The following is a 57671-nucleotide window of genomic DNA, read 5'->3' as shown; positions in this document are numbered from 1 at the left end:
CGCGCCTGGAGCGGCTGCCGGACGGCGTGCGGAAGATCCGCCACGGCTTGAACACGCTGACCGCGATGGGGCTGACCGGTGGCGTGCTGGCGATCTTCCGCGAAGACCTCGGCGAGCAGATGAACCAGTACTCGGCGCTGGTGCGCGGCATCACCCAGCGCGAACTGCGCGCATTCCTGCAGCCGCAGGTCGCGCTCAACGGCCAGGTCGTGGGGGCCGAGCTGCTGCTGCGCTGGGACCGGCCCGGGCATGGGCTGCAGTCACCGGCCAACTTCATCCCGCTGGCCGAACAGACCGGGCTGATCCATGAAATCGGCCTGATGGTGCTGCGCCGTGCGTGCGTGCAGTTGGCCGACTGGTCCGCGCTGCCCGGCGTCAACACGTGGGTGCTCTCGGTGAACGTGAGCCCGCTGCAGCTGGCCTCGGCGACATTCGTGCAGGACGTGCGGGAGATCGTGCGCAGCACCGGCGCCCCGGCCACCCGGCTGCGCCTGGAGATCACCGAATCGGCGCTGGCCCACGACCACGCGCAGATCGCCTCGACCATGAATGCCCTGCGCGAGGACGGCGTGTCCTGGTCGCTGGATGACTTCGGCACCGGCTTCTCGTCGCTTTCGCTGCTGCAGGTGCTGCCACTGGATGAGCTGAAGATCGACCAGACCTTCGTGCGCGGCATGGGCGAGGACGCAAGCCATCGCGAACTGGTGCGCAAGATCATCGAGATCGCTGCCATCCTCGGGGTGTCCACCGTGGCCGAAGGCGTGGAAACCGAACAGCAGCGCGCGTGGCTGGCCAGCATGGGCTGCCGGGTGTTCCAGGGGTATCTGTTCGGCCGGCCGGTGACCGCTGATGACTTCCATGCCGCGCACGTGGCACCGCGGGTCTGATGGCGTGCGCGTGCGCGGCCCTCACAGCGCCGAGTCACGCTCGGCGGGGGCACCGTGACGCGGCAACCAACGGCCGCCGCGCACGGCTCGGCGCTACCGGTAACCCGGGTGGCGGGCGCTGGCCGACCACGCGCGCACGCCGAGCATCGCCAAGCCGATGAACACCACGTACAGCGCGGCGGTCACGTGCAGTGACTTGAACAGGTAGACGCCGATATAGATCACATCGACGAAGATCCACAGCCACCACGCCGCCACATGGCGACGCGCCTGCCACCACTGCGCGACCAGGCTCAGCGCCGCCAGCAACGCATCCAGCCACGGAATCGCCGCGTCAGTGAGGGTATGCATGCCGGCACCCAGCGCCAGCCCGAAGGCCACGCCGATGCCGAGATCGCGCACCACGTGCCGCGCCGGCAGCGGCACGATGCTGACCCGGCCATCGGCCTGCGCGCTGTGCCGCCAGCTCATCCAGCCGTAGACCAGGAAACCACCGAACACCACCTGCAGCAGCGTGTCCGAATACAGGCGGGCCTCGGCGAACACCAGCGCATACAGCGCCACCGAGGCCAGCCCGATCGGCCAGCCGATCAGCCGCCGCCGCGTCATCAGCCACACGCCGGCGATGCTCAGTGCCGCGGCCGACCACTCCAGCAGTTCGGCGTTCATAGCGCGATGGTGACCGACAGGCGCGCCTGCCGCGGCGCACCGGCGAACAGGTAGTAGTCACCGGCGCTGCTGCCGGTATCACGCCAGTAGAACGTGTCGAACACGTTGTCCACCGACAGCCGCCACGTCACCGGCTGCTGGCGCAGCGTGTGCTGGTAACGCAGGCCGAGGTCGACCACGCTGTAGCTGGGGGCGCGCACGCTGCCATCCACCGTGGCGGTGTTGGACGCGGCATAGCGCCAGCCGCCGGTGACGCCCACGCCGGTGGCGAACGGCAGCGCGTAGTCCAGGTGCACGGTGGCCCGCGTTTTCGGTACGTTGACCAGCTGGTGGCCTTCGTAGGCGGCGGTGGCGGTATCGCGTGCACGCGCCTGCAGCACGCTGGCGCTGGCAGTGACCTGCAGCTGCTCGGTGATGCGCCCGTTGGCGGTCAGTTCCAGCCCGGTGTGGGTCTGCTGGCCTTCCTGCACGAAGGTGAAGCCGGCATCGCTGTCGTCGGCCTTGGCGTACTGGAAGGGCTGGCTGGTGCGGAAGATCGCCGCACCCAGGGTCAACGCATCGGTGGCGCCATACTTGATGCCCACTTCCAGCTGCCGCGACAGCACCGGTGGCAGGAACTCGCCGTCGTTGGACGTCCAGAACGGGGCCTCCTGGCCCAGCGAAATGCCGCGCACGTAGCTGACGTAGGCGTTCACCTGGTCGGTCGCGTTCCAGATCAGCGCGGTCTGCGGCAGGAAGCGAGAGATCCGGCTGTGCCGTTCCGGGTTGCCGCGCTTGTCATAGGCGCGTTCGTCCAGGCGCACCATGCGCCCGCCGGCCAGCCACTGCCAGTCATCGCCGAAGCGCATGCGGTCCAGAACGAACAGGCCATCCTGGCGGCTGTCCAGGCGACGCACGGAGGCGCCGGGCTGCAGCGGCGAGGGCGCGAACACCGGCACCTGCGGATCATGGATGTTGGCCGTGCCGACGTACTCGTTGACGTTCTGGCGCTTGTCCACCGTACGCCGGAAGGTATCTGCGCCGAAGCTCATCTGGTGGGTGACGCGGCCGGTGTCGACGCTGCCACGCAGTTCGGCGCGCAGTTCCTGGTTGACCCGGGTGTCGTCCGGGCTGCGGTAATCGTAGATGTCATAGTCGCCATTGGGCGCGAAATAGTTGCCCGGCACGCTGCCATCGGCGCACTGCGCGGCGTAGTAGCAGCCGTAGGCGAAGGCCACGTTGTCATCGATCACCGAACGGCTGTGGCTGGCCGACACCCGCGACTGCCAGCGTGGACCCAGTTCAAAGGTGTGCAGGGCGGTCAGGTTGGTGCTGGCGATGCCGACCGGCTGCTGCCACGGCTGGTAGCCCAGCATCTTCGAGCGGTCCACCGCGCGCGGCAGCTCGGTCGCGCCCAGCAGCTGGAAGCCCGATGCCGAACGCTGCGCGCTGGTCTGGTAGTTGGCATCCACCTCCAGCTTGCCGCGTTCGCCGATCAGCCAGTCCGCGGCCAGCGAATAGAAGTTGCGACGCCCGTCGGCGTGGTCGATGTAGGACGCGCTGTCTTCCCATGCAGCATTGACGCGCACGCCGAAGCGCGGCGTCAGCCAGTGGCCCACGTCCACAGCGGTATAGCGGGTGCCTTCCGAATCAGTCCCCAGGGTGACGGTGCGCACTTCGGCAGCGCGCTTGCCGACGTAGTTGATGATGCCGCCCGGCGCCATCACCCCGGCCGCCAGCCCGGCCTCGCCCTTCAGGATTTCCACCTGCTGGATGTTCTCCAGCGCGATGCGCTGCTCGCCGGTGGTGGCCAGGCCATTGAAGCGGTAACCGGTGGCGGTATCCAGCCCGAAGCCACGGATGGCGATGTTCTGGTAATAGCCGACCGGCGCGTAGCTGTCGCCCAGCGAGGCATCGTTGGCGGCGACTTCGCTCAGCGTGCGCACCTGGCGGCTGTCCAGCAGGCTACGGTCCAGCACGTTCACCGAGGCCGGGGTGTCCTTCCAGCTGGCCGCACCGAAGCTGCTCGACGGCGTGGTGGCGGCCGGGGCCTGCTGGGCCTGCACGCGCACGGCAGCCAGTTCAGTCGGGGAACGCGGGGAGGATTCGGCGCTGGCCTCGGCAGCGTGCAGCGGCAGCGCGGCACAGAGGGCAACGGTCAACAGCGTAGGGCGCAGGCAGCGGTTCATTCGATTCGTCATCAACAGGAAGAAAGACGAAGCGACGGCGCGCGCGCAGTGGCCCTGCGGGCCCATGCGCTTGCTGCTCAAAGCTCCCTACGCCGGTGCAAACCGGATCAGGTTCCAAGGGACTCTCTCAGCCTGGTCAAACCAGGCACCCCCGCTTCAGGCCCTCATTTCACACCAAAACGGCCGAAGAAGCGAATCAGCCGCTCAGGCGGCGCCGCGCAGCGTGGCCAGCAGGCCTTGCCCGGCGGGGGTGCGGAACCAGTCGGCGTGGCCGAGCAGGAAGGTCCGGTAGGCCACGTCGGCGTTGGCGCGGGAGCCGGTGATGGCGTGGAAATACTCCACTTCGGACAGCGCGAAATCCAGGTGGACCACGGGCAGCAGGTCGGCCAGCAGCCGGACCTGGTCGGCCGACAGCGTCCGCGCATCGCGGTAGCCGACCAGCAGTGCCAACGCGATGTCACCGCGTACCGCCTGTGCGCCGCGGTCCAGTTGCAGCCACGCGACGGCATTGCGTTCGATCGCCGTAGCCAGGTCGTACAGTGCGCTGGTGGGCGAGGCCAGCCCGAAATCGAGTACGGTGCTGACCGTGCTGGCGCCGCTGCCGGTCTGCCACAGCAGGTTGGACACATGCCAGTCGTTGTGGCCCCACAGGCGGGGCTCGGCGGCCAGCCGTGCGGCCAGCCCGCCGTGCCAGGGCAGGATCGCGCGATGCAGGTCGGCCTGCCACGGTTTGTCGGCCAGGTAAGCGGCCAGCCCGGGACGTCCGGGCAACTGCGCGCTGAGCAGCGCGATCGGGTCCTCGGCGCGGATCAGGTCATCGCGCGCGACCAGCAGGTGGGTCGCCCGCTGCGGTGCGTGGAAGCTGTCCGAGGCGGTGTGCAGCAGGGCCAACATGCGCCCGGCCTGCCAGGCCTGTTCCACGCTGGCCGGCGGCGTCCACGAAGGCACGTCGCGGTACAGGTCCTGCCCCGCGCCTTCGGCATGTACCTCGAAGGTCCAGTCACCGTGCGGCACCGCCGTCGCGCCATCCTGGTCGGCGATGACGCGTGCCACGGGCACCCCATGGGCGGCCAGGTGCGCGATGAAGCGATGCTCTTCGGACAGCACCGCAGCGCTGCGCACGCTGTGGTGATGGCGCTTGATGAAGTAGCGCCCCTGCTGGCCTTCCACCAACGCCGCTGCGGAAAACGGCCGCGGGCTGTGCCACAGCAACCGGCAGTCGCCGTGCAGCTGCACGAAACGCTGCTGCAGCCACGCGATCTCGCCGGCGCTGATCGCAGGCCAGTCGGCTGGGACCTCGTCGTTGTCGAGGCCTTGGACGTGGTGGGCAGGAGTGGTCATGGGCAGGCTTCAGCAGGGACGCCATGGTACTCCGCCGATCAAGGCACAGCGCAGCCGCTGCGCATCCTGTAACCAGCTGCCGTCATCAATCCGCACACCCCCGTATCGACCGCTTGGCACTTCAGCGGGGCTGGGGCCGTTCGGTCAACAGCCGCCTACTTTGAGTCGACCATTGCAATTGACCAGATTGCGAACCTGGTTGTAATCCAGATCGTACTTGTTCTCCACTCGACCACCGGTCGGTCTGGCGCACGAGGCCTCGACGCGGCAGGTCAGGCCGGGCCGTCCGAAAACAGCTGCGTCGCAGCTGCGCGACGCAGAAGAACGGCTCCACTCCGCGTTGCAGTCCTCAGTCGATGCCAAGGGAGCCAGCAGGGGGAGCTTGGCGGTTGCGGCAAAGGGGCAAAGCACGACGGCGAAGAGCAAAGAAGAAATTACGTTCACGCGGACCATGATGGACCTCTGAAGAAGGTAGTGAGTAAGGCAAGCAGGTTGGGAACGTCTGCGTGCGGGACTGACTATAGGATTCGCGTGGGAATGTCTTTCGCTATTCCGATCACGAATTGCGTCCAATCAACGACATCGCGTCGGCGCATATTTCTTCCCTATGGCAAGCCGTCGGCGTGCTCATCTACAGCCGAGCACCTGCGGGAATGAAACATCCTCGGAATGTCATGCCCGCGTCATTCCCTCTGCCAATACTCCGGCGGACCCCACCCCATGAACTGACCCGATGCCTGTTCCCGGACTTCGCCGTTTGCCCCGCGCCTCCCTGCTCAGCGTGATGCTGTTGCCCGCCCTGCAGGCATACGCCAACGACGTGGCCCCCGCCGACGATGCGCGCACGCTCGACCAGGTGCAGGTGATCGGCCAGGCCACCAGCTATTCCAAGACCTCGGTCAGCAAGGAAACCCTCAACCGGCAGACCATCCTGAGCAGTGTCAACAACGCGCTCAACGAGTTGCCCGGCGTGGTGGTCAGCGAGGCTGATGCCACCGGTTCATCGGTGTGGGGCACGCAGATCAGCATGCGCGGCTTCGTCACCAACCGCGATACGCAGCAGATCGGCACCACCATCGACGGCCTGCCCAATGGTGGGTCCGGCTACGGCGGCGGCTCGCTGGCCAACCGCTACATCGACACCCTGGACCTGGAAACGGTGGAAGTCAGCCAGGGTACGGCGGACATCTCATCGCGCTCCAACGAAGCGCTGGGCGGCACGCTGAACTTCCTCACCAGCGATCCGCTGCAGGAACAGCGCGTGCGCTTCGTCGTTGGCGGCGGTGACAACGACGCGCGCAAGTATTACGCCCGCTTCGATACCGGCCTGCTGGCCGGACACACCCGCGCCTGGATCAGCGCTTCCTCGGCCGAGGTACGCGACTGGATCGACGGCAGCGGTCGCACCAGCAACGACCACCTAGCCGCCAGGTTCGTCACCGAACTGGATCGCTGGACGCTGAGCGGTTACGCCTCCTACAACGATGCCAACGAACCGGAATACACCAGCGTTTCGCCGGCCAGTTTCGCTACCAACCCGGACCGCGATGGCCTGGTCGGCAACCTGACCGGCATCCCGAACCTGGACCAGAACTTCCGCTCCGGCTCGCGTGCGCTGCGCGAGAACACCTTCGGCTACCTGCGTGCTGCGTTCGACGGCGGCACGGGTTTCAAGGCCAGCGTGGCCGGCTACGCGCACAGGATGGAAGGCCGTGGCGACTGGCTGCCGCCCTACCTGGTGCAGGCACGCGAAGACGGTGCGGGCAATCCGGAATCCGAGTATCGCGGCGGCGACACCGTGTACGGGGGCTCCGCTTTGGGCCAGTTCTATTTCGTCAACCCCGATGGCAGCGCCGCGCAGGTGATCCCCGGCTGCACGCCGCGTGCCGGCTTCACTGCCGAGTACGACCCCAACTGCTATGCCGCAGGGGTGCAGGGCGTCCAGTCCTATCGCCACTCGCACTACGACAACGACCGCGCCGGCTTCACCGCGGACGTGGAATGGAAGCAGGATTTCGGCCGTATCGACAACACCGTGCGCGGTGGCGTCTGGGTGGAAAACGTGGACCGCCGCGTGCGCCGCGATTGGCACCGCCTGCTCAACGTCGGCACGGATATCTCCTTCGACAACGTGCCGTACTGGGTGCAGTTCGAAGACCGCTACAAGGTGGACGAGCAGATGTACTACGTCGAAGACGTGGCCCGCTTCGGCCCGTTCAGTGCACGCGTAGGCGTCAAGCAGTTCTTCGTCGACCAGAAACGCCAGCGCACGATCGGGGCGGCGGAGAACGTGCGTTCGGATTCGAAGTCCGACCCGCTGCTGTCCGCCGGTGCCACCTGGACGCTGCCGGTGCAGGGCCTGGAAGCCTTCGCCGGTTACTCGCAGAACTTCGCCGCCATTCCATCCGGCGTGCTCGGCGAAACCGATGCGCAGCGCTTCGCGCGGGTGGAACCGGAAACCGCGGACAACATCGAACTGGGCGTGCGCGTCAGCCGCTGGCCGCTGACCGGCTCGATCACCCTGTACAACATCAAGTTCGACAACCGCATCGTCTACCTGCCCGCGCGCCTGGCCGATGGCATCGACTACCTGGACGAGACCGATGGCGTCTACGAAAACTTCGGTGGCGTGGAAAGCACCGGCGTGGAAGCCGCGCTGGGCTACGGCTGGGACAACGGGTGGCGCATCAACGGGGCCTACACCTACAACCGCTCCGAATACCTGGGCAGTGGCAACGCCGCGCGCGATGCCGAACTGGGCATCGTCGACGGAGCTGATGTGATCGGGCAGCCGCGCCACATCCTGGTGATGTCGGCCGACTGGCAGGGCGAACGCTGGAACTTCGGCGTGTCCGGCCGCTACCTGGGTGAGCGCTACCTGGACGCGTCCAACGCCAACAGGCTGCCGTCGGCCACGGTATTCAACGCCAATATCGGCTTCGACCTGCAGGACCTGTCGCCGAAGCTGAAGGGCGTGGGCGCCAGCTTCGTGGTCAGCAACCTCACCGACCGCCGCTACCTGTCCGGGGTGGATGGCAGCGATACTGCGTTCATCGGTGCACCGCGCACCGTGGGCTTCTCGGTACGGGTAGATCTGTGAGCGAACAGCAGCACACACCGCACGATAGCGGCCGCCGCCGCCTGCTGCAGGGCGGCGTGGCGGCCGGCATCGCCGCGCTGATGCCGAGCATCGCGCGCGCGGCGGCGATCGCCCCGGACGCGCGCACGCGCAGCCTGCAGGACCTGCAGCACATCGTCGTGTTGATGCAGGAAAACCGCTCGTTCGACCATTACTTCGGCACCCTGCCCGGCGTTCGCGGTTTCGGTGACCGTTTCGTGCCGCCGGCCCCGCCGCTGCAGCCTGGCCACCCGACCCGCACGCTGTGGCTGCAGCCCAACGCCGCCGGCACCCACGGCATCGCCCCGTTCGCGCTGGATACCGCTGCGCACTTCGGCCACATGCGCGTGGAAGGTACCCCGCACACCTGGCCTGATGCGCAGAAGGCGTGGGACCACGGGCGCATGGCGCACTGGCCGGCGGCCAAGCAGGACCATGCGATGGGCTATTACCAGCGCGCCGACCTGCCGTTCCAGTTCGCGCTGGCCGAAGCGTTCACCGTCTGCGATGCCTACCACTGCGCGATGCAGGCCGGCACCAACCCGAACCGGCTGTTCCTGTGGACCGGCCACAATGATCCGCAGGCGCAGGCCGGCGGCCCCGCGGTCGCCAACTCGCACGACAACTTCCCGGAGCTGGGCGGCCACGCCGCGTCCTACACCTGGACCACGTATGTCGAACGGCTGCAGCAGGCGGGCGTGGACTGGCGCATCTACCAGGACATGTCCGACAACTTCACCGACAACCCGCTGGCGGGGTTCGAGGCGTTCCGACAGGCCTGGCGGAACGCGCCCGGGCATGACGCCGAACTGCGCGAACGCGCGGTCAGCACGCGCGGACTGGAGCAGCTGCGCCAGGACGTACTGGACGGGCGCCTGCCACAGGTCAGCTTCCTGATTGCCGATGCCGCCGGCAGCGAGCACCCGGGCCCGTCCAGTCCGGCACAGGGCGCGGCCTACACCGCGCAGGTACTGGACGCACTGACCGCCGCTCCAACGGTGTGGAGCCGCACCGCGCTGCTGCTGATGTTCGATGAGAACGATGGATTCTTCGACCACATGCCGCCGCCGGCGCCGCCTTCGGCCGACCCCGCGCTGGCCGCTGGATGGGCCGGTGCTTCGGTGGTGGATACCGCAGGCGAGTACCACCGGCATCCATCGCCGGGCAATGAAAAGCAGGACGAAGCCGCGCTGCGTGGCCGACCCTATGGGTTGGGGCCGCGCGTGCCGATGTACGTCATTTCTCCGTGGAGCCGCGGTGGCTGGGTGGATTCGCAGGTCTACGACCACACTTCGGTGATCCGCCTGATCGAGCGGCGCTTCGGCGTGGCTGCGCCGGATATCTCAGCGTGGCGGCGCGCGGTGTGTGGCGACCTGACCGACGCCTTCGACTTCTCCCAGACCGACAACCGCCCGTTCGCGCACGCATTGCCGGCCACGGCCGCAACCGCCGCGCGCGCCGCTGCCCTGCCGGCGCGGACCGTGCCGGTGCCCCCGCAGGCCCTGCAGCCGGCGCGACAGGAGCCCGGGATACGTCCCGCGCGTGCGCTGCCCTACCGCCCCGGCGTGGCTATCCAGACCGATGCGGAGGCTGCAGAGGTCCGGCTGACGCTGGCCTGCGAGGGCGCCGCCGCCGTGCTGCACGTTTACGACCTGCTGCGGTTGGAGGCGCTGCCGCGTCGCTACACCCTTGGACCGGGCAAGGACCTGCAGGGCATCTGGCCACTGGATGCGGAACAGCTTTATGACCTGTGGGTACTCGGCCCGAACGGCTTCCATCGGCGCTTCCGCGGCAGCGCCCGGGCGGCGATGCCGGTCGAAACAGAGATCGAGCGTGTCGCAGACAGCATGGTCCTGCAGCTGCGCAACCCCGGTCCGGCGCCGGTCACGGTAGCGGTGCGCGGAAACGCGTACCCGGGCCTGATGCCGGAGCGGACGCTGTCGTTGGCCGCTGGCGAAGCCGCACGCATCCGCTGGCCGGCGGCCGCGACCGGCGCCTGGTACGACCTGGACGTGCAGCAGCCAGGCACTAGCCAGCGACTGGCCGGGCGCGTGGAAGACGGCCGGCCCGGCAGCAGTGATCCGGCAATGGCGCATGCGCCGCTGCGGTTCGACCTGGGATGAACCGCAGCGGGACTACAGCTGGCCGTTGCGCAGGTAGTCGAACAACTGCGCATCGCTGTTCAACCCCAGCTTGAGCATCGCATCGCCCTTCTGGCGGCTGATGGTGCTGGCACTGCGATGCAGCAGCGTGGCGATCTCCTTGACCGTCATGCCCTTGCCGAGCAGGCGCAGCACCTCCACTTCGCGCGGTGACAGCGGGCGGCCTTCGCCTTCCACCATCGCGCTGCTGCCGGCTGCTTCCACGCGTTCCTTCAACGACAGGCTGACGTAGGGCAGGCCACGGTGGACCGTGCGGATGGCGACGGGCAGTTCGTCCATCGACGATCCCTTGTCCACCAGTCCGAGCACGCCGGCGTCGCGCACCATGCGCAGGATCGCCAGGTTGCTGGACACGCTGAGCATCAGCACCGGCAACAGCGGATAGCGTCGACGGATCATGCTGATCATCGCAAAGCCATCCGGCACGGTGCTGTCCGGCATCGAATAGTCGGTGACCAGCACATCGCACGGATGGGTGGACAGGTAGGCCAGCAGGTCCTGCGCGGTGGCGGCCTCGGCCACGACTTCGCCGACGCCGCTGCCGTGGATGACCGACCGGGCGCCGATGCGAACCACCGGGTGGTCGTCAGCGATGATGATGCGAAGCGTCATGCTCTAGTATGGCCCCGGGTGACATGGGTTGGGTGGGAAGCAGGCATCGACGATATCCCTATTCTAAGGAGAGCGAACCTGGTGCGCACGATCCTGGCTCACTGCCGAGGATGCGGCATGGGCGTGCTGCTGTCGCTGTTGCCTGCGACGGCATGGGCCACGCCCCCTGCGCCGCGTGCCGACGCAGCGTCGGATTCCCGGCCCCACGCGGTGCTGTCGGTGGGGGTCTACGACAGTGGCTGGCCGCCGTTCGAGTTCGTCGAAGGGGATCGGGTGCGCGGGCTGGGCCCGGACACGCTGGCCGATCTTGCGACACGGATGGGCGTGACGCTGGACTATCGTCGTTATCCCGACTGGCCGCAGGTGCTGGAAGCCGCCTGCCGCGGTGACATCGACGTGGTGATGAACGTGTCGCCCAGTGCCGCGCCGAGCCGCTGCCTGGCCTACAGCACGTCGTATGCGACCGCGCCGCTGGCCGTGGTGGGGCGCAGCGATGACCTGCGCGCGTCCAATGATCCGGACCTGGCGGGCCTGCGCGTGGTGAGCGAGCAGGACTTCCTGACCCAGGCGCAGATCCGCACCCGTTTTCCCGCCGCGCGGCAGCTGGCTGCGCCGCACACGCTGGATGCGCTGCGGATGGTGGCGCAGCAGCAGGCCGATGTGTTCATCGGCAACGCCTACGTGGCGAACCAGCTGATCCACGACAACGCCCTGGAAGGCATCGCGCTGCTGCGGCCGATCGACATGGACCTGGACGCGCTGCACTTCGGCGTGTCCCCGTCCAGGCCGGCGCTGCTGGAGGCGCTGGACCAGGCGATGGCGCGGCAGCCGGCATCGGTGCGTGCGGGTATTGCCGCGCGCTGGCTGCGCGTGCCGGTATGGTCTGCGCCGGCGCGGCAGGCATTGGACCAGGTGGAGCGCCGCGCGCTGTCCACGCCGCTGCGTACCGGCTTCGCCCCCAATGCCGCACCGCTGTCCTTCGCCGATGGCGAGGGACGGCCTGCGGGGCTGGCCAGCGAGTACCTGCAGCGGCTGCGCCAGGCCGGCGCCACGCTCACCCCCGAACCCAGCCACGACTGGTTCGACCTGCGCGAGAAAATGCGTCGCGGCAGTATCGATGCGGTGATGGGGGTGCCGAATGATTCCCGTTACCTGGGCGAAGGCTGGGTGTTCAGCCAGCCCTTCATCAGCGTGCCCAATGTCATCGTGACCGGACCCGGCAGCGGCACCGTCCTGGACATGGACGACCTGTCCGGCAAGCGCGTGCTGCTGTCTGATCCGGAGCGGCTGCGGCTGCCGGTGCTGCAGCGTGCGCCGGAGGCACGCATCCTTGCGGCACGCAGCGCCGAGCAGGCCCTGCAGCGATTGCTCGACGGCGAAGCACAGGCCTACATCGGCAACCTGGCGATCGTCGACCGTCTGCTGCGCGAGCGCTTCCCCGGTCAGTTGCAGGTGGCCGCACCGGCCGGCTTCGACGATGACCTGTCGTTGGCGGTGAAGCGCGAACACGCCGGCCTGGCGACGCGGTTCGATCGCCTGCTGCAGGAAATGGGCCCGCGCGAACGCGAGGCGCTGCGCAATGACTGGCTGGCGGTGGCCTACCAGGGCGGCAGCGACTGGCGTGCGCTGGCGCGCTGGGGCATTCCGCTCGCCCTGGTGCTGCTGACCGCGTTGCTGGTGCACCTGCTGGGTTACTGGCGGCTGCAGCGCGAAGTGACCAGCCGTCGACGACTGGAACAGCGCCTGGCCGACGTTACCCGCAACCTGCCGGCGGTCGTCTACCAGATGCGTCGGACTGCCGACGGCGGTCTCGATTTTCCCTACGTGGCCGGTGACATGCAGCCCCTGTTCGGCATCGACCCGCAGCAGGCGATGGTCTCGGCACAGGCGCTGCTGGAGACCATCGACGTGCGCGACGTGGCGGACGTGCAGGCGTCCATCGAGCGCGCCGCGCGCGACTTCCTGCCATTCGAACTTGAGTTCCGCACCACCGGCATGCCGGGATCGCCGCGCTGGGTGCGCAGCCAGGCCCAGCCGTATGCAGCCGATGCCGGTACGGTCACCTGGAGCGGCTACTGGGTGGACATCAGCGAGGCGCGCGCGCAGGCCGATGCACTGGAAGCGGCGATGGCCGCGGCCGAGCAGGCGGCCGAGGCGAAGGCCCGCTTCCTGGCGACCATGAGCCATGAAATCCGCACCCCCATGAGCGGCGTGTTGGGCATGCTGGAGATGCTCGCGCATACGGCCCTGCAGCCCGCCCAGCGCACCCAGGTGGAGGAAGCGGAGTCCGCCGCCCAGGCGCTGCGGCAGATGCTGGACGACATTCTGGACTACGCCAAGATGGATGCCGGTGCGCTGCGCCTGGATCCGTTGCCGATGCCGCTGCGGCCGCTGCTGGAATCGCTGCAGCAGCGTCATGCACCGCAGGCGGCGGCCAAGGGCCTGGGCCTGCGGCTGGAGGTGGACGTGCGGCTGGCGGCCACCCACGAAGTGGATGGGCTGCGCTTGCGCCAGGTGCTGGAAAACCTGCTGGACAACGCCGTCGCTTTCACCCGGGAAGGCGAGGTGGTGCTGCGCGCGGAGGTGCTGGAAGGCAGTTCGCCGAGCCTGCAGGAACTGCGCCTGCAGGTCATCGACACCGGCATCGGCATGCAGCCGCAGCAACTGCAGGCCCTGTTCCAGCCCTTCGCCGACGTTGATGCCGCCGCCCCGCACCACCCCGGTGGCATCGGCCTGGGACTGACGCTGTGCCAGCGCCTGGTGCAGCTGATGGGCGGGCGGCTGCTGGTGCACAGCGTGGCCGGCAAGGGAACCGAGGTCGATGTGCTGCTGCCGTTGCCGGTGGCCAGCGACGACGACGTGGTGGCCGCGGTGCCGGGTCCGGGCAGCGTGCCGCCGCTGCCGGCGCACCTGCGCACGGCACGGGTGCTGGTGGTGGAAGACCACCCGACCGCGCAGGCGATGATGGCCTGGCGGCTGCAGCAGCTGGGCGTATCGCACGCCGTGGCGGCCGATGGCCGGGAAGGACTGGAGCTGCTGGCGGCCTCCGCGTTCGACATGGTGATCAGCGATTGCCGCATGCCGGTGATGGATGGCTATGCGTTCACCCGCCTGCTGCGTGAGCGTGAACAGCGGCAGGGCGCTGCGCGCCTGCCGGTGGTGGCACTGACTGCCAGCCTGCTGGAGCAGGACCTGCGGCGTTGCCGTGAAGCGGGCATGGATGAGGTGCTGACCAAGCCGTTGTCGCTGGCACAGCTGCGGCAGTGCCTGCTGCGCTGGCTGCCTGCTTCGCCGGTGGGCGCTTCCGGCGCCTAGCGCGCGTTCTGCTGCAGGTATTCGATGACCAGCCGGCGCCGTTCCGGATCCGGAAACGCGTTGTACATGCGCGTGCCCGGAACACTGGCAGCGGGTGAGCGCAGGAAGGCGTCCAGGGTCTGTTCGCTCCACACGATGTCCGCTGCGCGCATGCCATCGGAGTAGGCATAGCCGGCCAGGCTGCCTGCGCGCCGTCCGAACACGCCGTGCAGGTTCGGGCCGTAGCGGTTGATGCCGCCGGCGTGCACGGTGTGGCAGCCGGCGCAGATGGCGAAGGCGCGCTCGCGTTCGAACGCGGCGGCCTGCGCCGGATCCTGCGGCGCAGCGGCACGACAGGCGCCCAGCAGCGCGACGCTGGCCAACAGCAGCAGGCTCCGCATCGTCGGATCACATACCGGCGTAGTTCGGGCCGCCGCCACCCTGCGGGGTCACCCAGACGATGTTCTGGGTCGGATCCTTGATGTCGCAGGTCTTGCAGTGCACGCAGTTCTGCGCGTTGATCTGCAGGCGCTTGTCGCCCTCGCCGCCGACGAATTCGTATACCCCGGCCGGGCAGTAGCGCGCTTCCGGCCCGGCGTATTCGGCCAGGTTGACCTGCACCGGGATGCTGGCGTCCTTCAGCGTCAGGTGGCTGGGCTGGTCTTCGGCATGGTGGGTGCTGCTCAGGAACACCGAGCTGAGCTTGTCGAAGGTCAGCACGCCATCCGGCTTGGGATAGTCGATCTTCGTGTGCTGTGCCGCCGGCTCCAGGCAGGCGTGGTCCGGTGTGCTGTGGTGCAGCGTCCACGGCGCGTTGCGGATGCCCAGCTTGGGCAGCAGCCACTGTTCGATGCCGGTCATCAGCGTGGCCACCGCCTGGCCCTTCTTGAACCATTGCTTGAAGTTCTTCGACTGCTGCAGCTCGGCATGCAGCCAGCTGGATTCGAAGGCCTGCGGATAGGCACCGAGCTCATCGTGCTGGCGGCCGGCCGCGATTGCATCGAAGGCAGCGTCGGCGGCCAGCATGCCGGTCTTCAGCGCCGCGTGGCTGCCCTTGATGCGGCTGGCATTGAGGTAGCCGGCTTCGCAGCCGACCAGCGCACCGCCGGGGAACACGGTTTTCGGCAGCGACAGCAGGCCACCGGCGGTGATCGCACGTGCGCCGTAGCCGATGCGCTTGCCGCCTTCCAGGTGCGTGCGGATGGCGGGATGGGTCTTGAAGCGCTGGAACTCTTCGAACGGGCTCAGCCACGGGTTCCGGTAATCCAGCCCGACCACGTAGCCGATGGAGACCTTGCCTCCTTCGGCGTGGTACAGGAATGCACCACCGTAGGTGCTGCCGTCCAACGGCCAGCCTGCCGCATGCACCACCAGGCCCGGTTCGTGCTTTGCCGGATCGATCTGCCACAGCTCCTTGATGCCGATGCCGTAAGCCTGCGGATCGCGGCCTTCGTCCAGCTTGAAGCGGGCGATCAGCTGGCGGCCGAGGTGACCGCGCGCGCCTTCGGCGAAGACGGTGTACTTGGCCAGCAGTTCCATGCCGCGCTCGTAATTCGGGCCATGCCGACCGTCTTTTTCGATGCCCATGTCGCCGGTGGCTACGCCGATGACTTCACCGTTTCCGCCGTACAGCACTTCGGCGGCGGCGAAGCCGGGGAAGATCGCCACCTCCAGCGCTTCGGCCTGCTGGGCCAGCCAGCGGCCCACTTCGCCGAGGCTGACGATGTAGTTGCCTTCGTTGTGGAAGCATTCCGGCAACAGCGGCTTGGGCGTGGTGCGCGCGCCGGTTTCACTGAGGAACAGGAACTCGTCGCGGGTGACTTTCTGCTTCAACGGTGCGCCGCGCTCGGCCCAGTCGGGGAACAGTTCGGCCAGCGCACGGGGGTCCATCACCGCGCCGGACAGCAGGTGCGCGCCCGGTTCGGAGCCCTTTTCCAGCACGCACACCGACAGCTCGCTGCCGGCTTCGATGGCGCGCTGGCGCAGGCGGATGGCCGTGGCCAGGCCGGCGGGGCCGGCGCCGACGACAACGACATCGAATTCCATCACTTCGCGTGGGGGCAGTTCGGTGGCTTCTGCGCTCATGGATGACCTGACTCTTGGGTAGACCGCCGTGCTGCGGGGCGGTGGTTGCCTGGAATAACGCACGTGCTGCCACGGCGAAACGGGTGTTTTAATCCATCAGGTTAACGGCTGGCCGACGGATCGGCCAGTTGCCCGTCGCGATGTGGGCTGCACCGGCCGCAGGACGCTTCATGCGGGTGCTGGATGCTGCAGCGCAACAGGTGCGCTGCGTCGCACGCGAACCGTTGACGCGGTTTGATATAGCGCGCGTCGACATTGACGGTCGCCTTCATCGTTTGTCTTGAACGATGCGCGTTATGAGCAGGCCATCGCCCATCGAAACAACCACTTTTTCCTACGCTGTGGCGGACCGTGGGACGAGAGGAATGCGCGATGTCATGCTGGCAGGTCCGCGACGCATCAGGGTTCTACGCGGTGACTGGCCGCATGGATCCTCTGGCGGCGCGAGACGACCTGCTACGGCGTGGCCCTGCCACCCCGGCGCACTGTGCCCTGGCGTGGGTCCTTGCGCGCGTGGCCGATTGCCTCGCCGGTGCCGGCATGAGCTGCCTGCGGTTGGTTTTCTCGCCGCAGAAACTCGATCACGGCAAGTTCACCGAGCTGGATCGTCAGCTGGCCGGGCAGCAGGCAGGCCTCAACGCGCTGACGGTGGAGGAATACCTCGGCGCGCGCGCGCGCTTCGACCCCCGCGCCCGTGATCCAGGCATCGCACGTCGCGCGCGACGTTCATGGCGGGACAAGCTGGCCGCAGTGCATGGCGAGGCGCTTGCCGGGCAGGGCATCGCCCCCGCCGAGGCCGGCGAGCGTGCCGCGCGGCTGGCTGATCAGCAGATGCGCAGCTTGCATGCGCTGCACAATCCGGACCGGGTGGTGCGCGGGCACGATCTGATCGGCGACTTCGGCGACGGCCAGGTCAACTGCACCATCGGCCGGCAATGGACGCTGGCACGCCGGGGGGAGGTCTCGCGTGTACAGCAGCTGGATGCGGCCGCTTCGCGGGTGCCGAAGTGGCTGCGCGCGAGCACGCGGATGAACGGGCAGCTGGTACGCGAAGCGCCTGCCGTCCTCGACGCCGCGCCCCGCCCCCACCACAATGACCACGATTCCGCCCCACGTGATGCACCTGATGCGACTTGATCCCTGCGATCTGTTCGATGTCCGTTCCCTGCTCAGCGACGAAGAGCGCGCGGTGCAGGACAGCGTGGCGCGCTTGGTCGACCAGCGCGTGCTGCCGATCATCGGCGACTGCTTCGACCAGGCGCGTTTCCCCGCTGAACTGGTGCCGGAGATCGCGGCGCTGGGGCTGCTCGGGGCGACGCTGCCGCCGGCGTACGGCGGCGGTGGGATGGACGCGGTGGCCTACGGGCTGATCTGCCAGGAACTGGAGCGCGGCGATTCAGGCCTGCGCAGTTTCGTGTCCGTGCAGAGTTCGCTGTGCATGCATCCGATCTTCGCCTACGGCAGCGAAGCGCAGCGGCTGCGGTGGCTGCCGGCGATGGCCCGCGGTGAACGGATCGGCTGCTTCGGCCTGACCGAAGCGCACGGCGGATCGGATCCTTCCAGCATGAAGACGCGTGCGGTGCGCGAGGGTGACCAGTGGCGCCTGGACGGCAGCAAGATGTGGATCACCAATGCGCCCATCGCCGATCTGGCCATCGTCTGGGCGCAGACCGAAGACGGCGTGCAGGGCTTCATACTGGAACGCGGCATGGAAGGCTTCAGCGTGCAGGAGATCGGCCGCAAGATGAGCCTGCGTGCGTCGTCCACGGGTGCCTTGTTCTTCGACCAGGTGCAGGTGCCGGAGGCCAACCGGTTGGCGGGCGTGGTGGGCATGAAGGGCCCGCTGGGCTGCCTGAACCAGGCGCGGTACGGCATCAGCTGGGGTCCGATCGGCGCGGCCATCGCCTGCCTGCGCGAGGTGCTGGCGTATGCCGGCCAACGCGAACTGTTCGGCCGGCCGCTGGCGGCGACCCAGAGTGCGCAGATCAAGCTGGCCGACATGGCCCGTCGGATCACCGGTGCGCAGCTGTTGGCCCTGCAGCTGGGGCGGCTGAAGGAAGCAGGCAGGCTGCAGCCGCAGCAGGTAAGCCTGGCCAAGTGGAACAACTGCCGGATGGCGATCGACATCGCGCGCGAATGCCGTGACCTGCTGGGTGCGGCGGGGATCACCACCGAGCACGCCGCGATCCGGCATGCGCTCAACCTGGAATCGGTGATCACCTACGAAGGCACCGAGACGGTGCACCAGCTGGTGATAGGCCGCGAACTGACCGGCTTCAACGCGTTCTGAGATTTTTCCGCGCTTGCGCGCGGCTTCCAGGCAACGGCAACGTCTACTTCAAAAGCGGCAGGGTTCTTGCGTTGGTGGGGCGGGTCCATGGCGGCCATGGAGCCTTCGGTAGCGCCGACCCATGGTCGGCGAATGTTGGGGGAGGAGGGTCTGATGGTTTCCGCCGACCATGGGTCGGCGCTACCGCTTTTCCTTTTTTTTCATTACGCGGGCGGCGGCCACCGGAACCTGTCAGAGGGCCGGGCGGGGAGGGTATGCGGGGCCTTGAGCGGCAGGAGCCGCGAAGAGCTACAGGGACGTACTTGCGCGTGCCCCGCATAGTCTCCCCGCCCGGCCCACCCCCAGCCGCGGCTTCAAACAACAGCCACCCGCGAGGGGGTCCAACCCGTTCGACCCACCCTCACGCCCCGCCGGCAAACCCGTGCTGGCGCCACGCTTCGTACATCACCACCGCCACCGTGTTGGACAGGTTGAGGCTGCGGTTGCCCGGCCGCATCGGCAGGCGCAGGCGGCGGCCATCGGGCAGCGTATCCAGTACATCCTGCGGCAGGCCGCGGCTTTCCGGTCCGAACAGGAAGGCATCGCCGTCTTCGAACGGCACGCTGTCATGGCGGACGCTGGCGCGGGTACTCAGGGCAAACAGGCGGTTCGGTGCGATGCGGGCCAATGCCGTATCCAGGTCCGGGTGCACCTGCAGGCGGGAATACTCGTGGTAATCCAGGCCGGCGCGCTTGAGCTGCTTGTCGTCCAGTGCGAAACCCAAGGGTTCGACCAGGTGCAGGTGCGCGCCGGTGTTGGCGCAAAGACGGATGACATTGCCCGTGTTGGGCGGTATTTCGGGCTGGAACAGCACGACGTGGAACGTGGGGACCTGGCTCATCGACGCAGTGTAATGCGCGGCGCGGTGCTCGGCGGCCTGCCGGGTCCTTGCGGGTAAGGGGACCCGGCGTTCAGGGATGTTTCGAATGACCTGCCATGGCGGTCGGCATGCGCGGCGTACTCACTTGCCAACCAGGACCGAAGCGGTTTCCAGCGCCAGCGCCTGCAGGTCGGTCTGGGTCGGGCGCACGTGCACCACCGGCAGATTGACGATGACGTTGCTGGCAAACGTGGTGGCCGCAGTGGCCAGCGCAACGGTGTAGCGCTCGGCCTGCAGTTCAGCCGCCAGGGCGACCTTCTGTTCCAGGCTGGGGCGGACTTCCACTGCGGCCAGGGTGGTGATCGGCATCGCGGTGGAAGCGGCGATGGCCTGACCGTCGATGCCGGCCAGCTGGTCGGCGCTCGGACGCACCTGCACCGCGGCCAGGGTCGGGATGCCGCTGGCCTGCTCCCAGGCCTGCTGGGCCAGCTGTTCGGCGTCCGGGCGCACCTGCACGGTCTGCAGGGTGCCGATGGACGGGGCGGCCTGCACCGGCGAAACAACCGCGGTACCGGCGATCAGGGCAATGGTGATGGCGAGGATCTTGGTGTTCATGGCGGGACCTGTTTAGTGTGTGTGGGCTGTGGTGTGGTAGTAAGGTAGTACACCAAAACTGGCCTTGCAAGGAGATTGTTCAATTTCCCGGTGTCGTTCAGCTGCAAGTCATATTGGTTCGGTTCGCTTCGTGCCACGGGATAGAGGGAGCAATCGTCGTGCCAAGTTTTTACGTAGGTAATTCAATGAGTTGGAAACAAGGGGCGTGTCCGGTGTCCGGACACTCGTCCGCAGCCGTCCACGCGGACGCTGGCTGCCGCTGCGGAATTGGATGGAGACGGGTCGCTTCTGGCCTGTGACGCTTGGCCGATGCTGGTGGGCCGGTGCACACGGTAGGATCGGGCACCACCTGAATGACAAGGATCCGGAATGCCCTCCCCACTGCGCCCGCGCACTGCCCTGCTTGCCGTAGCCCTCGCCACCGCGCTGGGCGGCCTGGCGCCTGCGCCCCTGATGGCCAAGCCGGCAGCGGCAGCCAAGGTCGACATTCCGTTCGAGCAGTTCACCCTGCCCAACGGCCTGCGCGTGGTGGTGCACACCGACCGCAAGGCGCCGATCGTGGCCGTCAATGTCTGGTACCACGTGGGCAGCAAGGACGAGCCGGCCGGCCGCACCGGTTTTGCGCATCTGTTTGAACACCTGATGTTCCAGCGCAGCGAAAACCACGACGGCGAGTACTTCGAACCCTTCAAGCAGGTCGGTGCCACCGGCCAGAACGGCACCACCAACACCGACCGCACCAACTACTTTGAAAACGTGCCCACCACCGCGCTGGACATGGCGCTGTGGATGGAGTCCGACCGCATGGGCCACCTGCTCGGTGCGATCGACCAGGCCGCGCTGGACGAACAGCGCGGCGTGGTGCAGAACGAAAAGCGCCAGGGCGAAAACCAGCCGTATGGACAGGTGTGGACCCAGCTCAACCGCGCGCTGTATCCGAAGGGCCACCCGTACCACCACAGCGTCATCGGCTCGATGAACGACCTCAACGCGGCCTCGCTGGATGACGTCAAGACCTGGTTCCGGACCTGGTACGGCCCCAACAACGCGGTGCTGGTGCTGGCCGGCGACATCGACCTGGCCACGGCGAAGGAAAAGGCGGCGAAGTATTTCGGCAGCATCCCGGCCGGCCCGAGCATGGCGCAGCCGAAGGTGGACGTGGCGCAGCGTCCCGCCGACAGCCGCGAAGTAATGACCGACAAGGTGCCGCAGGTGCGCATCTACCGTGCCTGGAACGTGGCCCAGGTCGGCACCCGTGACATCGACGAGCTGCAGCTGCTGGGCCAGGTGCTCGGCGGGGCGAAGTCATCGCGCCTGGCCAAGCGCCTGGAGCACGAAGAGAAGCTGGTGGACAACATCAGTGCAGGCGCCTATGCCTCGCAGCTCGGCTCCAACTTCATGGTGATGGCCACGGTGAAGCAGGGCGTCGACCCGGCCCGGGTGGAAGCGATCATCGACGAAGAGATCGATCGCCTGGTTGCCGAAGGCCCGTCGGCCGACGAACTGAGCCGCGCCAAGACCGCCTTCCGTGCCAGCTTCATCCGCGGCATCGAACGCATCGGCGGCTTCGGTGGCAAGGCCGACGCGCTGGCCGAATGCACGGTCTACACCGGTGACCCGGGCTGCTTCCGCGATTCACTGAAGCACATCGATGGTGCCAGCGTGGCCGACCTGCGCGCGGTGGGCGGCAAGTGGCTGGGTACCGGCAGCCACACCCTGGTGGTGGAACCGGGCCAGCGCGTGGCGCTGGAAGAAGAAGCATCGCAGAGCCCGAAGCCGTTCGAACTGCCGGCGGTGGATCCGAAGTACACCACGCTGCCGGCGCAGGTGGACCGTGGCACCGGCGTGCCGCAGACCCGGCAGTTCCCCGAACTGAAGTTCCCCGAGCTGCAGCGCGCCACGCTGAAGAACGGCACGCGGGTGATCCTGGCCGAGCGCCATGAAATCCCGGTGGTGCAGTTCAGCTATCAGTTCCCGGGTGGCTTCAGTGCCGACCAGGACCGCAAGCCGGGCACTGCCAACTTCGCCATGGGGCTGATGACCGAAGGCGCCGGCAAGCTCGGCTCACTGGCCTTCGCCGACGCCGCCGACGCCCTGGGCGCGGACCTGAGTGCATCGGCCGGTCTGGATTTCAGCACCGTGGACCTGTCCGCGCTGAAGGAAAACCTGGCGCCGTCGCTGGGCCTGTACGCCACGCTGCTGCGCCAGCCGCGCTTCGACCAGTCCGAGATCGACCGGGTCAAGGGCAGCTGGATCGCCGGCATCGCGCAGGAAAAGGCCAACCCCACCGCATCGGCGATGCGCGTGCTGCCGCCGCTGCTGTACGGCAAGGGCCACCCGTATGCGATTCCGTTCACCGGCAGCGGTGACGAGGCGGCCATCGCCAGCCTGACCCGCGATGAGCTGGTCGATTTCCACCGCGACTGGCTGCGCCCGGAAGAGGGCACCCTGATCGTGGTGGGTGACACCACGCTGAAGGAAATCGTGCCGCTGTTGAACCGCCAGCTGGGCGACTGGAAGAGCGAAGGCCCGGCACCGAAGGTCAAGGCGGCCGTGGATGTTGCCGTGCCGACCGGCCCGCGCGTGTTCCTGATCGACCAGCCCGGCGCTGTGCAGGCGAACCTGTTCGCCGGCCAGGTGGTGCCGTCTTCGGTGGATCCGGGTTCGGTCCGCTTCGACATCGCCAACGGCGTGCTGGGCGGCGACTTCACCTCGCGCCTGAACATGAACCTGCGCGAGGAAAAGCACTGGTCCTACGGTGCCCGCAGCAGCGCCAGCAACACTGTCGGCCAGCGGCCGTGGATGGCGATGGCCCCGGTGCAGATCGACAAGACCGGTCCGGCGCTGGCGGAAATGCGCAAGGAAATCGCCGAGTTCGCTGCTGGCCAGAAGCCGGCGACCGCGGCCGAAGTGCAGCGCATCCGCAACATCCAGACCCTGAGCCTGCCGGGTGCATATGAGACGGCGAGTTCGGTGCTGGGCACGATCGGCAGCCTGGTGCAGTTCCAGCGCCCGGATGACTACGTGTTCCAGCGCAAGGCGGCCATTGAGGCGATGACCCCGGCGCAGGTGCAGGAAGCAGCGTCGGCGATCAAGCCGGAATCGCTGACCTGGGTGGTGGTCGGCGACCTGAAGCAGACCGAAGCGCCGGTGCGCGCGCTGAAGCTGGGCGAGGTCAGCATCATCGATGCCGACGGCAACCCGGTGAAGCCCGCCAAGTAAGGGCAGCGGGCCCAGGTAGTGACGGCCGCTGGCCGTCACGCCTCTCCACCCACCACACCGTTACTTCTTCGTCGGCTCGTTGACGATCGCTTCCAGGTCCTTCTGCAGGTCCGCGAACAGCGGCTGCATGCGCGCCTGGATGGCCACCATCACGTTCTGCATCAGGGCCGGGGTCTTGTCGAGCAGGCTCTGCCCGGCCGAACTCTCGTAGAACTCGGCCATCGCCAGCACGTCTTCCTTGCTGAAGGTCTGCTTGTACAGGTCCACGTACATCGGCCGCAGCTGCTGCCAGGACAGCGCCTGGCGCAGGGTCTGCGCGGTGCGCGCCTGGATCCGCTGCAGCTGCTCCTGCTGCTGCGGGGTCAGCTGGCGCTGCTGGGTGACCTGCTCGAACTGCTGGCGCTGCATGGTCTCGATCTGCGGCAGCATCGAATCCAGCATGGCCTGCGCGCGCGAGGCCGACAGCAGGCGGTTGATGTCCCCATCGGTGGGCGGCGCGGCCAGCGCAGGAACGGACGCAAGGGCAAGCGCCAGCAGCAGGGCGGTGCGGTGCAGGCGGCGGGAAATGCGGATCATGCGGACGTCCTTCGGGGAAGATGCCGCCAGCATACCGCCCGCGTTGGCGAAGGCGACGTGTTGGGGACCTGATCGCGGTGGAACGGCTCGCGATACCGACAGCCAACCGTCACCGGCTACCGTTACAATGCGCCCATGGGTATTGGTCCAGTCGTCATCTCCGCGCAGCTTGTGATCCCCGACGATGAACTCGTCGAGCGGTTCGTGCGTGCCAGTGGCGCCGGCGGCCAGAACGTCAACAAGGTATCGACGGCGGTGGAGCTGCGTTTCGACCTGGCAGGCTCGCCGTCGCTGCCCGAGCCATTGCGTGCGCGCCTGCTGGTGCGCCGCGACCGGCGCGTGACCGGCGAAGGCGTGCTGGTCATCGACGCGCAGCGTTTCCGTACCCAGGACCGCAATCGCGAGGATGCGCGCGAGCGGCTGGCCGAGTTCATCCGGGCAGGGCTGAGCGTGCCCAAGCCACGCAAGGCCACCAAACCAACCTACGGGTCGACCCTGCGTCGCCTGGACGCCAAGAAAGGCCGCGCGCAGGTCAAGCGCGGCCGCACAACCCGCAACTGGGAGTAAGCCTTGAACCATCCTTCGCCGCTGCTGCCACCCGTGCCGCCCAACATGCCGCAGGTCAAGCCGAATGCCTTCATCCGCTGGATCGCGCGCAGCGCGCTGCGCCTGCGCGGCTGGAAGGTGGTCGGCACCCTGCCCGACGTGCCCAAGGTGGTGATGATCATCGCCCCGCATTCGTCCAACTGGGATGGGTACTGGGGCATGGCAGTGAAGCTGGCGCTGGGCCTGGACGTGCGCGTGCTGGGCAAGGCCTCGCTGTTCTGGTGGCCGCTGGGCCCGCTGCTGCGCAAGCTGGGGGTGATCCCGCTGGACCGCAGCTCGCCGCAGGGCACGGTGGAACAGGCGGTGGCGGTGATCCGCCGTTCGGAAAAGATGTGGTACGCCATCACCCCGGAGGGCACCCGCAAGAAGGTGACCCACTGGAAGGCCGGCTTCCTGAAGATCGCGCGGATGGCCGACGTGCCGATCCTGGCCGCGTACTTCCACTACCCGGACAAGACCATCGGCTTCGGGCCGCTGTTCCACGCCACCGGCAATGACGCCGCCGACATGGCCAGCATCCGCGAGTACTACCGGCCGTGGATCGGCAAGACTCGCGGCACGGTCTGAGCGGCCACAGCGCGGCAGCGCAGGCGCCACGTCCGGCACATGCCGCCCCAGCGCCGTGGGAGTAGGCTGGAAGGCTGGCGGTCGGTCCCGATCGCCCCTCTAGGAGCCTTTTGCATGTCGCGTACCGTCATCCTGGCCGCCGCCATCAGCCTGGCGCTGGCTGCCTGTTCCGGCAAGGAGTCCACCCCCGTGTCCGAAGCCCAGAACGCCCCGGCCCAGCAGCCGGCCGATGCCTCCACCAATCCGCTGCTGAGCGCGAGCACGCTGCCGTTCCAGGCACCGCCGTTCGACAAGATCCAGGACAGCGATTACCTGCCGGCCTTCGAAGAAGGCATGCGCCAGCACCTGGCCGAAGTCCGCGCCATCGCCGATTCGAGCGAGCCGGCCACCTTCGACAACACCATCGTGCCGATGGAGCGGGGCGGTGAAACGCTGACCCGCGTCTCGCGCATCTTCTTCGGCCTGGTGCAGGCCGATACCAACGATGCGCGGCAGAAGATCCAGGAAGAAGTGGCGCCGAAGCTGGCCGCCCACCAGGACGAGATCAACCTGGACCCGAAGCTGTTCGCCCGGGTGAAATCGCTGTACGACCAGCGCGCCTCGCTGGGCCTGGATCCGGTGCAGACGCGCCTGGTGGAGCATTACTACGATGGCCTGGTGCGCGCCGGCGCCCAGCTCAACGACGCCGACAAGGCCAGCCTGCGCAAGCTCAACGTGGAAGAAACCACGCTGTCCACGCAGTTCCACACCCGCCTGGTCGCGGCCACTGCCGCCGCCGCCGTGGTGGTGGATGACAAGGCCAAGCTGGCCGGCCTGAGCGAAGATGCGATCAACACCGCCTCCGCCGATGCCACCGCGCGCAAGCTTGAAGGCAAGTTCCTGCTGCCGCTGCAGAACACCACCCAACAGCCGGTGCTCGGTTCGCTGAGCGACCGTGAACAGCGCGCCGCCGTGCTGGAAGCATCGGAAACCCGCGCCCAGCGCGGCGATGCCAACGACACCCAGCAGACCGTGCAGCGCCTGGCCCAGCTGCGTGCGCAGAAGGCCAAGCTGCTCGGCTTCGCCACCTACGCCGATTACAACCTCGGCGACCAGATGGCCAAGACCCCGGCCGCTGCGCTGAAGCTGCTGACCGATACCGTGCCGGCCGCCACCGCCAAGGCACGCGCCGAAGCCGCGGACATCCAGAAGGTCATCGACGCGCAGCATCCGGATGCAAAGACGGGCGCCTTCAAGCTGGCCGCTTCGGATTGGGACTTCTATGCCGAGCAGGTGCGCAAGGCGAAGTACGACCTGGACGAATCGCAGATCAAGCCGTATTTCGAACTGGACAACGTGCTGCAGAACGGCGTCTTCTACGCCGCCACCCAGCTGTACGGCATCACCTTCAAGCCGCGTACCGACATCCCGACCTACCACGCGGACATGAAGGTGTACGAGGTGTTCGACAAGGACGGTACCTCGCTGGCGCTGTTCTACACCGACTACTTCAAGCGTGACAGCAAGTCCGGTGGCGCCTGGATGGACGTGTTCGTCGAACAGGACGGCCTGACCGGTGCCAAGCCGGTGGTCTACAACGTGTGCAACTTTACCAAGCCGGCCGCGGGCCAGCCGGCGCTGCTGAGCTTCGACGACGTCACCACGCTGTTCCATGAGTTCGGCCACGCGCTGCACGGCATGTTCTCCAACGTGAAGTACCCGTCGATCGCCGGCACCGCCACCTCGCGCGATTTCGTCGAGTTCCCCTCGCAGTTCAACGAACACTGGGCGCTGGACCCGAAGGTGTTCGCCAACTACGCCAAGAACTACAAGACCGGCGAGCCGATGCCGCAGGAGCTGGTCGACAAGATCCTCAAGGCCCGCAGCTTCAACCAGGGCTATGCCACCACCGAATACCTGTCGGCGGCGCTGCTCGACCTGGCCTGGCACACCCAGAAGGCCGATGCACCGCTGCAGGACGTGGGCAAGTTCGAGGCGGCGGCGCTGAAGAAGTTCAACGTGGACCTGGCGCAGGTGCCGCCGCGTTACCGCACCAGCTACTTCGACCACATCTGGGGTGGCGGTTATTCGGCCGGCTACTACGCCTATTTCTGGGCTGAAGTGCTGGACCACGATGCCTTCCAGTGGTTCAAGGAGAACGGCGGCCTGACCGCCGCCAACGGCCAGCAGTTCCGCGACAAGGTGCTCTCGCGCGGCAACAGCGTGGAGCTGAGCCAGCTCTACCGCGATTTCCGCGGCAAGGACCCGTCGGTGGAACCGCTGCTCGAGTTCCGCGGCCTGAAGTGAGTTGAACGAACGGCGGGGGAAACCCCGCCGTTTTCCGTTGCGCGTGCCGGGGTGCCCGACGGGGTCAGAGTCCTTCCCCGACGCATCCCGCAGACGTCCGCCAGCGCTCAGGTTCCTACGTGCACGCGCTCGGCGCGCTCGGCCAGCCCCAGGTGATCCAGCGCGATGTCCAGCGCCAGTACATAGCTCTGCGCCCCGTAACCGGCCGCGATACCCAGCCGCTGGCCGATGCCATCGGGCAACCACGGCTCGGCCACCGCGCCGTCGTCGTGTACTTCCACGTACGCGTTATGCAGGTGCGGCAACAACCGCTGCAGCCGCATGCTGTGCGCGCAGGCACCTGGATCCAGCAGGGTCACCTCACCGCGCGCATGGTCGGCCACGCGCAGCGCATCCAGCAGTTCCTGTTCGGACCCGCAGGCACGGATCGCCACGCTGGTGCCGGCATCCACCGCGCGGTGCACCAGCGTTTTCAGCACCAGCGCAGGCAGCGGCTCGGCGGTGCGGACCAGGGCACCGGATGCTTCCGGGCCACGGATGATGAAGATCGACATGGCTCAGCCTCCCTGCGCCAGGCGGTGGCCCACGATGGCCAGCGACAGCGGATAGCCCGCCTCCTGCCCACGCTGGTCCACCACCACCGCAGCCGGTGCATGCTGCAGTTTCAGGCGGATTTCCAACCCCGGGTCACGCGCACCCTGCAACTCGATGTAAGGCGCCGGCAGGCGTTCCAGCGCCGTCCCCAGCGCCGCCGATTCGCCATCCCATTGCGCGTCGTCCGCCGTGCCGACATCCAGCACCACCCAATCTGCCCGCAGCGCTTGTGGCTCGCACAGGCATTCACGCACGCCGGCCAAGGTCGTGCAGGACGTACACAGCACGCGATGGCCGGCCAGCTGCGCGGGCAGCACCGGCAGTGGCTGCGATGCAGCCGCGTGGCGGATCACCAGGATGGTCATGCAACACCTACCAGAAAGCGCCCCAGGCGCGGTAGGCACACGATGCGCGCAGCGCCCATAAAGCCGCCATGGCGCGCGCCGCGACCGCGCGTAAATTCTCCGTAGCGGCCGGGTCAGAGTCCGGGGTCTGACCCCTTTTTTGCAGCCGCATGGAACCGAACCGCCCTTCCCACGGTCTTACCCCCACACCTCCCCGGAGCTTCGCCATGGATGCCATCGCCCGCCCCCCCGTTACCCAGCGCGCCCTGCACTGGTTGAGGAAGGAAGCCCTGCCGCTGCTGGTGATGCTTGGCCTGCTGGCCGCCGCGCGCGACACCTTGGCCAACCATTACGTGGTGCCCAGCGGTTCGATGCAGCCCACCCTGGAACCGGGTGACCGCGTGGTGGTGGACATGCGCGCGTATGGCCTGCGCCTGCCGTTCACCCAGCACGCGCTGATGGACGTGGGTGCGCCGCAGCGTGGCGAAGTGGCGGTGTTCGATTCCCCCGCCGATGGCACCCGGCTGATCAAGCGCGTGGTGGCCGTGGCGGGTGACCGGGTGGACGTGCGCAGCGGCCATCTCAGCATCAATGGCCAGCCGCTGCAGCAGGCCGGCAACCCCGCCGCCGAACAGTTCGGCACACGCACCGCGCAGCTTGGCCTGGACATGGGCGGCGGCCCGGACGTGGATGGCGTGGTGGTGCCGGCCGGCAAGCTGCTGGTCATGGGCGACCATCGCGGCAACAGCTTCGACGGCCGCTTCTTCGGCTTCGTCGATGCCGAAAAGGTCTACGGCAAAGCCGTGGCCGTCTACTACCGCCGCGGCGAAGGCCTGGAGTGGCTGCACCTGTGACGGCCAGGGAGTGAGGGTTCGGTAGTGACGACCGCTGGTCGTCAGCCCTTGCCCTTTTGTCGCCATCCATATGCAAAACATATCAATCCGTACCCATCAGGTTATGGATCGACTCGATGCAGGGGGATAGCCTGATACCACCCCCACACCCCGGCCGTCTCCGCCGGCCATCCCGATCCCATGAACGGCGATACCGCGGCCGCCCTTGAGCGCCGCATCCCCCTCGACACGCCGACCGGCGCACCGGCGGCCGCCACCCACATCGAACAAGGCACGCCCGCGTTCCGGCGTACCGCGGTGGCGCTGTTCCTGGCTGGTTTCTCCACCTTCGGCCTGCTGTACACCGTGCAGCCGCTGCTGCCCGAGTTCAGCCGCCACTTCGGCGTGTCCGCCGCCAACAGCGCACTGGCGCTGTCGCTCAGCACTGGCCTGCTGGCGGTGATGATGCTGATCGCCGGCCTGGTGTCCGACCGCGTCGGCCGCCGCAACGTGATGATCACCGCGCTGCTGGCCTCCACCGTGCTGTCCGCTGCCAGCGCGTTGGTGACCGACTGGACCACGATGCTGGTACTGCGCGCGCTGCTCGGCGTGGCGCTGAGCGGCGTGCCGGCGGTGGCGATGACCTATCTGGTGGAGGAAATGGACAGCCGCGCGATGGGCCTGGCGATGGGCCTGTACATCGGCGGCAACGCGGTGGGCGGCATGAGCGGGCGCTTGATCGCCGGCATCATCGCCGACCACTGGGGCTGGCGCTGGGGTATCGGCGTGGTATCGCTGATCGCCGTCGCCAGCACGCTGCTGCTGTGGATGCAGCTGCCGCCCTCGCGGCACTTCCAGAGCCGTCGCGGTGGGCTGCGCCAACTACCCTCACGCTGGCGCCAGCTGTTCGCCGATCCCGGCCTGCCGTGGCTGTTCGCCACCGCGTTCCTGCTGATGGGCGTGTTCGTCACCACCTACAACTACCTGGGCTACCACCTGCTGGCACCGCCCTATCGCCTCAGCCAGACCGTGGTCGGATTGATCTTCAGCGTGTACCTGGTGGGCACGTTCAGTTCGGCATGGATGGGCCAGCAGGCGATCCGCCATGGCCGCGGCCGCGTGCTGTCGATCAGCTACGCCCTGATCATCGCCGGGATCGTGCTGCTGGTGATGCCGTGGCTGTGGACGATGGCGATCGGCATCGCGCTGGTGACGTTCGGCTTCTTCGGCGGCCATTCGGTGGCCAGCAGCTGGGTCGGCAGCCGTGCCGGCGCGATCCGTGCTGAAGCATCCGCGCTGTATCTGTTCTCTTACTACCTGGGTTCCAGCGTGCTGGGCGCGGTGGGCGGACTGGCCTACACCGCGTGGGATTGGGTCGGCGTATGTGCGTTTACCGGCGTGCTTACCCTTATCGGTGCAGGTATCGCCTGGAGCCTGTGGCGCCGCCCGCTTTGAGAGGTAGTGACGGCCGCTGGCCGTCAATCGCATCGGGCGGTTGAACGTGGTTGACGGCCAGCGGCCGTCACTACCGACCGAACTCCGCCTGCAGCAGCGCGGTGAAATTGCGGATCAACGGCGTCACTCCTTCCCGTCGCCACACCAGCTGCACTTCCGAATGCGCACCCTGATCGCCCAGCGCCACGAAGCACGCGCCCTCGATCTGGATGTGGTCGCATGACGACGGCAAAATCGCCGCGCCCAATCCCGCCGCCGCCAGGCTGATCAGCGTGGACGCCTCACCGGCCTCCTGCACGATGCGCGGCGTGAACCCCGCCGCCGCGCACAGCGCGATCATCTGGTCGTGGATGCCGGCGCCGACGCTGCGGTGGAAGCCGACGAACGGTTCGTGCGCGAACTGCTGCAATGGCAACACCGTGCGGGCCGGATCACGCCCGCGCAGCGCAGGGTGATCGCGATGCAGCACCAGCGCCAGCGGATCGGTGAACAGGCTGTGCGCCACCAGTTCCGGCGGCAGCACACGCTTGCGGATGATGCCCACATCCAGCCGGTTTTCCAGCAGCGCATCGATCTGCTGCAGGGTGTTCATCTCGCGCAGCTGCAAGCGCACCTGCGGGAAACGCTCGCGGTAACCGAAGATGGCGCGAGGAATCTGCGGCACCAGCGGCGTGGCGCGGGTCAGGCCGATGTGCAGCTCGCCCTGCTCGCCGCGCTGCACCCGCTGCACCTCGTCCACGGCCGCGTCCACCTGCTGCAGGATCGCGCGGGCCTTCGCCTGCAGCAGCGCACCGGCTTCGGTCAGCTCCACCCGCCGATGGCTGCGCACGAACAGCTGCGCGCCGAGCAGTTGTTCCAGCTGACGGATCTGCTGGCTCAGCGGTGGCTGTGACATGCCGAGCCGCTCGGCGGCCTGGCCGAAGTGCAGGGTGTCGGCCACGGCGAGGAAGTAGCGGAGATGGCGGAGTTCGATAGACATGGGGGGATTGTAGAGACGTCGCGGGAGCTCTCTGAGCAAGCACACGGGGGACTTGACCAAAGTGAACGGATAGTGAATATTCGCTCCGCTGACAACAGGGGAAGCAAGGATGCAGATCGAGTCAAAGGATCGCCGGAAGGCGGCCGCTGGCGGTGCGCGCGTGGCTGTCATCGCCGCACTGTTGATACAGGCTGCCGGCCTCGCGCATGGACAAACCATGCAGCCCTACCAGGAATACGACAAGCGCCTGCGCTCCGCCGAACAGGTCGGTGCCCTTACCTCGGACCTGTTCGGGGATTCGGTCAACGTCTACGACCAGAGCGTCACGTTCCAGCAGACAGATATAGACGTCCCGGGCACCAATGCATTGCCGGTACGGCTGACCCGGAAACTTTCTGTGCGCCCGCAACCTGCGACGATCGCGCCACAACCGTACGGTGGGGCAGGCGACTGGGATATTGATGTCCCCTACATCTCGGGCGTCTTCGATTCCGCCTATGGATGGAATACGGGCAGCAGTGGTCAGGCCCAAGCGCGTTGCAGTGACACGTTCTACCCACGAACCACGCCGCCCCATCAGATTGAAGACATCTGGTCAGGCTATTCGGTGAACCTGCCAGGGGAAGGCGCGCGCTCGTTGATTGGCCTGCCACCGTCATCATTCAAGCCAGCCAACGGCCAGGGCAACGTCTGGACCACCAGCTCGCTGGATGCGGTCAGCTGCACGCCAATGCTCTCCGGTTATCCAGGCGAGGGCTTCATCCTGCAGACCACTGACGGCATTACATACACCTTCGACGTGGGTACGACGCGCAACGTGGGTGCGATGGGGCAGGACGGTGCTGTTGGAAAGTCTCGACCGCGTGTAGAAGTCTACCTGCTCGCCAGTCGCATCCAGGACCGCTTCGGCAATTCCGTCACACTCAGCTATAACGCTGCGGGCCACCCGACCGCCATTACCGGCAGCGACGGCCGATCCATCACGTTGCAGTACGCAAATGGACGCCTTGCCAGCGCTTCATCACATGGCCGCATTTGGAACTACGCCTACACCAGCAGCGCGCTGCTGCAGCGGATTACCCAACCTGACGCAGCCACATGGGAGCTCACTCACCTGTCCGAGCGGCGGATCTCCTACGAGATCTGGCGCGAAGATCCCGGCCCTGGCTGTGGCAATGTCGCGCCACTGCGCGAGCAGACATTTTCGCTGCAGATGAAGCACCCGTCATCGGCTGTAGCAACCTTCCGTTTTGACCACCAGCGCCGCTATCGAAATGGGGTGCCTGCCGTGCTGTGCGTAGCGGAATCCAGCGGCGGAATGGGCGCAACGATTCTGCATCGTCTTGCCGTCCCCAATTACTTCGATGTCTATGGCCTGACGGAGAAGACGATCGAAGGCCCGGGTATCCCGTCGCCGCTGCGCTGGTTCTACGAAGACGTATCCGGAGGCGGTGAGCTATGGTCGGGCAACGTACCGCCCTGCACCACCTGCGTCGCCTCAAAGGCCGTGACGATCCACCAACCGGACGGAAGCCGCGTCACCGAAAGCTACGGTGTGGTCTATTCCCTCAACGAAGGCAAACTGTTGGCACGCAGCGTCGCGGCGGCCAGCGGCGCGGTGCTTGAAAGCCAGAACCTGACCTATGTCAGCACGGCGCAGGTCAGCGGCATGCCCTTCCCCGATCGCTACGGCTCGCGCTGGGGCGGAAACGACGAGTCGTCTGTGCTGGTTCGCCCGCTGCTGCAGAAAGAAGTCGTCCGGGATGGCGTAACGATGACGTGGTCGGTCAACTCGTTCGACGCCAAGGGCAGGCCGCTGCAGGTCAGCCGAGGCAGCAGCCTGGGGGATAGCCGGACTGACACCACGACCTACTACGACGACGCCTCACGCTGGGTGCTCGGGCAGACCGCCAGCACCACCAACAACAACACCGGCTTGGTGGAATCACAGACGTCGTTCAATGCTCTGGCACTTCCAGAACAGCAACGTCAGTTCGGCAAGGTGACGCAGACCCTCACCTACCATGCTGATGGAAGCCTGGCGAGTGCAGCGGACGGTCGCGGAAATGTGACCACACTCAACAACTGGAAACGCGGTACGCCGCAGTCGATCGGTTTCCCCGACGGTACGTCCATCAGCGCAACTGTCAATGACAGTGGCTGGATCACCAACGTCGTCAACGAACTCGGGTACCAGACCAGTTACGGTTACGACGCGATGGGTCGGATGAGTACCACGACCTACCCAAGCGGTGACACGAACGAATGGAATGCCACGGTGCAGAAATTCGAGCGCGTCACCGCAGTCGAACACGGCATAGCCGCTGGACACTGGCGCTTGACCACAACCTTCGGGCAACCGCAGGAAGCTCACCTACTTCGACGCCATGTGGCGTCCCTTGGTGACGCGCGAGCATGACACCAGCAACATAACCGCCACCGATCGGTACCAGCGCTTCAGCTACGACCACGCGGGTCGCGCGATATTCCAGTCCTATCCTGGATCCACCGCCTCGCTGACTGCAGGCAACTGGAGTGAGTACGACGCCCTCGGCCGCCTGACGTCATCGTCGGGTGACAGTGAGTTGGGCTTGTTGACCACAGTGACCGAGTACCTGCCCGGCATGGATGTGCGCATGACCAGTCCGCGCGGAGACCGGTCCATCACCCATCACCAGGTCTTCGACACACCCAGCTACCAGAGCCCGATATCCATCGAACAGCCTGCAGCGGGTGAGCCGGGTATCCGGACGCGTGTAGTGCGTGATGTGTTGGGCAAGCCGACGCGCATCGTGCGCGAATCATTCTGAGACCGGGACGTCCATGAATCGCAACTACTCGAATGTGCCGCGCATGGCTCGGATTCTCTGTGCGCTTTCCCTGCTGTTGGCGGGTTGGTCGGCAACCGCCTGCGAAACCGAGGTGCCCCGTCGCGTGGCCGGTCCAGCGACTACCTTGGCCATCCCGAATCCGTGCCCGACCGATCCTCCTGAGGAACCGCTCGAAGTTCTCTCCGCGCGATTTGTTGGCCAGTCCGTGCCGACACAGATGATCGTTGGGCAATCCTACGCGGTGAGCCTGACCTTCCGGAACAATGGCGCGACGCCTTGGCAGGTTGGCCAGAACTTCAATCTCGGCTCCCAGTTGCCGGGTGACAACACCCGTTGGGGCCTGGGGCGCGTCGCGGTTCCGAGCTACGTTCAGTATGACCAGCATGTTACCTTCAACTTCACGGTCACTGCGCCAACTCAACCCGGCACGTATGACTTCCAGTGGAAGATGGTCCAGGATGGCGTGACATGGTTTGGGCTGGCATCGCTGCCTACCCGGATCACCGTCATCGGTTCCGCCATCAAGGGGAATATTGATGGCGTAACGGGCACGCATGTCAAAGGCTGGGCGTGTTCTCGATATATCGAGGGCCCTATCGACGTGCATCTGTACGTCGGTGGCGGCGCAGGCCAAGGTACGGGCGTCAACAGCACGCGCGCCGACCAGCCCGGTGAGGCCGCCATCGCAGCGGAGTGCGGAACGCAGAGCAGTGCTCACCGGTTCCTGATACCGCTACCGCCTCACGTAGTAATCAATAGTCCGAACAGCCCGATATACGTTCATGGCATCTCGCCGGTTGGCGCAGCGAACTCGCTCATCGGCGCCTCCGGTGTCCACCGGGTGCCTTACAACCGCTTGCCCACCATCAGCATGACTTCGCCGAACGAAGGCGCAGTTGTGGGTGAGGGCAATCCGATCGTGCTGAAGGCAACGGCATCGGATCCTGATGACGGGGTGGCTCAGGTTACCTTCTGGGGCGATGGACAGCAGTTGGGATCCACCTCGCCACCCAACCACACCTACAACTGGTACACCGTACCGGGCGACCACAGTGTTCGCGCCTACGTCAGTGATACTCGTGGTCAGGGTGTCTACAGCGCAACCAGAAACGTCCACGTGTCACGCGTCATCGGCGCAGTTACCAGTATGAACAGTGGCGTCATACGGGGTTGGGCATGCTCAACACGGGCCGCAACCTCGGTAGGTGTCCACCTCTACGTGGGGGGACCGGCGGGTGTCGGCACCTACGCAGCAGAGGCGACCGCCAACATCGCAAGCAGTGATGAGGTGAACGCGCGCTGCGGAGCGGGTACTAACCACAATTTCAGCATCACCCCGTCTGCAGCGGTCTTGGCCGAACACGCGGGTAAGCCTATCCATGTACATGGCATTTCGCGCTTCGGCGGCCCAAACCATCTCCTGGATGGCTCGGGTAACTTCACGCTCCGCGCCAATCAGGCGCCAATCGCACGCATTACCTCGCCGAGTGCGGGAGCGATCCTGCCCCATCCGGGCAACGTGCTGTTCACTGCCGATGCGTCCGATCCGGATGGCGCGCTGTCCCAGGTGCAACTGCTGCTGAACGGTACTGCTGTCGCAACGCTGACGGCACCTCCCTATCAGTACCAGCTGACCGATCTCCCCGTCGGCACGCACACTCTTCGCGCAATCGCCAAAGATGCACGCAGCGCGACGGGGAGCCACCAGATCACCATCAAGGTTGAGCAGGGGCAGGCACCGAGCAGCGTCGCGCGGCAGTACGTGTACGACCCGCAGCAACAGTTGTGCAAGGTCATCGAGCCGGAAACGGGGTCGACGGTCATGGACTACGATGCCGGCGGAAACCTCATCTGGTCTGCAGCCGGCTTGAACCTCCCCAGCGCTACCAGTTGCGACCGGGACGCAGCCCGGACATCCGGACGTCGCGTGGATCGCACGTACGACGCCCGCAATCGTCTTTTGACGCTCACATTCCCTGACGGAAACGGCAACCAGCAGTGGCAGTACACGCCGGACGGCCTGCCCGCGCAGGTGACAACGTGGAACGAAGGCGGGGCCAACACCGTCGTCAATACCTACACGTACAACAAGCGCCGGTTGCTGATCGCCGAGACAGTGAGCGTGAACGGAGGCGCTCCCGTGGCCGTGGGCTACAGCTACGACGCCAACGGTAGCATGGCGGGTCAGGCGCGTCCGGGCGGGCTGTCCTTGCAGTACCAGCCCAATGCATTGGGCCAGCCAACACAGGTGCGTGATACGAGTGGTCAGGTATATGCGCAGACCATCACCTGGCATCCGGGTGGCTCTCTGGCGCGGCTGCAGTACGGCAATGGCGTGCAGCATCAGACGGTACTCAATGCGCGGCAGTTCCCTGCTCAATTGCGGGATAGCGGTGCGCTGGCACTGAACTATGCGTACGACGCGAACGGAAACGTCATTGCGATCCTTGACCAGCAGCAGGGTACGTCCAAGGACGTTCGGATGCAGTACGACGGGCACAATCGGTTGGTTCAGGCTACCTCTGCCGGCTTTGGTGGTGATGGGCAGTTCCGTTACCGGTATGACGTGCTGGACAATCTGGTCAGCAGCCACCTGGGCGGGGTCAAGGCACATAACTACTGGTATGACGCCAAGAACAGGTTGACCAACGTGCGCGACGATAGCGGGGCGACCACGATTGGCCTCACCTACGACGTGCAGGGCAACCTGGCTAACCGGAACGGGCAGTTGCATACGTTCGACTTTGGTAACCGGCTGCGCGAGGTGCCTGGTATCGAACGCTATCGCTATGACGCGCATGGAAGGCGGGTAACCGCCACCGATGCGAATGGACAACGATTGTTCTCGCTATATGGGAGCGATGGGACGCTGTTGCACGAGCAGCGACGCGATCGCGGCACCATGGATTACATCCACTTGGGCAAGCGGTTGCTGGCCACCCGCAGCAACGGCGTGGTGACCTGGCAGCACAACGACGCGTTGGGTAGTCCGGTAGTGACGACGAACGGCGCTGGCGCGGTGGTGGAGCGGAAGCAGTTCGAGCCGTATGGTGCTTCAGTGGGTGCGGCGACGGACGGCTTGGGGTATACCGGGCACGTGATGGATGCAGGTACCGGGCTGACTTACATGCAGCAGCGGTATATGGATCCGGTGCTGGGTGTGTTTCTGAGTGTTGATCCGGTCACGGCTTATGGTGATCCGGTGGGACAGTTCAATCGTTATAGGTACGGAAACTCAAATCCATTCACTCTCTCAGATCCAAATGGAATGCAGGCGGCCTGTGGCAAGGACACGGCCTGCCGGCTTGATCAGGGGGATAGAGGAGGTTCAACCGGCGATATTCGTGGTGCCTCGACGAGTGGTGCATTGCGCTTAAGGTCGCAGGCCGCGCGAAGTGATCACGAGTATAAAATTGGTCGGACGCAGCTGTGTGAAGTTGGCGCTGACGGTTGCAACATGGAAAACGCCATGTCAGTAGTGGATAAATTTTCCGTGCCATTTATTTATGGACCAGAATCCGGCCTCCAGATTCTGCCCCCTTTCGAGGACCCGATCTATCATACGGTTGACGCTACACAAAACAGGATAGTCAACTCAACTCTTAAAGGTCATACTTTCCATCCTGGAAAGGTTGTTCACCAGCTTTCATACGGGACGGATCGAGTATTTGATTTGGGAAAATTAACTTTTATCGAAAGAAAATATATCTATCTGACGACTATCGGGTCCGGATCGGGTCGCTGGCCCGGATTGAATAATATCGCAGGCTTCGTCCTATTTGGGGCTACTCACGCCCAAGCGCAGGCGGGCATGAAGAGGATCGCCAAGCAGCCATGAATATCACTTTCCGGATGATATTGATTTTCTTAATCTTAATTTGCGTTGGATGTAAATCAATTCCTCCGACTCTGCAGGGTCGGTTATGCATGAATCCGGCTCTGTATGACCAGATGATAGCGGCGCTTGACGAAGCGCTGGCCGAGTTCGGAATGGAGAAGGGATTTTCGGATATGGAAGATCTATTGGAGCGCCCAGTTCTTCTTGTTTTTTATGCTCCTAAAGCGGATAGTTGGACCCCCTTGGTGCTTAGTGATGTAAAGGCCGTAGGTGCTGTAGATGTTTGGATATTTCATCAAAATTTTAAATCTCCTGACGAATATAATAATTTTGTTAAGGTTGTTACAGATAGGCTGAGGCGCTTTGGATCTTTGGAGTTGACCACTTATCCCGTCGAAGCTCCCTGCCCTGCAAACTAGCTTGCAAGTCGTAAAGGTCTACTGAGCCAGGTGCGGTTTGAGTGACGCCATAGAGTCTTCATTGCTTCCGCCGTTGGCCGGCATATTTTACGTACTGGCCGTGTGTCTCTAGTGCGGATGGGACCGTGCGGCCGGGGTATTACCGGCTCCATGCGCGCTTCAGTCGGATCCCGCCGCTTGAGATTGGCGAGGGTGTGGTGCCGCCGGTGGTTGTTGCGGGGCGCTTGCAGGCGGTGACCCAGCTGACGCCTGTGCGCACGATTTCCGAGATCCCGGAGAGTTGTTCGAAGACGCCGGGTTGCACGATGGAGTATGGCGAGGGGGTTTATCCGTTGCCCAGGCTGGATCTTGGAGTGGTTGAAGCGGACGCGGGCGAGTGAAGTCGGCTTTACCTTGGAGAGCCGTGACGACCAACGGTCGTCACCCACCAGGAGTACGGTCGTCACCTACCAGGAGCACGGTCGTCAGCCTCCAGGAGCGCGGATGCATGACGGCCAGCGGCCGTCACTACCGGGGTCAGCGTTCGGAGTGGCCGCTCTGGTCGTATTCGCGGGGCGAGAACAGTTCGGGTTGGATCATTTCGACGAAGGCGCGGGCCTGCGGGGACAAGGCTTTGCCGCGGCGTACGATGACCCCGTAGCTGCGCTCCGGGAACCATTCGCGCATGGAGCGCGCGACCAGCTTGCCGGGGTCGGCGTCGTTCAGGCACAGCGCCGGTACGATGGAAATGCCCATGCCCATCGCCACGTACTGCTTGATCACTTCCCAGCCGCCTACTTCCAGCGCCACGGTGTAGGGCAGGCGGTGGCGCTGGAATACCTGGTCCACCAGCCGGTAGGTGATCTGGCGCTTGGGCGGCAGCACCAGCGGGTGCTTGGAGATCGCCTCCAGGCTCAGCGTGCCGCGCGCCAGCGGGTGGTCGTGCGGGGTGATCAGCATCTGCTCGAAGCGGTAGGCCGGGGCATAGCTGAGGTCGGCCGGCACGTCGGTCATCGATCCCACCGCCAGGTCGGCGGCGTCGTCGCGCAGCAGGTCGGTGCCGTCGGCGCTGATGGCGTTGTGCAGGGTCAGCCGCACGTCCGGGTGCAGCTGGCGGAAGCGTTCGATGATGCGCGGCAGCAGGTACAGGATGGTGGAACTGTTGGCCGCGATGTTCAGCTCGCCGGCGTCCATGCCGCTCACCTTGTCGCGGAAGCGGGCCTCCAGGCCGTCCAGGTCCTCCACCAGCGGCTGCGCCATTTCGAACAGCAGCTGGCCCTCGCGGCTGGGGACCAGGCGCCGCCCGCTGCGCTCGAACAACACCACGCCCAGTTCCCGCTCCAAGGCCTGCAATTGCTGACTGATGGCCGGCTGGCTGACAAAAAGTGCCTCCGCCGCACGTGAAACCGAGCCCAATCGCACCGTCTGGCAGAACGCGCGCAGCGGCTTCAGCCGATCGGATTTGTAGGAAAAACGGGGACTTGGCGGTGGGCGTGTGGGCATGGTGTAACGAGTATAAGCACAACTTATCCAATGCATTGCAATAACTGCTTTGTCAAATACATGGGCCGGGAAGCACGGTAGGGACGTCCCTCGCTGCTGGAGTGTCCCGATGTCCGCCGTTGCTTCCGCCATCCCATCGCCGTCTGCCAAGCCCACCCCGGGGATCACTCTGACCACCCAAGTGGCCGGCCAGTCCGCGCTGTTGCCGGCCCCGCTGCTGGCCCTGCTGGTGTCGCTGCACCGTGCGGTGGAACCCGGTCGGCAGGCCCGCTTGGCCGCCCGCGTGCAGCGCCAGGCGTTCTTCGACCAGGGCGGCCTGCCGGACTTCCGCACCGATACCGCGCCGATCCGCGCCGAGGACTGGAAAGTGGCGCCGCTGCCGGCCGCGTTGCTGGACCGCCGCGTGGAGATCACCGGCCCGACCGACCCGAAGATGGTCATCAACGCGTTGAACTCCGGGGCCAAAGTGTTCATGGCCGACTTCGAGGACGCCACCGCGCCGACCTGGCGCAACCTGCTGGCCGGCCAGCAGTCGTTGATCGGTGCGGTGCGTGGCGACCTGCAGTTCACCGCCCCGGCCAGCGGCAGCAAGCCGGCCAAGCACTACTCGCTGCGTCCTTACGAAGAACGCGCGGTGCTGATCGTGCGTCCGCGCGGCTGGCACCTGGACGAAAAGCACGTGCTGGTGGATGGCCAACGCCTGGCCGGCGGCTTGTTCGACGCGGCGGTGTTCGCCTACCACAACGCCCGCACGCTGATGGCCAACGACCGCGGCCCGTACTTCTACCTGCCCAAGCTGCAGAGCATGGAAGAGGCGGCGCTGTGGGAAACCGCGCTGTCGCACATCGAGGGCATGCTCGGCCTGCCGCATGGCCAGATCAAGGTCACCGTGCTGATCGAAACGCTGCCGGCGGTGTTCGAGATGGACGAGATCCTGCATGCGCTGCGCGACCGCATCGTTGGCCTCAACTGCGGGCGCTGGGATTACATTTTCTCGTACCTGAAGACCTTCCGCCGGCACGCCGACAAGGTCCTGCCCGAGCGCGGCCAGGTGACGATGACCCAGCCGTTCCTGAAGGCCTATTCGGAACTGCTGATCCAGACCTGCCACCGCCGTGGCGCGCATGCGATGGGTGGCATGGCGGCGCAGATCCCGATCGGCAACGATGCGGCCGCCAACGAACAGGCGATGGCGCGGGTGCGCGCGGACAAGCTGCGCGAAGTGACCGCCGGGCATGACGGCACCTGGGTCGCGCACCCGGCGCTGATCCCGGTGGCGATGGCGATCTTCGATGAGCACATGCCCGGTGCGAACCAGCAGCAGGTGCTGCGCCAGGATGTGCGCGTGGACCGCGACCAGCTGATCGCACGGCCGCCGGGCAGCATCAGCCGCGCCGGCTTCGAAGGCAACGTGGAGGTCTGCGTGCGCTACCTGGCTGCCTGGCTGGATGGCAACGGCTGCGTGCCGATCCACAACCTGATGGAAGACGCGGCAACCGCCGAAATCAGCCGCAGCCAGCTGTGGCAATGGTTGCATACCCCCGGCCAGCAGCTGGACGACGGCACCGCCATCGATGCCGCCCTGCTGGACAACGCCCTGGCCCAGCTGCCGGCCCGCTTGGGCGACCGTGCGGCCCTGCCCGGCGGCGGCCGCGTGGACGAAGCCATCGCCCTGCTGGCCGAGCTGAGCCGCGCCGACGAACTCAATGATTTCCTGACCCTGCCGGCCTACGCACGCATCGACTGACGCCCGCGCCGGCCCGCTTTTTCTTCCTGATGTAGTACTGACGAACTGGAGATAGACATGAGCACGCTGCCCACTGCCGAACAGATCCAGCACGACTGGGACACCAACCCCCGCTGGCAGGGGATTGAACGCAACTACACCGCCGCCGACGTGGTGCGCCTGCGCGGCACGGTCCACGTGGAGCATTCGCTGGCCCGGCTGGGCGCGGAAAAGCTGTGGACCTACCTGCAGGAAAAAGACTTCGTGAACGCGCTGGGCGCGCTGACCGGCAACCAGGCCATGCAGCAGGTGAAGGCCGGCTTGAACGCCATCTACCTGTCCGGCTGGCAGGTCGCCGCCGATGCCAACCTGGCCGGCCAGATGTACCCGGACCAGTCGCTGTATCCGGCCGATTCGGTGCCGGCGGTGGTCAAGCGCATCAACAACACCCTGCTGCGCGCCGACCAGCTGCACCATGCCGAGGGCAAGGATGAGATCGACTTCCTGCAGCCGATCGTGGCCGATGCCGAAGCCGGCTTCGGCGGCGTGCTGAACGCGTTCGAGCTGATGAAGGCGATGATCGAAGCCGGTGCCGCCGGCGTGCACTTCGAAGACCAGCTGGCTTCGGTGAAGAAATGCGGCCACATGGGTGGCAAGGTGCTGGTGCCCACCCGCGAGGCGATCGAGAAGTTGAACGCAGCCCGTTTGGCGGCCGACGTGCTGGGCGTGCCGACCCTGCTGGTGGCGCGTACCGATGCCGAGGCGGCCGACCTGCTGACCAGCGACATCGATGCCAACGACCAGCCGTTCGCCACCGGCGAGCGTACTACTGAAGGCTTCTACAAGACCCGCAACGGCCTGGACCAGGCGATCAGCCGCGGCCTGGCTTACGCCCCCTATGCCGACCTGGTGTGGTGCGAGACCGGCAAGCCGGACCTGGAGTTCGCGCGACAGTTCGCCGAAGCCATCCACGCGAAGTTCCCGGGCAAGCTGCTGGCCTACAACTGCTCGCCCAGCTTCAACTGGAAGAAGAACCTGGACGACGCCACCATCGCCACGTTCCAGACCGAGATCGCCAAGTACGGCTACAGGTTCCAGTTCATCACCCTGGCCGGCTTCCACGCGCTGAACTACTCGATGTTCAACCTGGCCCATGGCTACGCACGCCGCCAGATGAGCGCCTTCGTGGAGCTGCAGGAAGCCGAGTTCGCCGCCGCCGACCGCGGCTTCACGGCGGTCAAGCACCAGCGCGAGGTGGGCACCGGCTACTTCGATGCGGTTACCCAGGCGATCCAGCAGGGCCAGTCCTCCACCACCGCCCTGACCGGGTCCACCGAGGAAGCGCAGTTCAGCGCCGGCCGCGCGGCCTGATGTGAAGAAGGGAAGGGAGCGGCCACGCCCTGGCCGCTCCCCTCCGCACACCGCGTTCAAGCCCCTGATATTCCACGCACGGATGCAGGAAAATGGGACACAGCGCACAGTTGAAAGCGGTGATATGCTCCGCACCTCAGGATGGGAAGTCTGATCGGCGGGGCAGGGGAATGACTGGCAGGGGTGCGGTCGCAGACGTGGTGGAACGATCAGGCATTGCCACCACGGCGATGGCTGAGATCGTGCACGCCGTCCTCAGCCCGGAAGAGTTCGACCTGTTCGCCCGCTTCGCCCACCGGCGCACATTGCGCGCAGGTGACTGCCTGTTTCGTCGCGGCCACCGCGGCAGCAGCATGTTCGTCATCGCCGAAGGCGAGATCGAACTGGATTTCGGCGAAGACCTGGTGCTCAAGCGCTTGGCCGGCAGCGAGTTCTTCGGCGAGCTTGGCCTGTTGATCGGTGACCACCTGCGCAGCGCCGATGCGCGCGCCACCTGCGATACCGACGTGCTGGAACTGGGCCATGTCGATTTCCATCGGCTGGTGGAAACCGAGCCCGGCCTGATCGCCTATTTCCTGCGCCGTACCATCATGCGCGTGGTCGGCAACGAGCAGGCGCTGATCAGCCAGCTGCGGCGCCGCAACCACGACCTGGAAACCGCGCTGGACAACCTGTACGTCACCACCCACCAGCTCAGCCATACGCGCGAACTGGTGCGGACCGACGAACTGACCGGGCTGCACAACCGGCGCGGACTGGCGCTGTACCTGCAGGAATGCCGCGCGCACGAAGAGGGGCCGGCGCAGGGCCTGCTGCTGATCGACTGTGACCGCTTCAAGCAGATCAACGACGAGTTCGGCCACCAGGCCGGCGACCGCGTGCTGCAGAGCGTGGCCAACATCCTGCGCTCGATGGCCGGCGCCGACGACCTGGCCTGCCGGCTGGGCGGCGATGAGTTCTGCCTGCTGCTGCGCCGTGCCAACGCGGAGATCGTGCAGCATGCCGCCGAATTCGTGCTGACGGCCGTGCATGGCCTGATCGAACGCAGCCACGGCACCCCGCACGTGTGCTTCCTGAGCATCGGCGCCAGCCTGGTGCACCCCACCGCCGACTGGAGCGAGTGGTACGCCAACGCGGACCGCGCGTTGTACCAGGCCAAGCGGGATGGCGGCGACCGGCTATGCTGGCCGCACGACGTCGTCGAAACCGGCTGAGCGGAGACTCCCATGAGCGGTGGCACGGAAGCGACCTCCCACGTCCCGCAACTGCGCGCGCTGCTGTTCACCGATCTGTGCGATTCCACCACGCTGGTGGAGCGCATCGGTGATGCCGGCGCGGCCGAACTTTTCCAGCAGCACGACCGCCTGGTACTGGCGATGCAGCAGCGCTGGCGCGGCCAGCAGATCGACCGTTCCGACGGCCTGTTCATGCTGTTCGAGCGGCCGGTGGATGCATTGGGCTTCGCGCTGGATTACCAGCAGGCGCTGCGCCAGCTCGGCCAGGCCAACAACGTGCCGCTGCTGGCGCGGGCCGGCCTGCACGTGGGCGAGGTGATCCTGTGGAACAACACGGCCGAGGCCATCGCGCTGGGGTCCAAGCCGGTCGAGGTGGAAGGCCTGGCCAAGCCGATGGCTGCGCGCCTGATGCAGCTGGCGCGGCCGGGACAGGTGTTGTTGTCGGCCACCGCCGAATCGATGGTGCGCCGGGTGGCCGACAGCCTGGGGGAGGTCGGCAAGGGGCTGAAGTGGAAGTCATACGGGCGCTGGCGCTTCAAGGGCGTAGCGCAACCGATGGACGTCCATGGGGTCGTGTCCGAGGACGTTCCGGCGGTGGGTCGCCCGCGTCCCACGCCCAAGGCGAGCCGCGATATTCCGTTCTGGCGCCGGCCGATGGCGATGGCGGCCGAAGCGATGTTCGCGGCGGTGCTGGTGCTGGGCGCGTGGCTGCTGCTGCGGCCGCAGCCGGCGATCGCCTTCGCCGAGCGCGACTGGGTGGTGCTGGCCGATGTGCGCAACATGACCGGCAACGGCCTGCTGGATGATTCGATGGACCTGGCCCTGCGGGTCAGCCTTGAGCAATCCCGCTACGTCAATGTGCTCAGCGACCTGAAGGTGCGTGACACCGAAGCACGCATGCGCCGCAATCCCGATGCGCCGCTGGACAGGAAGGCGGCAGTGGAAGTGGCGATCCGCGAGGGCGCCCGTGCCGTGCTGATTCCTTCCATCGCCGAGGTCAACGGACGCCTGCGCGTGGCGGTGGAAGTGGTGCAACCGCACGACGGGGTCACCGTCTTCACCGAGTACGCGGACGGACGTGGCCTGGAGTCCGCGCTGCGTTCCACCGATACCGTCGTCGCCTCGCTGCGCACGCGCCTGGGTGAAGCGCTTTCCGATGTGCGCAGCAACGCCGTGCCGCTGCCACAGGTCATCACGCCGAACCTGGATGCACTTCGCGCCTACGCCGAAGGCAGCAACGCACTGGCAGGCCGGCGTTACGACGAGGCGCTGCAGTTCTTTGAGCAGGCGCTCAAGCTCGACCCGGATTTTGCCTTCGCGCACGTCGGCAGGATGCGGATCCACATGGCGCGGGGCGAGGTCAACCAGGCCATGGCTTCTTACCGCAGCGCAGTGGCACTGCGCGAGCGGCTGCCCCCGCGCGATGTGTTGTACCTGGACGCGTGGGGCAAGCAGCTCGACGGCGCGCCGATCAGCGACGTTGCCGCGAAATGGAAAATGCTGACCGACCTGTACCCGGACTACTACGCCGGTTACATGAATCGCGCGCGCGCGCTGTACTCGCTGGGCGACTACACCAACGCACTGAACGCGGCCCGTCGCCTGCTGGCCACGCAGAATCCGATGCGATCGGTGGCCCACGATTTCGTCGGCCGGATCGAATTGGCGATCGGCCGCCACGAAACCGCGCGGCGGCACTTCCGCACGGCCAATACGCTGGCCGGACGCACCGCCAGCACGCGCCTGGGTATCGTGTACGCGGTGGAAGGTGACATGCCCGCCGCGCTGGCCAACATGAAGGATGTCCCGGCATCGAACATGGGCCAACAGCTCGAACGCGCCGCCGTGCTGGTGGATGCCAACGACCGGTCCAGTGCCATTGCCGGCCTTCAGACCCTGCGCGATGGCTGTGGTGAAGAGGTCATGTGCACCCTGGTCGACGTGGTGGTGAAGAACCTGCAGGGCATGGACGGGGTGCAGCACCGCGGGTACCGGCAGGAGATCGTCAAGCTGCTGCAGGAGCTGGAGGGCGACGTCGCCGTCCCGGACCAGCAGGAAGTAGCGTTCATCGTGGCCGCGACCGCTTACCTGGCACAGCGCAGCGCCGACCCGCTCGGCAACCTGCTGCCGCTCATCAAGCGGCAGATCGCGGCACGCGGCGGTGATCGGTCAGCGCAGATGCTGGTGATCGTCGAAGCCACGCAGGCGCGCCTCGAGGGTCACCCGGAGCGCGCGCTGGCGCTGCTCAAGCCGATGGTCAACGGGCGCGAGCTCTACCAGGTACATGCCGCGTTGCGCGACACCCATCTTGCTGCAGACGATGCCGCCAGCGCGCTGGTCGAGCAGAAATGGCTTGAACGCCATCGTGGTCTTGCCTATGCCGAAGACAACGGCAACTACATCCTGCAGGCACTGAACGTGCACGACAGTCACGATCCACGCCGACAGCCGGCCCGTGGGCCGGCTGCGCTGGCCGTGGCGGCTCAGCCTTCCAGTGCGTCCTGGACCTTGCCGGCTTCGAAGCAGTAAGGCACATCGAACGAGCCGCGCAGGGCGACGTGTGCCTGCAGCTGCTGCGATACCGAAGCGAACTCTTCCTTGCTGGCCAGCGCCTGCACCGGATCGCACACGGGGCCGGTGGGGTCGGCGACAACGCCGAGGCCTGCCAGTGCCGTGGTCGGGCTTGCGGCGAACGCCGAACGGAACGCGTCATCGTTCTGCAACAGGTCCAGCAGGGTGGCAGCCTGTGCCGGCGTGAGCGGGGTACGTGCGGGGGGAGTTGCCATGGTCGTCGTTCCTGGTTGGGTTGGCTCAAGTAGGCTATAGCGGCATATCCGCGCAGAGGTTTAGCAGGGCATGGCTGCATCGGCGTGAGGCGTTGCAGCCTAGAATTGCGCAAGCCTCCTGCTGGACATCCTTCATGCGCTACCGCCGTTGTTCTCTGCTGATGATGCAGGTCAAGGAAGACCGTGGACTGGACCTGCAGGCCGTGCTGCAAGGGCGCGCCGAACTGCAGACCACGCTGGCCTGGCAGGCGGTGGCGGGCCACCTGGATGCGCCGGTGGTGCTGAGCGAAGAAGAGGTCATCGCCTTGGGCAGGATGGCACACGGCGAGTGGAGCGAAGCCGACGCGTACGACGGCTGCAGCGAGGTGCTGAGCGGATTGATCGCCAAGGGCCTGGTGATCAGCGATGAAGAAAGCGCGGCCACGTTCCGCGACGCCGATGCGCGTGTGCGGGCCTTGAACGGGTGGCCGCTGACGGCGCTGGCGCATCGCGCAGGGCGCTGGAGAGGCGTGGACAGCGCCCATGAAATGCGCAGCAACAACCTGGTCACGGCGGTGGAACTGCATGCCCGTTACGGCCCGCCGCCGGCGGCGGTCAGCCACCAGGAAGGCACCCCGATCCCCTTGCCGGTCGCCGCGGATGAGGACTTCGATGAGCTGATGTCGCGCAGGGTCACCTGCCGCAATTTCGATCCGGACCGTGCACTGCCGCTGCAGACGGCGGCGAGGATACTGAAGCGCACGATCATGGCGCACGCGGTGATCCAGCCAGCGCCGGACATGCAGATCCTGAAGAAGAACATTCCCTCCGGCGGCGGCCTGCATCCACTGGAAACCTATGCGGTGGTACGCAACGTGGAGGGCCTGGAAAACGGCATCCACCACTATGATCCGGTCAGCCACGCGCTGCGCCGCCTGGCCGACCAGCCGGACGACCTTGATGGCCGTGTCCGGCTGATGCTTGCGGGCCAGGAATGGTTTGTCGATGCCGCCCTGCACCTGATCCAGGTGGCGCGTTTTTCGCGCAATTTCTGGAAGTACCGCAGCCATCCCAAAGCGTATCGGGCGATCCTGATGGACGCCGGCCATCTGTCGCAGCAGCTCGCGATCAGTGCGACCCTGGAGGGGGTCGCCTCCTACGTGACCGCCGCGATCAACGAGTTCGACATCGAAGACACCCTGAAACTGGACGGCATAGCGTCAAGCCCGGTGATGATGTGCGGCATCGGCTGGCGCGCGCAGCACCTGACCACCACCGAGTTCGACCCCGCAGAACGCATCTGGAACAACGGCAGGCAGCACCGGTAACGGCAGCGCCGAGCCACGCTCGGCGGCTCGTTTTCCCCTCCGAATATTCCAAGGCCACCATGGACCTGTCGAAGGTGGGGCGGGGTGGGTTGGCGGGGGCGTTGAGCGCCATGGATGGCGCGAAACGAGGCCCGCAGGAGCGGCTGTTGCCGTCCCCCGCCAACCCACCCCGCCCCGCCAACCCGACATATCCCCGCCTGGAAGTTGGGCTACACCGCCTCGAAATCCACCAGCACCGCGCCGTCGCCCACCTGTTCCCCGGCCTTGGCACGATAGCCATGCACGGTGCCGTCGGCCGGCGCGGCCAGGGTGTGCTCCATCTTCATCGCCTCCAGCACCACCAGCGGCGTACCGCGGCTGACCTTGCTGCCCGGTTCCACCAGCGTGGCGACGATCCTGCCCGGCATTGGCGCCAGCAGGCTGCCGGCATCCGCCGTGGCCTGCTCGGATTCGCCCACCGGGTCATGCACGCTGAAGCGCTGCTGGCCCTGCGCAGTGAACAGATGCACCTGGCCGTCATCGCGCTGCACGCCCACACGCCAGCGCTGCCCATCCAGCGCCACGTCCAGTTGGCCGTCGGCGAAGTGACCGCTGACCTGCTGCGCCGGCTCCCCATCACGCTGCACCTGCCAGCCGCCCGGCTGCGTCCGTATCCGCAGCGAGTGCTGTCGCTCGCCCTGCTGCAGCGGCAGCAGGCGCGAGGCTGAAGCCCCGATGCGCCAGCCGTCCTGTGCCTGCCACGGCGAGCGCGGATCGCGCGCATCCACTGCCGCGCTCGCGGTAGTCACCACCGCGCCGATTGCCGCCAGCGTCCACAGCGCTGCTTCGCCAGCAGCGGGCGCGGCCAGCGCGTCCTGCTCGCGTTCGATCAACGCGGTGTCCAGCTTGGCCTGCGCGAACGAATCGGTGCCCACCAGCCGCCGCAGGAAGCCGGCATTGGTGGTCACCCCCACCACCTGGCAGTGCGCCAGTGCCTGCTGCATGCGCCGCAACGCGGCGTCGCGGTCCACATCCCAGACGATCAGCTTGGCGATCATCGGATCGTAGAACGGGGTGATGGTGTCGCCCTGTTCCACGCCGGTATCCACGCGCACGTGGGCGCTTTCCTGCGGCAGGCGCAGGTGGCGCAGCGTGCCGATCGAGGGCAGGAAGCCCTTGTCCGCGTCCTCGGCATACAGCCGCGCTTCCAGCGCATGGCCACTGATCGCCAGCTCGTCCTGGCGCTTCGGCAGCGGCTGGCCGGCGGCCACGCGCAGCTGCCAGGCCACCAGGTCGGTGCCGGTGATGAACTCGGTCACCGGGTGTTCCACCTGCAGCCGGGTGTTCATTTCCATGAAGTAGAAGTCGCCTTCGGGCGAGGCGATGAACTCCACCGTGCCGGCGCCCACGTAGCCCACCGCGCGCGCCGCATCGACCGCGGCCTTGCCCATCGCCGCGCGACGGTCGGCGGTCATGCCCGGGGCGGGTGCTTCTTCCAGCACCTTCTGGTGGCGGCGCTGCACCGAACAGTCGCGCTCGAACAGATGCACCACGTTGCCGTGGCCATCGCCGAACACCTGGATCTCGATATGGCGCGGACGCAGGACGTATTTTTCCACCAGCACGTGGTCGTTGCCGAAGGCCGAACGCGCTTCGCGCTGGCAGCTGGCCAGGGCCTCGATGAAGGCCGCACTGTCATCCACCCGGCGCATGCCCTTGCCACCGCCACCGGCGCTGGCCTTGATCAGCACCGGGTAGCCGATCGCATCGGCCTGCCCACGCAGGAACTGCGGGTCCTGGTTGTCGCCGTGGTAGCCGGGCGTCAACGGCACGCCGGCCTGCTGCATCAGGGCCTTGGCCGCGCTCTTGTCGCCCATCGCGCGGATCGCGCTGGCCGGTGGGCCGATGAATACCACCCCGGCAGCCGCGCAGGCCTCGGCGAAGGCGGCGTTTTCAGACAGGAAGCCGTAGCCGGGATGGATCGCCTGGGCGCCACTGCGTCGGGCCGCCTCCAGGATCACATCGGCGCGCAGGTAGCTTTCCGCGGCCGGCGCCGGACCGATCGCGATGGCTTCGTCGGCCAGCCGCACGTGGCGCGCAGTGCGGTCGGCATCGGAGTACACCGCCACCGTGGCGATGCCAAGCCGGCGGCAGGTGGCAATGACGCGGCAGGCGATTTCGCCGCGGTTGGCGATCAGGATCTTGGTGAACATGGTGCAGGGCTCGGTCATGGCGCAGGTCACATGCGGAACACGCCGAAGCATGTCTCGCGGGCCGGGGCGTTGAGGCTGGCCGACAGGGCCAGGGCCAGCACGCGACGGGTGTCGGCGGGATCGATGATGCCGTCGTCCCACAGCCGTGCGCTGGCGTAGTAGGGGTGTCCCTGGTGTTCGAACTGGTCGCGGATCGGTGCCTTGAACGCTTCTTCTTCCGCTGCCGCCCAGGCGCCGCCCTTGGCTTCGATGCCATCGCGCTTGACCGTGGCCAGCACGCTGGCGGCCTGCTCGCCGCCCATCACGCCGATGCGTGCGTTGGGCCACATCCACAGGAAGTTGGGCGAGTAGGCACGGCCGCACATGCCGTAGTTGCCGGCACCGAACGAGCCGCCGATCACCACCGTGAACTTCGGCACCTTCGCGCAGGCCACCGCCATCACCAGCTTGGCGCCGTCCTTGGCGATGCCGCCCTGTTCGTACTTGCGGCCCACCATGAAGCCGGTGATGTTCTGCAGGAACACCAGCGGGATGTTGCGCTGGGTGCACAGTTCGATGAAGTGCGCGCCCTTCAGCGCGGACTCGGAAAACAGGATGCCGTTGTTGGCGATGATGCCCACCGGATAACCGTGCAGGTGGGCGAAGCCGGTGACCAGGGTGCTGCCGTAGCGCGGCTTGAACTCGTCCAACCGCGACCCGTCCACCAGCCGGGCGATCACTTCGCGCACGTCGAACGGCTTGCGGGTGTCGGCCGGGATCACGCCATACAGGTCCTGCGCCGGGAACAGCGGTTCCTGCGGCGGCTGCAGCGCCATCGCCGGCTCCGGCTTGCGCCAGTTGAGCTGGGCGATGATCGCGCGGACCCGCGCCAGTGCCTGCAGGTCGTTGTCGGCCATGTGGTCGGCGACGCCGGAAAGCCGCGTATGCACGTCGGCACCGCCGAGGTCTTCGGCGCTGACCACTTCACCGGTCGCGGCCTTCACCAGCGGCGGGCCGCCGAGGAAGATGGTGCCCTGCTCGCGCACGATCACCGTTTCATCGCTCATCGCCGGCACGTAGGCGCCGCCAGCGGTGCAGCTGCCCATCACGCAGGCGATCTGCGGGATGCCCTGCGCGGACAGGTTGGCCTGGTTGTAGAAGATGCGGCCGAAGTGGTCGCGGTCGGGGAACACCTCGTCCTGCAGCGGCAGGAAGGCGCCGCCGGAGTCGACCAGGTAGATGCAGGGCAGGCGGTTCTGCTCGGCGATCTCCTGCGCGCGCAGGTGCTTCTTCACCGTCATCGGGTAGTACGTGCCGCCCTTGACCGTGGCATCGTTAGCCACGATCACGCATTCCACGCCGCTCACCCGGCCGATGCCGGCCACCACGCCGGCGCAGGGCACCGCGTCTTCATACATGCCGTGCGCCGCCAGCGGGGCGATTTCCAGGAAGGCGCTGCCGGCATCCAGCAGCGCATCGATGCGCTCACGCACCAGCAGCTTGCCGCGCGCGGTGTGCTTGCTGCGCGCCGCCTCGCTGCCGCCCAGCGCGGTGCGCGCCAGGGTGGCATGTAGGTCGTCGACCACCGCCTGCATGGCGCTGCGGTTGCTTTCGAAGGGTTCGCTGCCGGCGTGCAGCTGGGTGCTCAGAGTGCTCATGGAAGGCCCTTACAGCGTGCGCTGGAACAGTTCGCGACCGATCAGCATGCGGCGGATTTCCGAGGTGCCGGCGCCGATTTCATACAGCTTGGCATCGCGCCACAGGCGCCCGGTCGGGTATTCGTTGATGTAGCCGTTGCCGCCCAGGATCTGGATCGCCTGGCCGGTCAGCCAGGTGGCCTTCTCGGCCGCGTACAGGATGGCGCCGGCCGCATCCTGGCGGGTGGTGCGGCCCTGGTCGCAGGCGCGCGCCACCGCATACACGTAGGCACGGCAGGCGCCGAGGCCGACGTACATGTCGGCGATCTTGGCCTGGATCAGCTGGAAGCTGCCGATGGCTTCGCCGAACTGGTGGCGCTCGTGCACGTACGGCATCACCACGTCCATCGCCGCGGCCATCAGCCCCAGCGGGCCGCCGGACAGCACCACGCGTTCGTAATCCAGCCCGGACATCAGCACGCGCACGCCGCTGCCTTCCTGGCCGAGCACGTTCTCCGCCGGTACTTCGCAGTCCTGGAACACCAGTTCACTGGTGGGCGAGGAGCGCATGCCGAGCTTGTCCAGCTTCTGCGCGGTGCTGAAACCCTTCATGCCTTTTTCCACCAAGAAGGCCGTGATGCCCTTGGCGCCGGCGTCCGGATCGGTCTTGGCATACACCACCAGCACGTCGGCGTCCGGGCCGTTGGTGATCCACATCTTGTTGCCGTTGAGCACGTAGCGGTCGCCGCGCTTTTCCGCGCGCAGTTTCATCGACACCACGTCCGAGCCGGCACCGGGTTCGCTCATCGCCAGCGCACCGACCAGCTCGCCGCTGCACAGGCCCGGCAGGAAGCGCTGCTTCTGCGCTTGGGTGCCGTTCTTGCGCAGCTGGTTCACGCACAGGTTGGAGTGCGCACCGTAGGACAGGCCGATGCCGCCGGAAGCACGCGAGACTTCTTCCATCGCCACCACGTGGGCGAGGTAGCCCATGCCGGTGCCGCCGTATTCCTCTTCCACGGTCATGCCGAGCAGGCCCTGCTCGCCCAGCTTGCGCCACAGCGGCAGCGGGAACTGGTTGGTTTCATCGGCATGCGCGGCCAATGGCGCGATTTCGGCGGCGGCGAACTGCGCCACGCTGTCGCGCAGCAGGTCGATGTCTTCGCCAAGGTCGAAATTCAGGGATGGAACATGCATGCGGGCGACTCCACGGACAGGCGACGGGTAGGGGCGCACCGGAGGGGAGCAGGCAGGACGCCTGCGCGGGCGATGGCCCAGACTAGCCCGGATCGGCCAAAAAGTGAACACAAGTTCAAAAAATGAATCTACAATCAGGACATGGCCTACAAACGCTCCCCGCTGATGGAAGAACGGATGGCGGGAGCGCGCGAGCGGATCCTGCTGGCGGCCCGTGAACTGGTCGCGGCGGGCGGGTACCGCAACGCACCGGTGACCGCCGTGGCTGCCCAGGCGGGGGTGTCGACCGGGTTGATCTACCGCCACTTCCCGTCCAAGGCCGAACTGTTCGTGGAAGTGTTGAGCGCGGCGGTGGAGCACGAGGTGGAGATCCTGGAAGGCATCGCCGCCGGCAGCGAACCGGCACCGCAGCGGCTGCGGCTGGCGATCACCGCTTTCGTGCGGCGCGCGTTGGCCGGCCCGGGGCTGGCGCATGCCTTCATCGTCGAACCGGTGGACCCGGAAGTGGAAGCCGAACGCATGCGTGGGCGCAGGCGCTTCGGCGACGTGTTCCGCCGGCTGGTGGAAGACGGCATCGCCAGCGGCGCCTTCCCGGCGCAGGACGTGGACGTCACCGCGGCCTGCATCGTCGGTGCCTTCACCGAAGCACTGGTGGGCCCGACCGCGCCAAGCCGCCAGGCGCATCGCGACGAGCACGCCCTGGCTGACTCGATCAGCGCGTTCTGCCTGCGCGCGGCAGGCGGCTGATCACCCGCGCCTTGCGGGGTGACACCCGCGCCTTGGTGGGTGACATCAGCGCCTCGGTGGGTGACGACCGCTGGTCGTCACAACCCCCCAGCCGGTAGCGCCCAGCCACGCTCGGCGAGCACAGCGGCATGGCCACCGCTCCCCATGCTGCACTGCGCTGTTGTCCACGGCGAAGCGCGTTCTATACTCGGCCGGCAGGCTCATACGCTCAGCCGTGGTCCATCGACTATCAGCCAGGGGTAACGAAGAGTGCGGAATCATGATCTTGAGTTCCTGAAACGCTTTTCCATGGTCATCGGCCTGCTGGCCCTGATCACCCTGGGGTTGATCTTCCTGGCGGCCTGGCTGCACACGCGGATTCCCGCCGAGGTATCGCCCACGGCCGCGCTGCGCACCGGCCAGCGCATCGCCCCGGCCGGTGCGGTCTACGCCGGCAGCACCGGCGCGGCGGCGCAGGCCGCGGCCCAGGCGGCCGCGCTGGCAAAGGCCGCCTCGCAGGTGGCCTACGGCGGCACCACCGACGGCAAAGTGATCTACGACAACCTGTGCACCGCCTGCCACACCACCGGTGTTGGCCTGGCCCCCACGCTGGATCATTCGCACTGGGATGCGCGCATCGCGCAGGGCAAGGAAACCCTCTACAAGCACGCCATCGAGGGCTACACCGGCCCGGACGGCGGCATCATGCCGCCCAAGGGCGGCAACCCCGCACTGACCGAAGCGCAGATGCACGCCACGGTCGACTGGATGATCGGCAACCTGAAGTAAGACAGGGCTCAGCGTCAGGGGTCTTTGCCGCTTGCGGCCACCGGGGGCAGGACGCGTCAGGCTTTCATGTTTTCTGGTTACAGTGGCGCATTCCCCTTCCGTTGCCGCTGTAACTGTCTGGAGCCGTTGTCGATGCGCCGTTGCCTGCTTGCCTTTGCCGTGGCCTTGTCTGTTTCCCCCGCCTTTGCCCAGCCGCAGCTGCAGCCGCAGACCGCGCCGCAGGCGATGCCGGGCCAGTTGGCCAGCCCGCAGGGCGCCACCCTCACCCTGGCCCGCGCGCCGACGGACTGGAGCGCGCTGGATGGCAAGTACGTCCGCATCGCCGCCCCGCTCACCCTCGCCGGCACCGACGGCCTGGAGCGTTTCGGCCAGCTCACCGTGGCCTTCGAAGGCCGCCTGTGGCAACCCACCGAAGTGGCCGTGCCGGGCAGCGCTGGCTACAGCCAGGTGATGGCCGACAACCAGCGCCGACGCCTGCTGCTGGATGATGGAAGCGACGTGCGCGACCCGCAGCAGGTGCCCTACCTGGCCAGCGACGCGGTGCTGCGCACCGGCATGCAGCTGCGGGGCGTGGAAGGCCGCGTACGCGTGGACGCCGAGGGGCGACCGAGCCTGCAGCTGGGCCGCGCGTTGGATCTGCCTGCGCTGCAGCGTCCGGCCGTCCCGCAGGTGCAGGGTTCGTTGAAGGTGGCCGCGTTCAACCTGGAAAACTTCTTCAACGGCGACGGCAAGGACGGCGGCTTTCCCACCCTGCGCGGGGCCAGGACGCTGGACGAACACCACGCCCAGCTGAACAAGCTGATCGCCACCATCGGCCCGCTGGATGCGGACGTGGCGGCGCTGATGGAACTGGAGAACGATGGCTACGGGCCGCAGTCGGCCATCGCCACGCTGGTCGATGCGATCAACGCCGCCCCCGGCAGCCACGGGGACTGGCGCTTCGTCGATGCCGGCAAGGGCCCGGGCGAGAACCCGATCCGGGTCGGCATCATCTACCGCGCCAGCCGGCTGACCGCGCTCGGCGCGCCGGCCACGCTGGAGGGCGGTACCTTCGTCGAACACAGCCGGGTGCCGCTGGCGCAGGCCTTCCAGGCCAAGGGCGGTGCGCCCTTCATGGTGGTCGCCAACCATTTCAAATCGAAGGGCTGCCGCGATGCCAGCGGTGCCGATGCCGACCAGAACGACGGCCAGGGCTGCTGGAATGCGACCCGGGTCGCCTCGGCCCAGCAGTTGAACGCCTGGATGCAGGGCGACCCGACCGGTACCGGGGCACGCGATGCGGTGCTGTTGGGCGACTTCAACGCGTATGCGATGGAAGACCCGATCCGCGCGCTGCGCAGCGCCGGCTGGACGGACGCCTTCGCGGTGGCCAAGGTGGAACGTCCCTACAGCTACGTCTACAACGGCTACAGCGGACGGCTGGACCACGCGCTGCTCAATGCCGGCATGGCCCGTCGCCTGGCCGGTGCTGCCGAATGGCACAGCAACGCCGACGAAATGGACGCCAGCGGCTACCAGCAACGCAACGTCGAGGGCCCGTGGCGCAGTTCCGACCACGATCCGCTGCTGCTTGGCTTCGATCGTTGAGGCGTCGCCGGGAATGACCGGGCGACGTCCCGCGCCAGGCGGTCAACGCCAGTAATAGCGCTCGATCCGGAACGTGGCCCGGCAGCCATTGGAGACCCAGATGGCGCCCTGGTCCTGGCCCCAATCGCGGCCCTGCACGCAGGGCGAGCGCGATTGCTGCTGGACCAGGTGCACGCTGTCCTTGCGGGACAACTGGACCTCGCAGCGGACGAAGCGGTTGTCATTGCTGGCACAGTTGGCCAGTTGCGAGGTGCGGTCGGCTGGCGGGGAGACCGGGATGGTCTGCGCGTAGGGGTTGTAATCGTAAGGCGGCGCGACGACGCGGGGCGCACGCCGTGTTTCGGCATACGGGTTGTAGGGCGGCGGCGGTGGGTACACCACGGTCGTGGACGGGTCCTGCGGGTAGACCGGTATTGTGTCGGCGTACTGCGCATAGCCGGCTGTACTGCAGCCTGTCAAAAGGGCGCACGCCACACCGACGGAATGCCACGGCTTGTTCTGATGTTTCATGCCAATGCCTTCGGATAGATCAGGACATCTGCACTGTAGGGATCGGTCCGCAGCCAGTGGCGCCACGACTGCGAACCCGGTCGCAACATCAGATTTATCGATGGATTTTTGGTCCATCGGTGTAGCAACCTATTTGCGTGGCGCTGACGTCACCCGCGCGCGATCAGGCCGATCGCCAGCACCGCCAGTGCCAGCCCGCACCGGTTCCACCTGCTGGTGCGTTCGCCGAAGCCGAACACGCCGACCAGCGCGCCCAGTACCACCACGCCGATGTTCATGCCGGCGAACACCGTGGCCGGGCTGTCGGGCAGGGCTTGGTGCGCATGCACGTAGAACAGGATGTTGCCGCCGTTGAGCAGGCCGAGCAGTGCACCGGCGCCGAGGTTGCGCCACGCCAGCCGGCTGCGGCCCCGGGCATGGCGCCATAGCTGCAGGGCCAGCATCAACAGGAAGGCCAGGCTGAAACACACCAGCAAGGCAGCCATCGACGGGGTGCCGGA

44 protein-coding genes and 1 riboswitch (2 of these 45 only partly in view) are annotated in these 57671 nt (G+C 66.6%); of the genes, 24 read left to right on the top strand and 20 right to left on the bottom strand.

Features of this window, described 5'->3' with window-relative positions; translation table 11 throughout:
* On the top strand, nucleotides 1–887 hold the 3' portion of the coding sequence (locus tag RTX79_RS11175) for a putative bifunctional diguanylate cyclase/phosphodiesterase (protein ID WP_312683758.1). 469 nt of this gene lie to the left of the window's left edge; only the last 887 of its 1356 coding nucleotides appear in the window; its start codon lies beyond the left edge, outside the window; its stop codon occupies nucleotides 885–887.
* A gap of 93 nt (nucleotides 888–980) precedes the next feature.
* On the opposite strand, the gene pnuC is transcribed toward RTX79_RS11175, so the two are convergent.
* From pnuC to RTX79_RS11155, 4 genes are all read right to left on the bottom strand, one after another.
* Complete coding sequence (gene pnuC / locus RTX79_RS11170; protein WP_185000417.1) at nucleotides 981–1556, bottom strand: nicotinamide riboside transporter PnuC; 576 nt, start codon at nucleotides 1554–1556, stop codon at nucleotides 981–983.
* Nucleotides 1553–3724 (bottom strand): TonB-dependent siderophore receptor, encoded by a 2172-nt coding sequence (locus RTX79_RS11165; protein WP_312683757.1) that lies wholly within the window; start codon nucleotides 3722–3724, stop codon nucleotides 1553–1555. Before RTX79_RS11165 ends, pnuC begins: the two co-directional genes overlap by 4 nt.
* 67 nt (nucleotides 3725–3791) lie before the next feature.
* Nucleotides 3792–3887, bottom strand: a riboswitch (TPP riboswitch).
* Between the two features lie 41 nt (nucleotides 3888–3928).
* The gene (locus tag RTX79_RS11160; protein WP_312683756.1) at nucleotides 3929–5065 is read right to left on the bottom strand and encodes a phosphotransferase enzyme family protein; all 1137 of its coding nucleotides are present in this window, start codon (nucleotides 5063–5065) and stop codon (nucleotides 3929–3931) included.
* A 144-nt stretch (nucleotides 5066–5209) separates the two neighbouring features.
* Nucleotides 5210–5518: a hypothetical protein gene (locus tag RTX79_RS11155; RefSeq protein ID WP_312683755.1), complete on the bottom strand. Its 309-nt coding sequence runs from the start codon at nucleotides 5516–5518 to the stop codon at nucleotides 5210–5212.
* A 280-nt stretch (nucleotides 5519–5798) separates the two neighbouring features.
* Here RTX79_RS11155 and RTX79_RS11150 point away from each other — a divergent pair, with 280 nt between their 5' ends.
* Together RTX79_RS11150 and RTX79_RS11145 are read left to right on the top strand one after the other, a co-directional pair.
* Complete coding sequence (locus tag RTX79_RS11150) at nucleotides 5799–8165, top strand: TonB-dependent receptor (protein WP_312683753.1); 2367 nt, start codon at nucleotides 5799–5801, stop codon at nucleotides 8163–8165.
* Nucleotides 8162–10306, top strand: coding sequence for a phosphocholine-specific phospholipase C (locus RTX79_RS11145; protein ID WP_312683752.1), 2145 nt, complete (start codon nucleotides 8162–8164; stop codon nucleotides 10304–10306). The genes RTX79_RS11150 and RTX79_RS11145 overlap by 4 nt, the downstream gene beginning before the upstream one ends.
* Nucleotides 10307–10318: 12 nt before the next feature.
* Here RTX79_RS11145 and RTX79_RS11140 read toward each other — a convergent pair whose 3' ends face one another.
* Nucleotides 10319–10957 carry a response regulator transcription factor gene (locus RTX79_RS11140; RefSeq protein ID WP_042614729.1) on the bottom strand — a complete coding sequence of 213 codons (639 nt, stop codon included), beginning with the start codon at nucleotides 10955–10957 and terminating at the stop codon, nucleotides 10319–10321.
* A 117-nt stretch (nucleotides 10958–11074) separates the two neighbouring features.
* Between RTX79_RS11140 and RTX79_RS11135 the strand changes: the two genes are divergently transcribed.
* Entirely contained in the window at nucleotides 11075–14272 is a 3198-nt protein-coding gene (locus tag RTX79_RS11135; protein WP_312683751.1) for an ATP-binding protein, read from the top strand.
* On the opposite strand, the gene RTX79_RS11130 is transcribed toward RTX79_RS11135, so the two are convergent.
* Nucleotides 14269–14652 carry a c-type cytochrome gene (locus RTX79_RS11130; RefSeq protein WP_312683750.1) on the bottom strand — a complete coding sequence of 128 codons (384 nt, stop codon included), beginning with the start codon at nucleotides 14650–14652 and terminating at the stop codon, nucleotides 14269–14271. The two genes, RTX79_RS11135 and RTX79_RS11130, sit on opposite strands and share 4 nt — an antisense overlap.
* 7 nt (nucleotides 14653–14659) lie before the next feature.
* The gene (locus RTX79_RS11125) at nucleotides 14660–16336 is read right to left on the bottom strand and encodes an electron transfer flavoprotein-ubiquinone oxidoreductase (protein ID WP_312683749.1); all 1677 of its coding nucleotides are present in this window, start codon (nucleotides 16334–16336) and stop codon (nucleotides 14660–14662) included.
* A 540-nt stretch (nucleotides 16337–16876) separates the two neighbouring features.
* Between RTX79_RS11125 and RTX79_RS11120 the strand changes: the two genes are divergently transcribed.
* Together RTX79_RS11120 and RTX79_RS11115 are read left to right on the top strand one after the other, a co-directional pair.
* Nucleotides 16877–17473, top strand: coding sequence for a polymorphic toxin type 15 domain-containing protein (locus tag RTX79_RS11120; protein ID WP_312683748.1), 597 nt, complete (start codon nucleotides 16877–16879; stop codon nucleotides 17471–17473).
* Nucleotides 17463–18626 (top strand): acyl-CoA dehydrogenase family protein, encoded by a 1164-nt coding sequence (locus RTX79_RS11115; RefSeq protein ID WP_312683746.1) that lies wholly within the window; start codon nucleotides 17463–17465, stop codon nucleotides 18624–18626. Before RTX79_RS11120 ends, RTX79_RS11115 begins: the two co-directional genes overlap by 11 nt.
* 400 nt (nucleotides 18627–19026) lie before the next feature.
* Here the strand turns inward: RTX79_RS11115 and RTX79_RS11110 are convergent, their stop codons facing one another.
* Together RTX79_RS11110 and RTX79_RS11105 are read right to left on the bottom strand one after the other, a co-directional pair.
* Nucleotides 19027–19506: a tRNA (cytidine(34)-2'-O)-methyltransferase gene (locus tag RTX79_RS11110; RefSeq protein ID WP_042614241.1), complete on the bottom strand. Its 480-nt coding sequence runs from the start codon at nucleotides 19504–19506 to the stop codon at nucleotides 19027–19029.
* Between the two features lie 120 nt (nucleotides 19507–19626).
* The gene (locus tag RTX79_RS11105) at nucleotides 19627–20100 is read right to left on the bottom strand and encodes a hypothetical protein (protein WP_312683745.1); all 474 of its coding nucleotides are present in this window, start codon (nucleotides 20098–20100) and stop codon (nucleotides 19627–19629) included.
* A gap of 369 nt (nucleotides 20101–20469) precedes the next feature.
* On the opposite strand from RTX79_RS11105, the gene RTX79_RS11100 reads away from it, so the two are divergent.
* Nucleotides 20470–23322, top strand: coding sequence for a M16 family metallopeptidase (locus RTX79_RS11100; RefSeq protein WP_312683744.1), 2853 nt, complete (start codon nucleotides 20470–20472; stop codon nucleotides 23320–23322).
* A 60-nt stretch (nucleotides 23323–23382) separates the two neighbouring features.
* On the opposite strand, the gene RTX79_RS11095 is transcribed toward RTX79_RS11100, so the two are convergent.
* Nucleotides 23383–23898, bottom strand: a complete 516-nt coding sequence (locus RTX79_RS11095; protein WP_101101505.1) for a DUF2059 domain-containing protein — start codon at nucleotides 23896–23898, stop codon at nucleotides 23383–23385.
* A 135-nt stretch (nucleotides 23899–24033) separates the two neighbouring features.
* On the opposite strand from RTX79_RS11095, the gene arfB reads away from it, so the two are divergent.
* The 3 genes from arfB to dcp all read left to right on the top strand — a co-directional run bounded on the left by arfB (nucleotide 24034) and on the right by dcp (nucleotide 27357).
* Complete coding sequence (arfB, locus tag RTX79_RS11090) at nucleotides 24034–24465, top strand: alternative ribosome rescue aminoacyl-tRNA hydrolase ArfB (RefSeq protein ID WP_042614237.1); 432 nt, start codon at nucleotides 24034–24036, stop codon at nucleotides 24463–24465.
* A 3-nt stretch (nucleotides 24466–24468) separates the two neighbouring features.
* Nucleotides 24469–25071 carry a lysophospholipid acyltransferase family protein gene (locus RTX79_RS11085; RefSeq protein WP_101101503.1) on the top strand — a complete coding sequence of 201 codons (603 nt, stop codon included), beginning with the start codon at nucleotides 24469–24471 and terminating at the stop codon, nucleotides 25069–25071.
* Between the two features lie 114 nt (nucleotides 25072–25185).
* Nucleotides 25186–27357 carry a peptidyl-dipeptidase Dcp gene (gene dcp, locus RTX79_RS11080; RefSeq protein ID WP_312683743.1) on the top strand — a complete coding sequence of 724 codons (2172 nt, stop codon included), beginning with the start codon at nucleotides 25186–25188 and terminating at the stop codon, nucleotides 27355–27357.
* A gap of 107 nt (nucleotides 27358–27464) precedes the next feature.
* Here dcp and RTX79_RS11075 read toward each other — a convergent pair whose 3' ends face one another.
* Together RTX79_RS11075 and RTX79_RS11070 are read right to left on the bottom strand one after the other, a co-directional pair.
* Complete coding sequence (locus RTX79_RS11075) at nucleotides 27465–27911, bottom strand: 3-dehydroquinate dehydratase (RefSeq protein WP_309689061.1); 447 nt, start codon at nucleotides 27909–27911, stop codon at nucleotides 27465–27467.
* A 3-nt stretch (nucleotides 27912–27914) separates the two neighbouring features.
* Nucleotides 27915–28316, bottom strand: a complete 402-nt coding sequence (locus RTX79_RS11070) for a hypothetical protein (protein ID WP_057509256.1) — start codon at nucleotides 28314–28316, stop codon at nucleotides 27915–27917.
* 206 nt (nucleotides 28317–28522) lie between these two features.
* Here RTX79_RS11070 and lepB point away from each other — a divergent pair, with 206 nt between their 5' ends.
* On the top strand, nucleotides 28523–29149 hold the full coding sequence (gene lepB, locus RTX79_RS11065; RefSeq protein WP_312683741.1) for a signal peptidase I: 627 nt from the start codon (nucleotides 28523–28525) through the stop codon (nucleotides 29147–29149).
* 180 nt (nucleotides 29150–29329) lie between these two features.
* Entirely contained in the window at nucleotides 29330–30583 is a 1254-nt protein-coding gene (locus RTX79_RS11060) for an MFS transporter (protein ID WP_312683740.1), read from the top strand.
* Between the two features lie 70 nt (nucleotides 30584–30653).
* Here the strand turns inward: RTX79_RS11060 and RTX79_RS11055 are convergent, their stop codons facing one another.
* Nucleotides 30654–31562: a LysR family transcriptional regulator gene (locus RTX79_RS11055; protein WP_312683739.1), complete on the bottom strand. Its 909-nt coding sequence runs from the start codon at nucleotides 31560–31562 to the stop codon at nucleotides 30654–30656.
* 109 nt (nucleotides 31563–31671) lie between these two features.
* Here RTX79_RS11055 and RTX79_RS11050 point away from each other — a divergent pair, with 109 nt between their 5' ends.
* The 4 genes from RTX79_RS11050 to RTX79_RS11035 all read left to right on the top strand — a co-directional run bounded on the left by RTX79_RS11050 (nucleotide 31672) and on the right by RTX79_RS11035 (nucleotide 38650).
* Nucleotides 31672–33981, top strand: a complete 2310-nt coding sequence (locus RTX79_RS11050; RefSeq protein ID WP_312683738.1) for an RHS repeat protein — start codon at nucleotides 31672–31674, stop codon at nucleotides 33979–33981.
* Nucleotides 33950–34372, top strand: coding sequence for a hypothetical protein (locus tag RTX79_RS11045; protein WP_312683737.1), 423 nt, complete (start codon nucleotides 33950–33952; stop codon nucleotides 34370–34372). The genes RTX79_RS11050 and RTX79_RS11045 overlap by 32 nt, the downstream gene beginning before the upstream one ends.
* A gap of 13 nt (nucleotides 34373–34385) precedes the next feature.
* The gene (locus RTX79_RS11040; RefSeq protein WP_312683736.1) at nucleotides 34386–38231 is read left to right on the top strand and encodes an RHS repeat domain-containing protein; all 3846 of its coding nucleotides are present in this window, start codon (nucleotides 34386–34388) and stop codon (nucleotides 38229–38231) included.
* Nucleotides 38232–38320: 89 nt separating this feature from the next.
* Nucleotides 38321–38650, top strand: coding sequence for a hypothetical protein (locus RTX79_RS11035; RefSeq protein ID WP_312683735.1), 330 nt, complete (start codon nucleotides 38321–38323; stop codon nucleotides 38648–38650).
* A gap of 516 nt (nucleotides 38651–39166) precedes the next feature.
* Here RTX79_RS11035 and RTX79_RS11030 read toward each other — a convergent pair.
* Entirely contained in the window at nucleotides 39167–40132 is a 966-nt protein-coding gene (locus RTX79_RS11030; protein ID WP_057509260.1) for a LysR family transcriptional regulator, read from the bottom strand.
* Between the two features lie 109 nt (nucleotides 40133–40241).
* Here RTX79_RS11030 and aceB point away from each other — a divergent pair, with 109 nt between their 5' ends.
* The 4 genes from aceB to RTX79_RS11010 all read left to right on the top strand — a co-directional run bounded on the left by aceB (nucleotide 40242) and on the right by RTX79_RS11010 (nucleotide 46993).
* Entirely contained in the window at nucleotides 40242–41879 is a 1638-nt protein-coding gene (aceB, locus tag RTX79_RS11025) for a malate synthase A (RefSeq protein WP_312683734.1), read from the top strand.
* Nucleotides 41880–41936: 57 nt separating this feature from the next.
* Nucleotides 41937–43229, top strand: a complete 1293-nt coding sequence (aceA, locus tag RTX79_RS11020) for an isocitrate lyase (RefSeq protein WP_309689040.1) — start codon at nucleotides 41937–41939, stop codon at nucleotides 43227–43229.
* Between the two features lie 170 nt (nucleotides 43230–43399).
* Nucleotides 43400–44443, top strand: coding sequence for a GGDEF domain-containing protein (locus RTX79_RS11015; RefSeq protein WP_057509263.1), 1044 nt, complete (start codon nucleotides 43400–43402; stop codon nucleotides 44441–44443).
* Between the two features lie 12 nt (nucleotides 44444–44455).
* Nucleotides 44456–46993 (top strand): putative peptide modification system cyclase, encoded by a 2538-nt coding sequence (locus RTX79_RS11010; protein WP_312683731.1) that lies wholly within the window; start codon nucleotides 44456–44458, stop codon nucleotides 46991–46993.
* Here the strand turns inward: RTX79_RS11010 and RTX79_RS11005 are convergent.
* The gene (locus RTX79_RS11005) at nucleotides 46948–47250 is read right to left on the bottom strand and encodes an NHLP-related RiPP peptide (protein WP_057509265.1); all 303 of its coding nucleotides are present in this window, start codon (nucleotides 47248–47250) and stop codon (nucleotides 46948–46950) included. The two genes, RTX79_RS11010 and RTX79_RS11005, sit on opposite strands and share 46 nt — an antisense overlap.
* Nucleotides 47251–47384: 134 nt before the next feature.
* Between RTX79_RS11005 and RTX79_RS11000 the strand changes: the two genes are divergently transcribed.
* Nucleotides 47385–48557, top strand: coding sequence for a putative peptide maturation dehydrogenase (locus RTX79_RS11000; protein ID WP_312683730.1), 1173 nt, complete (start codon nucleotides 47385–47387; stop codon nucleotides 48555–48557).
* Nucleotides 48558–48766: 209 nt separating this feature from the next.
* On the opposite strand, the gene RTX79_RS10995 is transcribed toward RTX79_RS11000, so the two are convergent.
* From RTX79_RS10995 to RTX79_RS10985, 3 genes are read right to left on the bottom strand one after another with little or no spacing between them, the layout of a single operon-like run.
* Complete coding sequence (locus RTX79_RS10995; RefSeq protein ID WP_312683728.1) at nucleotides 48767–50749, bottom strand: acetyl/propionyl/methylcrotonyl-CoA carboxylase subunit alpha; 1983 nt, start codon at nucleotides 50747–50749, stop codon at nucleotides 48767–48769.
* A 26-nt stretch (nucleotides 50750–50775) separates the two neighbouring features.
* Entirely contained in the window at nucleotides 50776–52386 is a 1611-nt protein-coding gene (locus tag RTX79_RS10990; protein ID WP_312683726.1) for a carboxyl transferase domain-containing protein, read from the bottom strand.
* A 9-nt stretch (nucleotides 52387–52395) separates the two neighbouring features.
* Nucleotides 52396–53559 carry an isovaleryl-CoA dehydrogenase gene (locus RTX79_RS10985; RefSeq protein WP_312683723.1) on the bottom strand — a complete coding sequence of 388 codons (1164 nt, stop codon included), beginning with the start codon at nucleotides 53557–53559 and terminating at the stop codon, nucleotides 52396–52398.
* Between the two features lie 141 nt (nucleotides 53560–53700).
* Here RTX79_RS10985 and RTX79_RS10980 point away from each other — a divergent pair, with 141 nt between their 5' ends.
* The 3 genes from RTX79_RS10980 to RTX79_RS10970 all read left to right on the top strand — a co-directional run bounded on the left by RTX79_RS10980 (nucleotide 53701) and on the right by RTX79_RS10970 (nucleotide 56661).
* On the top strand, nucleotides 53701–54306 hold the full coding sequence (locus tag RTX79_RS10980) for a TetR/AcrR family transcriptional regulator (RefSeq protein WP_057507593.1): 606 nt from the start codon (nucleotides 53701–53703) through the stop codon (nucleotides 54304–54306).
* Between the two features lie 249 nt (nucleotides 54307–54555).
* Nucleotides 54556–55074, top strand: coding sequence for a c-type cytochrome (locus RTX79_RS10975; RefSeq protein ID WP_057507592.1), 519 nt, complete (start codon nucleotides 54556–54558; stop codon nucleotides 55072–55074).
* Between the two features lie 132 nt (nucleotides 55075–55206).
* Nucleotides 55207–56661 carry an ExeM/NucH family extracellular endonuclease gene (locus RTX79_RS10970; RefSeq protein ID WP_312683719.1) on the top strand — a complete coding sequence of 485 codons (1455 nt, stop codon included), beginning with the start codon at nucleotides 55207–55209 and terminating at the stop codon, nucleotides 56659–56661.
* A 42-nt stretch (nucleotides 56662–56703) separates the two neighbouring features.
* Here RTX79_RS10970 and RTX79_RS10965 read toward each other — a convergent pair whose 3' ends face one another.
* Nucleotides 56704–57171 carry a DUF3011 domain-containing protein gene (locus RTX79_RS10965; RefSeq protein WP_312683718.1) on the bottom strand — a complete coding sequence of 156 codons (468 nt, stop codon included), beginning with the start codon at nucleotides 57169–57171 and terminating at the stop codon, nucleotides 56704–56706.
* 149 nt (nucleotides 57172–57320) lie between these two features.
* A protein-coding gene (locus tag RTX79_RS10960) for an EamA/RhaT family transporter (RefSeq protein WP_312683717.1) crosses the window boundary here: on the bottom strand, nucleotides 57321–57671 show its end. It continues 507 nt past the right edge of the window; only the last 351 of its 858 coding nucleotides appear in the window; its start codon lies off the right edge, out of view — the gene reads right to left on this strand; its stop codon occupies nucleotides 57321–57323.

The sequence above is a fragment of the Stenotrophomonas chelatiphaga genome, from assembly GCF_032054965.1.
Taxonomy (GTDB): Bacteria; Pseudomonadota; Gammaproteobacteria; order Xanthomonadales; family Xanthomonadaceae; genus Stenotrophomonas; species Stenotrophomonas chelatiphaga.
This window is presented reverse-complemented; position numbering and strand designations above follow the sequence as displayed.

What these genes read in the sequence shown, in the direction of transcription:
- RTX79_RS11120 (WP_312683748.1), top strand. Translation starts at nt 16,877, where the DNA reads ATGAGCTGCCTGCGGTTGGTTTTCTCGCCGCAGAAACTCGATCACGGC.
- RTX79_RS11110 (WP_042614241.1), bottom strand. Translation starts at nt 19,506, where the DNA reads ATGAGCCAGGTCCCCACGTTCCACGTCGTGCTGTTCCAGCCCGAAATA.
- RTX79_RS11055 (WP_312683739.1), bottom strand. Translation starts at nt 31,562, where the DNA reads ATGTCTATCGAACTCCGCCATCTCCGCTACTTCCTCGCCGTGGCCGAC.
- pnuC (WP_185000417.1), bottom strand. Translation starts at nt 1,556, where the DNA reads ATGAACGCCGAACTGCTGGAGTGGTCGGCCGCGGCACTGAGCATCGCC.
- RTX79_RS11030 (WP_057509260.1), bottom strand. Translation starts at nt 40,132, where the DNA reads ATGCCCACACGCCCACCGCCAAGTCCCCGTTTTTCCTACAAATCCGAT.
- RTX79_RS11070 (WP_057509256.1), bottom strand. Translation starts at nt 28,316, where the DNA reads ATGACCATCCTGGTGATCCGCCACGCGGCTGCATCGCAGCCACTGCCG.
- RTX79_RS11160 (WP_312683756.1), bottom strand. Translation starts at nt 5,065, where the DNA reads ATGACCACTCCTGCCCACCACGTCCAAGGCCTCGACAACGACGAGGTC.
- RTX79_RS11040 (WP_312683736.1), top strand. Translation starts at nt 34,386, where the DNA reads ATGAATCGCAACTACTCGAATGTGCCGCGCATGGCTCGGATTCTCTGT.
- RTX79_RS11035 (WP_312683735.1), top strand. Translation starts at nt 38,321, where the DNA reads ATGAATCCGGCTCTGTATGACCAGATGATAGCGGCGCTTGACGAAGCG.
- RTX79_RS11100 (WP_312683744.1), top strand. Translation starts at nt 20,470, where the DNA reads ATGCCCTCCCCACTGCGCCCGCGCACTGCCCTGCTTGCCGTAGCCCTC.
- RTX79_RS11045 (WP_312683737.1), top strand. Translation starts at nt 33,950, where the DNA reads ATGTGGCGTCCCTTGGTGACGCGCGAGCATGACACCAGCAACATAACC.
- RTX79_RS11155 (WP_312683755.1), bottom strand. Translation starts at nt 5,518, where the DNA reads ATGGTCCGCGTGAACGTAATTTCTTCTTTGCTCTTCGCCGTCGTGCTT.
- RTX79_RS10990 (WP_312683726.1), bottom strand. Translation starts at nt 52,386, where the DNA reads ATGAGCACTCTGAGCACCCAGCTGCACGCCGGCAGCGAACCCTTCGAA.
- RTX79_RS11135 (WP_312683751.1), top strand. Translation starts at nt 11,075, where the DNA reads ATGGGCGTGCTGCTGTCGCTGTTGCCTGCGACGGCATGGGCCACGCCC.
- RTX79_RS11060 (WP_312683740.1), top strand. Translation starts at nt 29,330, where the DNA reads ATGAACGGCGATACCGCGGCCGCCCTTGAGCGCCGCATCCCCCTCGAC.
- RTX79_RS11050 (WP_312683738.1), top strand. Translation starts at nt 31,672, where the DNA reads ATGCAGATCGAGTCAAAGGATCGCCGGAAGGCGGCCGCTGGCGGTGCG.
- RTX79_RS10985 (WP_312683723.1), bottom strand. Translation starts at nt 53,559, where the DNA reads ATGCATGTTCCATCCCTGAATTTCGACCTTGGCGAAGACATCGACCTG.
- RTX79_RS11075 (WP_309689061.1), bottom strand. Translation starts at nt 27,911, where the DNA reads ATGTCGATCTTCATCATCCGTGGCCCGGAAGCATCCGGTGCCCTGGTC.
- dcp (WP_312683743.1), top strand. Translation starts at nt 25,186, where the DNA reads ATGTCGCGTACCGTCATCCTGGCCGCCGCCATCAGCCTGGCGCTGGCT.
- arfB (WP_042614237.1), top strand. Translation starts at nt 24,034, where the DNA reads ATGGGTATTGGTCCAGTCGTCATCTCCGCGCAGCTTGTGATCCCCGAC.
- aceA (WP_309689040.1), top strand. Translation starts at nt 41,937, where the DNA reads ATGAGCACGCTGCCCACTGCCGAACAGATCCAGCACGACTGGGACACC.
- RTX79_RS11115 (WP_312683746.1), top strand. Translation starts at nt 17,463, where the DNA reads ATGCGACTTGATCCCTGCGATCTGTTCGATGTCCGTTCCCTGCTCAGC.
- RTX79_RS11130 (WP_312683750.1), bottom strand. Translation starts at nt 14,652, where the DNA reads ATGCGGAGCCTGCTGCTGTTGGCCAGCGTCGCGCTGCTGGGCGCCTGT.
- RTX79_RS10980 (WP_057507593.1), top strand. Translation starts at nt 53,701, where the DNA reads ATGGCCTACAAACGCTCCCCGCTGATGGAAGAACGGATGGCGGGAGCG.
- RTX79_RS11105 (WP_312683745.1), bottom strand. Translation starts at nt 20,100, where the DNA reads ATGAACACCAAGATCCTCGCCATCACCATTGCCCTGATCGCCGGTACC.
- RTX79_RS11150 (WP_312683753.1), top strand. Translation starts at nt 5,799, where the DNA reads ATGCCTGTTCCCGGACTTCGCCGTTTGCCCCGCGCCTCCCTGCTCAGC.
- RTX79_RS11005 (WP_057509265.1), bottom strand. Translation starts at nt 47,250, where the DNA reads ATGGCAACTCCCCCCGCACGTACCCCGCTCACGCCGGCACAGGCTGCC.
- RTX79_RS10965 (WP_312683718.1), bottom strand. Translation starts at nt 57,171, where the DNA reads ATGAAACATCAGAACAAGCCGTGGCATTCCGTCGGTGTGGCGTGCGCC.
- RTX79_RS11010 (WP_312683731.1), top strand. Translation starts at nt 44,456, where the DNA reads ATGAGCGGTGGCACGGAAGCGACCTCCCACGTCCCGCAACTGCGCGCG.
- RTX79_RS11140 (WP_042614729.1), bottom strand. Translation starts at nt 10,957, where the DNA reads ATGACGCTTCGCATCATCATCGCTGACGACCACCCGGTGGTTCGCATC.
- RTX79_RS10970 (WP_312683719.1), top strand. Translation starts at nt 55,207, where the DNA reads ATGCGCCGTTGCCTGCTTGCCTTTGCCGTGGCCTTGTCTGTTTCCCCC.
- lepB (WP_312683741.1), top strand. Translation starts at nt 28,523, where the DNA reads ATGGATGCCATCGCCCGCCCCCCCGTTACCCAGCGCGCCCTGCACTGG.
- RTX79_RS11015 (WP_057509263.1), top strand. Translation starts at nt 43,400, where the DNA reads ATGACTGGCAGGGGTGCGGTCGCAGACGTGGTGGAACGATCAGGCATT.
- RTX79_RS11095 (WP_101101505.1), bottom strand. Translation starts at nt 23,898, where the DNA reads ATGATCCGCATTTCCCGCCGCCTGCACCGCACCGCCCTGCTGCTGGCG.
- RTX79_RS11125 (WP_312683749.1), bottom strand. Translation starts at nt 16,336, where the DNA reads ATGAGCGCAGAAGCCACCGAACTGCCCCCACGCGAAGTGATGGAATTC.
- RTX79_RS10995 (WP_312683728.1), bottom strand. Translation starts at nt 50,749, where the DNA reads ATGTTCACCAAGATCCTGATCGCCAACCGCGGCGAAATCGCCTGCCGC.
- RTX79_RS11000 (WP_312683730.1), top strand. Translation starts at nt 47,385, where the DNA reads ATGCGCTACCGCCGTTGTTCTCTGCTGATGATGCAGGTCAAGGAAGAC.
- RTX79_RS11165 (WP_312683757.1), bottom strand. Translation starts at nt 3,724, where the DNA reads ATGAACCGCTGCCTGCGCCCTACGCTGTTGACCGTTGCCCTCTGTGCC.
- aceB (WP_312683734.1), top strand. Translation starts at nt 40,242, where the DNA reads ATGTCCGCCGTTGCTTCCGCCATCCCATCGCCGTCTGCCAAGCCCACC.